Source organism: Belliella calami (genome assembly GCF_022549695.1).
GTDB classification, from domain to species: domain Bacteria; phylum Bacteroidota; class Bacteroidia; order Cytophagales; family Cyclobacteriaceae; genus Belliella; species Belliella calami.
In genome coordinates this window covers 1-57671 of record NZ_JAKZGS010000019.1, presented here as the reverse complement: position 1 = coordinate 57671, position 57671 = coordinate 1, and the positions used below count along the sequence as shown (strand labels likewise).

At 37.0% G+C, this 57671-nt stretch carries 54 protein-coding genes and 2 tRNA genes (1 of these 56 running past the window's edge); 8 read left to right on the top strand and 48 right to left on the bottom strand.

Features of this window, described 5'->3' with window-relative positions; translation table 11 throughout:
- The 20 genes from MM236_RS17230 to MM236_RS17135 form a co-directional block, all read right to left on the bottom strand.
- Positions 1–226, bottom strand: the start of a protein-coding gene (locus MM236_RS17230) for a DUF8818 domain-containing protein (RefSeq protein WP_241276237.1). The gene continues 3254 nt to the left of window position 1, outside the view; only the first 226 of its 3480 coding nucleotides appear in the window; the start codon lies at positions 224–226; its stop codon lies beyond the left edge, outside the window.
- 247 nt (positions 227–473) lie between these two features.
- The gene (locus tag MM236_RS17225; RefSeq protein WP_241276236.1) at positions 474–743 is read right to left on the bottom strand and encodes a type II toxin-antitoxin system RelE/ParE family toxin; all 270 of its coding nucleotides are present in this window, start codon (positions 741–743) and stop codon (positions 474–476) included.
- Positions 733–984, bottom strand: coding sequence for a ribbon-helix-helix domain-containing protein (locus MM236_RS17220; protein ID WP_241276235.1), 252 nt, complete (start codon positions 982–984; stop codon positions 733–735). Before MM236_RS17220 ends, MM236_RS17225 begins: the two co-directional genes overlap by 11 nt.
- 68 nt (positions 985–1052) lie before the next feature.
- Entirely contained in the window at positions 1053–4766 is a 3714-nt protein-coding gene (locus MM236_RS17215; protein WP_241276234.1) for a sensor histidine kinase, read from the bottom strand.
- Between the two features lie 75 nt (positions 4767–4841).
- On the bottom strand, positions 4842–5105 hold the full coding sequence (locus tag MM236_RS17210; protein ID WP_241276233.1) for a hypothetical protein: 264 nt from the start codon (positions 5103–5105) through the stop codon (positions 4842–4844).
- A 32-nt stretch (positions 5106–5137) separates the two neighbouring features.
- The gene (locus MM236_RS17205) at positions 5138–5692 is read right to left on the bottom strand and encodes a DUF420 domain-containing protein (protein WP_241276232.1); all 555 of its coding nucleotides are present in this window, start codon (positions 5690–5692) and stop codon (positions 5138–5140) included.
- Entirely contained in the window at positions 5679–6347 is a 669-nt protein-coding gene (locus MM236_RS17200) for an SCO family protein (RefSeq protein ID WP_241276231.1), read from the bottom strand. The genes MM236_RS17205 and MM236_RS17200 overlap by 14 nt, the downstream gene beginning before the upstream one ends.
- A gap of 84 nt (positions 6348–6431) precedes the next feature.
- Positions 6432–6761 (bottom strand): cytochrome C oxidase subunit IV family protein, encoded by a 330-nt coding sequence (locus tag MM236_RS17195; RefSeq protein WP_241276230.1) that lies wholly within the window; start codon positions 6759–6761, stop codon positions 6432–6434.
- A gap of 20 nt (positions 6762–6781) precedes the next feature.
- Entirely contained in the window at positions 6782–7558 is a 777-nt protein-coding gene (locus MM236_RS17190) for a cytochrome c oxidase subunit 3 (RefSeq protein WP_241276229.1), read from the bottom strand.
- Between the two features lie 23 nt (positions 7559–7581).
- Complete coding sequence (locus MM236_RS17185) at positions 7582–8163, bottom strand: cytochrome c oxidase subunit 3 (protein WP_241276228.1); 582 nt, start codon at positions 8161–8163, stop codon at positions 7582–7584.
- Between the two features lie 2 nt (positions 8164–8165).
- Positions 8166–9068, bottom strand: a complete 903-nt coding sequence (gene cyoE / locus MM236_RS17180; RefSeq protein WP_241276227.1) for a heme o synthase — start codon at positions 9066–9068, stop codon at positions 8166–8168.
- 4 nt (positions 9069–9072) lie between these two features.
- On the bottom strand, positions 9073–10146 hold the full coding sequence (locus MM236_RS17175) for a COX15/CtaA family protein (RefSeq protein WP_241276226.1): 1074 nt from the start codon (positions 10144–10146) through the stop codon (positions 9073–9075).
- Positions 10127–12016, bottom strand: coding sequence for a cytochrome c oxidase subunit I (locus tag MM236_RS17170; protein ID WP_241276225.1), 1890 nt, complete (start codon positions 12014–12016; stop codon positions 10127–10129). Before MM236_RS17170 ends, MM236_RS17175 begins: the two co-directional genes overlap by 20 nt.
- 16 nt (positions 12017–12032) lie before the next feature.
- Entirely contained in the window at positions 12033–13070 is a 1038-nt protein-coding gene (locus MM236_RS17165; protein ID WP_241276224.1) for a cytochrome c oxidase subunit II, read from the bottom strand.
- 25 nt (positions 13071–13095) lie between these two features.
- On the bottom strand, positions 13096–14391 hold the full coding sequence (locus tag MM236_RS17160) for a quinol:cytochrome C oxidoreductase (protein WP_241276223.1): 1296 nt from the start codon (positions 14389–14391) through the stop codon (positions 13096–13098).
- 2 nt (positions 14392–14393) lie between these two features.
- A complete protein-coding gene (locus tag MM236_RS17155; protein ID WP_241276222.1) occupies positions 14394–15020 on the bottom strand; it encodes a c-type cytochrome in 627 nt (208 codons plus the stop codon).
- Between the two features lie 13 nt (positions 15021–15033).
- The gene (locus MM236_RS17150; protein WP_241276221.1) at positions 15034–15564 is read right to left on the bottom strand and encodes a DUF3341 domain-containing protein; all 531 of its coding nucleotides are present in this window, start codon (positions 15562–15564) and stop codon (positions 15034–15036) included.
- A 2-nt stretch (positions 15565–15566) separates the two neighbouring features.
- The gene (nrfD, locus tag MM236_RS17145; RefSeq protein ID WP_241276220.1) at positions 15567–16931 is read right to left on the bottom strand and encodes an NrfD/PsrC family molybdoenzyme membrane anchor subunit; all 1365 of its coding nucleotides are present in this window, start codon (positions 16929–16931) and stop codon (positions 15567–15569) included.
- An 18-nt stretch (positions 16932–16949) separates the two neighbouring features.
- Complete coding sequence (locus tag MM236_RS17140) at positions 16950–20036, bottom strand: TAT-variant-translocated molybdopterin oxidoreductase (RefSeq protein WP_241276219.1); 3087 nt, start codon at positions 20034–20036, stop codon at positions 16950–16952.
- A 38-nt stretch (positions 20037–20074) separates the two neighbouring features.
- On the bottom strand, positions 20075–21334 hold the full coding sequence (locus MM236_RS17135; protein WP_241276218.1) for a c-type cytochrome: 1260 nt from the start codon (positions 21332–21334) through the stop codon (positions 20075–20077).
- A gap of 329 nt (positions 21335–21663) precedes the next feature.
- Between MM236_RS17135 and MM236_RS17130 the strand changes: the two genes are divergently transcribed.
- The 3 genes from MM236_RS17130 (at position 21664) to MM236_RS17120 (ending at position 24578) form a co-directional block, all read left to right on the top strand.
- Positions 21664–21734: transfer RNA gene (locus tag MM236_RS17130), tRNA-Cys, on the top strand.
- A gap of 150 nt (positions 21735–21884) precedes the next feature.
- Positions 21885–22346 carry a (2Fe-2S)-binding protein gene (locus MM236_RS17125; protein WP_241276217.1) on the top strand — a complete coding sequence of 154 codons (462 nt, stop codon included), beginning with the start codon at positions 21885–21887 and terminating at the stop codon, positions 22344–22346.
- 6 nt (positions 22347–22352) lie between these two features.
- On the top strand, positions 22353–24578 hold the full coding sequence (locus MM236_RS17120) for a xanthine dehydrogenase family protein molybdopterin-binding subunit (protein ID WP_241276216.1): 2226 nt from the start codon (positions 22353–22355) through the stop codon (positions 24576–24578).
- A gap of 189 nt (positions 24579–24767) precedes the next feature.
- Here MM236_RS17120 and MM236_RS17115 read toward each other — a convergent pair whose 3' ends face one another.
- The 26 genes from MM236_RS17115 to MM236_RS16990 all read right to left on the bottom strand — a co-directional run bounded on the left by MM236_RS17115 (position 24768) and on the right by MM236_RS16990 (position 50805).
- Positions 24768–25346 (bottom strand): outer membrane beta-barrel protein, encoded by a 579-nt coding sequence (locus MM236_RS17115; RefSeq protein ID WP_241276215.1) that lies wholly within the window; start codon positions 25344–25346, stop codon positions 24768–24770.
- Between the two features lie 160 nt (positions 25347–25506).
- Entirely contained in the window at positions 25507–26640 is a 1134-nt protein-coding gene (locus MM236_RS17110; RefSeq protein ID WP_241276214.1) for a hypothetical protein, read from the bottom strand.
- Entirely contained in the window at positions 26637–27821 is a 1185-nt protein-coding gene (locus MM236_RS17105) for a hypothetical protein (protein WP_241276213.1), read from the bottom strand. The genes MM236_RS17110 and MM236_RS17105 overlap by 4 nt, the downstream gene beginning before the upstream one ends.
- 197 nt (positions 27822–28018) lie before the next feature.
- Positions 28019–29788 carry a 30S ribosomal protein S1 gene (gene rpsA / locus MM236_RS17100; RefSeq protein WP_241276212.1) on the bottom strand — a complete coding sequence of 590 codons (1770 nt, stop codon included), beginning with the start codon at positions 29786–29788 and terminating at the stop codon, positions 28019–28021.
- 626 nt (positions 29789–30414) lie between these two features.
- On the bottom strand, positions 30415–31758 hold the full coding sequence (locus MM236_RS17095) for an ankyrin repeat domain-containing protein (RefSeq protein WP_241276211.1): 1344 nt from the start codon (positions 31756–31758) through the stop codon (positions 30415–30417).
- 159 nt (positions 31759–31917) lie between these two features.
- The gene (locus MM236_RS17090; protein ID WP_241276210.1) at positions 31918–33126 is read right to left on the bottom strand and encodes an ankyrin repeat domain-containing protein; all 1209 of its coding nucleotides are present in this window, start codon (positions 33124–33126) and stop codon (positions 31918–31920) included.
- The gene (locus tag MM236_RS17085; RefSeq protein ID WP_241276209.1) at positions 33114–33611 is read right to left on the bottom strand and encodes a hypothetical protein; all 498 of its coding nucleotides are present in this window, start codon (positions 33609–33611) and stop codon (positions 33114–33116) included. Before MM236_RS17085 ends, MM236_RS17090 begins: the two co-directional genes overlap by 13 nt.
- A gap of 86 nt (positions 33612–33697) precedes the next feature.
- Positions 33698–34321: a hypothetical protein gene (locus tag MM236_RS17080; RefSeq protein ID WP_241276208.1), complete on the bottom strand. Its 624-nt coding sequence runs from the start codon at positions 34319–34321 to the stop codon at positions 33698–33700.
- A 38-nt stretch (positions 34322–34359) separates the two neighbouring features.
- Positions 34360–34725, bottom strand: coding sequence for a hypothetical protein (locus MM236_RS17075; RefSeq protein ID WP_241276207.1), 366 nt, complete (start codon positions 34723–34725; stop codon positions 34360–34362).
- 99 nt (positions 34726–34824) lie between these two features.
- Complete coding sequence (locus tag MM236_RS17070) at positions 34825–35433, bottom strand: DUF6714 family protein (RefSeq protein WP_241276206.1); 609 nt, start codon at positions 35431–35433, stop codon at positions 34825–34827.
- 26 nt (positions 35434–35459) lie between these two features.
- Positions 35460–35999 carry a hypothetical protein gene (locus MM236_RS17065; protein ID WP_241276205.1) on the bottom strand — a complete coding sequence of 180 codons (540 nt, stop codon included), beginning with the start codon at positions 35997–35999 and terminating at the stop codon, positions 35460–35462.
- Between the two features lie 56 nt (positions 36000–36055).
- Entirely contained in the window at positions 36056–36703 is a 648-nt protein-coding gene (locus MM236_RS17060; protein ID WP_241276204.1) for a hypothetical protein, read from the bottom strand.
- Between the two features lie 55 nt (positions 36704–36758).
- On the bottom strand, positions 36759–37841 hold the full coding sequence (locus tag MM236_RS17055; RefSeq protein ID WP_241276203.1) for an SPFH domain-containing protein: 1083 nt from the start codon (positions 37839–37841) through the stop codon (positions 36759–36761).
- 58 nt (positions 37842–37899) lie between these two features.
- Positions 37900–38469, bottom strand: coding sequence for a DUF6620 family protein (locus tag MM236_RS17050; protein WP_241276202.1), 570 nt, complete (start codon positions 38467–38469; stop codon positions 37900–37902).
- Positions 38470–38490: 21 nt separating this feature from the next.
- Positions 38491–39276 (bottom strand): hypothetical protein, encoded by a 786-nt coding sequence (locus tag MM236_RS17045; RefSeq protein ID WP_241276201.1) that lies wholly within the window; start codon positions 39274–39276, stop codon positions 38491–38493.
- A 624-nt stretch (positions 39277–39900) separates the two neighbouring features.
- On the bottom strand, positions 39901–40599 hold the full coding sequence (locus MM236_RS17040) for a LytR/AlgR family response regulator transcription factor (protein ID WP_241276200.1): 699 nt from the start codon (positions 40597–40599) through the stop codon (positions 39901–39903).
- A 1-nt stretch (position 40600) separates the two neighbouring features.
- A complete protein-coding gene (locus MM236_RS17035; RefSeq protein WP_241276199.1) occupies positions 40601–42388 on the bottom strand; it encodes a histidine kinase in 1788 nt (595 codons plus the stop codon).
- Between the two features lie 127 nt (positions 42389–42515).
- Positions 42516–43061, bottom strand: coding sequence for a hypothetical protein (locus MM236_RS17030; protein ID WP_241276198.1), 546 nt, complete (start codon positions 43059–43061; stop codon positions 42516–42518).
- A 298-nt stretch (positions 43062–43359) separates the two neighbouring features.
- The gene (locus MM236_RS17025; RefSeq protein WP_241276197.1) at positions 43360–43770 is read right to left on the bottom strand and encodes a GxxExxY protein; all 411 of its coding nucleotides are present in this window, start codon (positions 43768–43770) and stop codon (positions 43360–43362) included.
- A gap of 285 nt (positions 43771–44055) precedes the next feature.
- On the bottom strand, positions 44056–44940 hold the full coding sequence (locus MM236_RS17020) for a DUF6892 domain-containing protein (protein ID WP_241276196.1): 885 nt from the start codon (positions 44938–44940) through the stop codon (positions 44056–44058).
- Positions 44941–45307: 367 nt separating this feature from the next.
- Complete coding sequence (locus MM236_RS17015; protein WP_241276195.1) at positions 45308–45892, bottom strand: hypothetical protein; 585 nt, start codon at positions 45890–45892, stop codon at positions 45308–45310.
- 10 nt (positions 45893–45902) lie between these two features.
- Positions 45903–46979: an SMI1/KNR4 family protein gene (locus MM236_RS17010; protein ID WP_241276194.1), complete on the bottom strand. Its 1077-nt coding sequence runs from the start codon at positions 46977–46979 to the stop codon at positions 45903–45905.
- A gap of 324 nt (positions 46980–47303) precedes the next feature.
- Complete coding sequence (locus MM236_RS17005) at positions 47304–48041, bottom strand: 3-keto-disaccharide hydrolase (RefSeq protein WP_241276193.1); 738 nt, start codon at positions 48039–48041, stop codon at positions 47304–47306.
- Between the two features lies 1 nt (position 48042).
- On the bottom strand, positions 48043–48468 hold the full coding sequence (locus tag MM236_RS17000; RefSeq protein WP_241276192.1) for a c-type cytochrome: 426 nt from the start codon (positions 48466–48468) through the stop codon (positions 48043–48045).
- Positions 48469–48493: 25 nt separating this feature from the next.
- Positions 48494–49546 carry a sugar phosphate isomerase/epimerase family protein gene (locus MM236_RS16995; protein ID WP_241276191.1) on the bottom strand — a complete coding sequence of 351 codons (1053 nt, stop codon included), beginning with the start codon at positions 49544–49546 and terminating at the stop codon, positions 48494–48496.
- Between the two features lie 89 nt (positions 49547–49635).
- The gene (locus MM236_RS16990; RefSeq protein ID WP_241276190.1) at positions 49636–50805 is read right to left on the bottom strand and encodes a Gfo/Idh/MocA family protein; all 1170 of its coding nucleotides are present in this window, start codon (positions 50803–50805) and stop codon (positions 49636–49638) included.
- A gap of 284 nt (positions 50806–51089) precedes the next feature.
- Here MM236_RS16990 and MM236_RS16985 point away from each other — a divergent pair, with 284 nt between their 5' ends.
- From MM236_RS16985 to MM236_RS16965, 5 genes are read left to right on the top strand one after another with little or no spacing between them, the layout of a single operon-like run.
- A complete protein-coding gene (locus MM236_RS16985) occupies positions 51090–52325 on the top strand; it encodes a nucleoside permease (protein WP_241276189.1) in 1236 nt (411 codons plus the stop codon).
- A gap of 5 nt (positions 52326–52330) precedes the next feature.
- Positions 52331–53206, top strand: a complete 876-nt coding sequence (locus MM236_RS16980; protein WP_241276188.1) for a hydroxypyruvate isomerase family protein — start codon at positions 52331–52333, stop codon at positions 53204–53206.
- Between the two features lie 30 nt (positions 53207–53236).
- The gene (locus tag MM236_RS16975; protein ID WP_241276187.1) at positions 53237–54913 is read left to right on the top strand and encodes a GMC oxidoreductase; all 1677 of its coding nucleotides are present in this window, start codon (positions 53237–53239) and stop codon (positions 54911–54913) included.
- A gap of 22 nt (positions 54914–54935) precedes the next feature.
- The gene (locus MM236_RS16970) at positions 54936–55493 is read left to right on the top strand and encodes a gluconate 2-dehydrogenase subunit 3 family protein (RefSeq protein ID WP_241276186.1); all 558 of its coding nucleotides are present in this window, start codon (positions 54936–54938) and stop codon (positions 55491–55493) included.
- Between the two features lie 56 nt (positions 55494–55549).
- Positions 55550–56458, top strand: a complete 909-nt coding sequence (locus tag MM236_RS16965) for a sugar phosphate isomerase/epimerase family protein (RefSeq protein WP_241276185.1) — start codon at positions 55550–55552, stop codon at positions 56456–56458.
- An 85-nt stretch (positions 56459–56543) separates the two neighbouring features.
- Here MM236_RS16965 and MM236_RS16960 read toward each other — a convergent pair whose 3' ends face one another.
- Positions 56544–57197, bottom strand: coding sequence for an MCP four helix bundle domain-containing protein (locus tag MM236_RS16960; RefSeq protein ID WP_241276184.1), 654 nt, complete (start codon positions 57195–57197; stop codon positions 56544–56546).
- Positions 57198–57539: 342 nt separating this feature from the next.
- A tRNA-Lys gene (locus MM236_RS16955) sits at positions 57540–57613 on the bottom strand.
- Between the last annotated feature and the right edge of the window lie 58 nt (positions 57614–57671).

Genomic DNA, 57671 nt, shown 5'->3' with positions numbered 1-57671 from the left:
CGCTTATCATTCCAGAACTCAAATGATATGAAAAATCATAAGACTTAGCAGACCTATCTGATATAGTGATACTTTCTTCTATTACTGAAAGAGAATCCAACAAAAAATCCGATTTCAAAACCTCAACATCAATCCATTTGCACTTTTCCTCAGATTGTGCGAACAACAATACCGAGACCTTTGTCAAAAAAAACCCTAATAAAACTAAACGTCTCAAAGCAAGCATTGGCATCTCAATATTGCTACTAAAGTAATATTTTAATGTTTAATCTACCTTGAGTAGTCAAAAAGTTTTCAGCTCAAGTTTCCTTAAATCATCAAAAGCTAATACGAGTGCTCTTCGACACTGCAGAAAAGGTTGACAAAGCCAAAAGAATTAATTGAGAATAAATGGAGGTGTTTTTTAGACCAAAAAACAAAAAACCATAAAATTATCTAACCATAAAAATTAGGAATTAAAATCTCATACTCACTTAAAATTTTTGACTCCCAATAATCCTGACAATTTTAACTTGATCCTCAACTATAAAAAAAACAGTGTGTGAAATATGCACACAATAACGATACCCTTCTCTTACATGATATGCCAATGGAAACATTAAAGGATTTTCAGCAATCTTTTTAAAAGTATTTTCTAAAGAAATAAAGTATTTTTCAGCTTGAGTTGCTCCAAAATTTCGAACTCCATACATGTAGATCTGAATAAGATCTTCTTCAGCCTGAAGGGTAAGTTTATAATTCATTTTCCCTTCTTACCCTGTTTTTGGCCTCTTCCAATATCTCAGACATTGATTTATCTGAAACTCCACTTGCTTCCCCCTTGATTAGTTCCATTCTTAGCCAAAACCGATTTTCTTCTTGTTCTCTTTGCCTACGGATCAATTCATTGATTAACTCACTTTTGCTTGAATACTCATCAGATTGAATCTTTTCTTTCATCCAACGATCGTTTGGTTCGTTTACAGTTATTGTTTGTCTAGCCATAGTTTGTGTTGATTTGGTGTAAAATTACACCAAATCAAACTATAAATCAAATCTTCAAACGCAATCCATCAACTCAGGGACTGATCTATAATTTCAAATGACAAAAAGAATGAAGATCCTTTTCCTACCTGAGTTTCAAACCATATCTTGCCACCTGCTGTTTCTACACCTCTTTTGGCAATGGCCAAACCCAAACCAGATCCTTCTGATTTTGTACTGAAATTTGGGATGAAAATTTTGTCTTTCAATTCATCGGTAATCCCTTTACCGTTGTCTTGAATTTCTAGGATTGCTTGCTGATTTTCTTCCTTTAAAAAAACCATTATTTGTGGTTTCTTTTTCGATTCTACAGCCTGAATACCATTGATAATCAAATTTGAGATTACCCTCCCAAACAACTGATCATCCCCCATCACCAAAACCTCCGAACTAAAGGAATTATCCACAAAAGTTACCGTTCCTTTTTCCCTATTCTTAAACAGCTCAATAGTCTCCAAAACCACCTTTCTTAGATCCATCTCTTCGTTCTTTGGCAAAGGCATTTTTGCAAAAGTTGAAAAAGAGGTGGCTATATCACTCAGTGTATCCACCTGATTGATCAAGGTTTCGATTGGTTTTTTGAGCTTGGCAGGATCATCTAAATTCCCCATGGCCTGCAATCGCAGCATGTGCTGAAGAGTCAATTTCATTGGGGTCAATGGATTTTTGATCTCATGGGCGACTTGTTTGGCCATTTCCCTCCATGCAGATTCTTTTTCTGTATTTGACAAGATTTTCTTACTTGCCTCAAGTTTGAAGAGCATGTTATTATATTCATTTACCAAAAGTCCAATTTCATCGTTTGAAGGCCAATACATTGGTTCGTTGCTATCCAGATCTGTAGTTTTCAACTTTTGGGTTAAAAGGTTGAATGGGAAAGTAAGATTTTTCGAAACGAAGTAGGATACAAAAAGAAATAGGATAAAAATCAGCACAAAAATATTTGCGATATTACTGAGCACATCCGCTATCAACAAATCCAATTCAGACTCGGACTCAAAGAATGGGATCGCCACAATTGCCCTGATCTGCTGACTATCCGATGATCGGATCGCAAGATAGACTGATTTATAATGTAAAGCTCCAATTTCCTCTTCCAGCAAAGTTCTATTGTTTTGACCTTCCACTATTTCTACAATTGCACGAGGGTTGATATATTTTGTCAAGATGCCTTTATCAAAAGTGTTGGGTTGTGATGTAGCCATCATTTCACCATTAGGGTCGAATACATTAACTTCTACATTGGTTGTTCCAGCCAAGTTATTGACCATTTCGACAAAATCATCTCTATCTGCTTCACCAATAGCTTGTCTTTCTAGTACAGCAGAAAGGTTGTCTCCTACCAATGATGCTTTTTGGAAATATTGCCTATTAAGTTCTTCCCTGTATGAATTTGACAAAAGCCCAATAATAATTAAACTTATAGTCAATATTGGGAAGAAAAATGCAAAATTCAAATACATTTGAAGTTTTGTGGCATAGTTGAAATTAAACCTTCTCAAGCCTTGGTTCAGAGTATATAGGAAAACGCAGATTAGTGTAAGTATTATAAAAGAAACAAAGAACAATGAAACATCAGCAAGTATATAGTAAATCGGATAGACAGGAGAAGAAACTACCACTACCCTATCATTATTAGAAAGTCCTAAATGATGATACTTTTTAACATAAATTCCTTGGGAAAAGAGCTTAGGTTGTTTTTGAAAAGTCTCAAAGTTCACCGATCTATAATTGAAAATCCCAACAGAATATTGCAACTCTCCATCAGAAAACAAAGCGAAATCATAATTCCTATCATTGACATTCAGGTTGTATTTCCTGTCCATCATCAACTTTGGAAAAACCGACCCTGGCTGGATTTTCAATTGCCTCAGTTCAAAAAATATAGTACCAATATATTGATCTTCGCGGTAAAGAGGTATAAAAGAAATATATCTATTCCCAACCCTTTCTTTCCCTCCTTTGACAAAATACAAATCACGTACAGTTGTCGCAAAATCACTTTTGATATAACTCAATCTCAAGTCCTGTAAGTTTTCTTCATCAGACCTGTCTAGAATATTATCCCCAAATGAATTGAACACCTTTATCCTCAAATCATATTGGTCAAAATAATTGACCATGTGAAATTTTCTGATTTTTCTGATCACAGCATCATTAGATTGGAATGGATCTGAAATGGTATTCTTAATAAACAAATCTGACTTTACCCTATCCATAATTCCAGCTAGGTAAAACTCTGCCATTACATCATTTTCTACAAGTTGTTGTGTACCGAACCGAGTTTTCGCTTGGACCTGTCTTTCTAAATAAACTTGATGAGAGGCTATCCCTGTAATGATAGCACCAATAAAACAACCGAAGAAAAAAGTCAAAAAGGTACTGAATCCAAGTTTGAACAGATTGTTGTAAAGTTCAAAACTAACTATGGATACAAGCAAAATAAGATGTGCTACAAAGGCGATTAAATACACCCAGTTAAAATACCCCAGCAAAGCTCCAACAGGTATTGAGAAATAAATCAACAATCTGAGTGCATCGGCTTTTGGGACTTTGTTCCCACTTAAGACTAAGTTTATTCCCAAAATGGAAAACAACAGATACATTGCTCCACCAAAAAACACGATCAACAAGCTGATTAATTTCAGATAGTCAAATGCAGGAATGGACAAAATATTCAAATCCCATTGGGAATTACTGAGTATATTGATGTAAAGATTATAAAAGAGTGTCAATAAAACCGTAGATCCAAAATAAGCCAAAAGGACAAAAACACCGACTTTAAACTTTGCCCTAAAAACATCAAATTTTTCTTGGAACCTTTTGCTGGCAAGAACCCCAAGTAATAATGAAAAAATCAAAATGCTACAAATGGTATTTAAGAGCAAATCGCCCAGACTAGGATTAAACCAAGAGGAAGCATAGTTCTTTGAGTCAAACAATGGGAAGTCAAAGAAGCTTTGCGGGAAATTGAAAAAAATCATGAATGCCCTTATGGTAAACAAAATACCAAAAGCATACAAAATGGCCAAATATCTTTTTCCCTTGTTCCAAATCGTGGAAACAAAATCATAGCCTATGATCAACACCAACAGCAACAAGGAAAAGAAAAAAACCAATAAGGTCAGATTGCTGTCTTTCGAAACAGGCTGATAACCTGGCTCAAAAAGTACTGAAAAAATGAAGTCCCCTTTAACACTGTGGATTCTTACAGCATCTGCTTGACTTTTGCCAAGTAATTGTACTCTATTATTTCCAAAGACTACTGGATTGAATCCTGAGATCAAAAAATCATTTTGTACTTCTCTTTTGTAACTTAAAGGGAAAAGCTGAACCAAAGAATAATTTGAGTCAAATCTTTTGATACTTCTTAATCGAATGTAGTATGCTCCTTTTGAATCTTCTATAAATTGATGAGCTTTAGATTTGTCCAAAGATTCAAAATCTATATTATGGATAAAATCTGACCAGAATACCAATTTCCCACTTTCATCAAAAATATAATAAGGGTGATGACTTTTGACCAGTAAGTTCCCAAACGTTAATGCTTCATCAGGTCTATTCTTCATCAATATTTCTATGAAATCCTGATCGAATTCAGTCTCTACTTCTTGAATCTTGTTTTCAATTGGTTTAGAGAAATCATCTTGATTGACTACTTGACCAAGAAAAAAATTAAATGCCAAAAGAACACCAATGGCAAGGACTGCTGATAAAAGTATTACACGTCTCTTCTTAAGCATATTCATGATAAAAGTAAAAAAGCAAAGTTTATAATCAAACTTTGCCCTTCGCTTTACTAATCTTTCTTTATAAGATTAAAATTTTTCGCCTTGAAATATAAACTTTGACTTTCTTTTTTTAGCATTTCTAAACCACAAGTAGCCGATAATCCCAGCTATCAAATACGGCATTGCAAATAAATATAAAATACCCATATTCAACCCAGCTCCGATCGTAGTGTCGCCATTGCTGACATTGTTTTCTACAGATGCCCTACACATCGCACATTGTGCAAAGCTACTTCCATGAACAAACACGAAAGCTAACATTAAATATAAAATTTTGCTTATTGATTTCATTGTTTATACAACGCTCGGTTTTTCAAAATAGTTTAGAAACTATAATACGGACTGATCATCAAATATACCAATACTCCTGAAACTGTAACATAAAGCCAAATTGGATAAGCAAACCTAACTACTTTCTTATGCTTGGCTCTTTGATCCGTATAGCCGAAATAATAGGCCAAGAGTATCGGAAACAAAGCTACTGCAGCAAGAATAATATGTGTAATTAAAATGAAATAATACACTGTCTTGATCAATCCTTCACCACCAAAAGAAGTGCTTTCAGCAGCGGCATGATAGATAACATAAGCTACTAGGAAGATTGCCCCCAAACCAAATGCAGTAGTCATTGCTGCTCTATGCAATTGAATATTCCCCTTTTTGATAAAAACCAAACCCATAACTAGTGCGACAGTTGCAGCGGAATTAATCACTGCATTCAAATGAGGAAGAAAATAAACCCATTCACTTGCTAGATCAAGTTTGGATGGCATGAACAAAAGTATTGCTACTACTACAGGTACAGCAATTGCTATTACGGTCACCCACCTGATGATTCCTTTATCCTCAGCATTACTAAGCAAACTATTTTTTTCCATATAACAGAATCTTTATTTCGACCATTAAATCATCTACATTTTTACTATTCGTCCCGCTGTAATATCCTCTAATCCTCCCTTCACCATCGATCAATACAAACTTGTCCGAATGGACAAAGTCATCAGGAACATCTCCTCCATCCATGGCAGGCAAAATAAATCCACATCTAGCTAAGTCATAGGTAATATCTTTATCACCAGTCAAAAAATGCCATTTCCCTTTTGTCGCTTGATGTAGGTCAGCATATTTCATCAATACCTCAGGAGTGTCATGTTCAGGATCTATTGAGATAGAATAAATCTGAACATCATCTTCATCTCTAAACATGTCATTTACCCTCTCCATTTCCGTTGACATGACTGGGCAAATACTTGGGCAGGAAGTGAAGAAAAAATCAACAACTGTAATCTTTCCTTTCATTTCTTTACTACCCATTTGTTCATTGTATTGGTTGGTAAATTCAAATGATGGTATTCTATGCTGCTCATTTTCCACAAAATCACATTCCATCAATGGATTGTCTACACCAGTCTCATAGTAAATTGGTATATCATAGCTATTTGTAGTCATCGTCTTCAGGAAGACAATAATCAAAACTGGTATCAACAAAATACACAGAAGCACAAACCCTTGTAGTATTCTAATTCCTCTCATCCTTAAACATTTGTACTGATAACAAAAAAGTAGGTTGAAGAGTCACTCTCCAACCTACTTTTTTTTCAAAAATAAATTATTTTTTTACCATCTATACATGAAGATGTCTGTTCCTTCTTTTACCAAAGCAATTACAAGCCACACCAAGAAAATAAGCGGGACGATAATCGAATAGAATAATGGTTTAGCTTCATCACCAAGGTGCATGAATTCCATCATGATATATTTTGCTTTCCAAATGGTCAATGCAATGAAGAGAAAATACAAAAGCAATCCTCTATCCATTGTAAAAGCCATGATAAATTCTACAATAGTAAGTGCAAGGAGAATTCCAGCTGTTTTCCATATTTTTTTGATTTTTTCATTATCTCTTGGAATTACTTCCAAAGAAGATTTATTGTTATGTGCTGCCATATCTATACGGTTTTATTCTTTTAGATTAAATAGAAGAAGGTAAATACAAATACCCAAACAAGATCCACAAAGTGCCAATATAGACCTATTTTTTCAATCATCTCATAATGACCTCTTCTTTCATAAACTCCCACTGCTGCTTGATAAAAAGCCAAGAACAACAATACAACTCCGATAGTTACGTGAAATCCGTGGAATCCAGTGATAAAGAAGAATAGCTGGGCAAAGGATGCGGGACCATATTCATTCACTATCAGATTGGCTCCAAATACAGTTTCTTTGACTACTTCATTCATAGAATTCACATAAGTCAATAATGAACCACCATCAGATCCATGGATAAAGTGAGACCACTCCCAAGCTTGACAGCTCAAGAAACAGATTCCTCCGAGCAAAGTCCAAAGCATCCATTTCACTACATCTTTTTTGTCATTTCTATGTCCAGCTTCCACTGCCAACACCATCGTAACTGAACTCATGATCAAAATAAACGTCATCAAACCAACGAAGACAAGTGGTAGATGCAACCCATGCGCAAATGGAAAAGCATTAAACACAAGTTCTGGAACCGGCCAATATTCATTTGAACCTTGGAAAGTGTCCATGGCTCCTGCATACTCAGGGTAACTTACCCGTATAGCTGCATAGGTAATTAAAAAGGCGGCAAAAGTAAAGATATCTGAAAGTAAGAAAAACCACATCATGAGTTTTCCATAACTGGCGTTGAGTGGTTCGTTACCACCTCCCCAGATTCCTCTTTTGGAGCTTACTCCAATCGCTGTCGCAGTCGTTGACATATGAATATATTTAACTTAATTTATTAATGATTTAAAAGCATAAATGTGAATAAGTACAACCATAACCCACCAAGGAAGTGCCAATAAGTCACACACATTTCCATTGGTACCATGGATTGGGAATGCACTTTGTATCTAAAGGACGAAATTAACACAATAATTAGAAATATCACACCGCTGACCAAGTGTAATGCGTGCAAACCTGTGAAAATATACAGAAATGATCCAGATGGATTACCAACCAAATACACATCCATGTCCACAAGAGCCACGAAACTATACCATTGACCTACTAGAAACACAAGCCCTAAGAACGTAGCTATTGACATCCCTATTCGCAATTGCACAAGTTCATTTTTCTTTGCAGAAAGATAAGCCCAATGCAAGAAAATACTACTTAAAATGATTATTCCCGAAGTATAATAAAACACAGCAGGCAGCTCAAACTCAAGCCAATTACCTTCAGACTGCCGTACGATATATGCACTCGTCAATCCAGCAAATACCATTACAACTGTCACCATGAACAGCCACAATGAAAACTTTTTAGGATGCATTGCGATAGGTTGCTCTGCCCCTTCTACATAAGAATATCTTTCCTCCATAACTACACCTTATCTAATAAATACGCTATCTGCACAATTGGAAGATATAAGAATGACCCAAACATAATCTTTAGAGCTGATTTTCTAGAACAATCTCTCATCAATGAAAATGTCTGTGCCAAAAACAACACACCACAAATAGTGGCTACTATTCCTGAATTGATTCCTGTAAGTCCAAAGTAAGTTGGTAACAATCCCAATGGCAATAGGAATAGTGTATAAATCATAATTTGAATCGCTGTATTCAAATCCTTCTTACCACCACTTGGCAGTAATTTGAATCCAGCTTTTTTGTAATCATCATCACCCACCCAAGCTATCGCCCAGAAGTGTGGAAACTGCCATATAAACTGAATCCCGAAAATGATTAATGCTTCATGGGAGATCGCACCTGTAGCAGCAGTCCAACCTAATAAAGGAGGCATTGCTCCAGGAATAGCTCCAACAAAAACCGCTATTGGCCCCACCCTTTTCAATGGCGTATACACGAATACATATAGAATCATACTTAGAACACCCAAAGCAGTGGTAAGTGGATTTGTGAAAATCCACAAAACGCTAACACCAACCAAAGCCATTAAAGATGTAAACCAGTAGGCTTCTTTAAGCGAAATTTGATTTAAGGGAAGAGGCCTATTTTGGGTCCTTGTCATCAACTTGTCATAATCCTTTTCCCAAATTTCATTTGCAGCACCAGAAGCTCCTGATATCAGAAAACCACCTATCATCAATGCAAAGAATTTTCCCCAGGAAAATACGACTCCAGAATCACCCAATATAAATCCAAACACTGCAGAAAAAGTTACCAATGCAGACAACCTGAATTTAATCAATTCATAATATACCTTAGCTCTAAAAGCAATAGCTTCAAGCAAAGTATCTTCAGAAATATCGATAGTTCTCATGAACTTAATTTTCAATTTTTAATTTCCTTTGGTCATTCAAATTGAGTAAAAGCAAAAACTGCAACCCAATAATCAAAGACCCAAATAACAAATGAATTGGTTGTAAGAAAGCCGGAATTCCGAAATAAGCCATCCCAACACCAGTGAGAATCTCAACAAATATCACAAGCAACAAAAGTTGTGAAAGTTTGAAAATCCCTGATCGCCTTACCGAATACTTATAAATTTTATAAATAAACACCAAATGAATCACTAGCAGCAAAAGCGAATATGATCTATGTATCAAGAAAGGCAAACCCAATGATTCAATCCAAGATCCTCTCATCAAATTCCCAAATGCAAACGCTACTTGATCTATCTCTTCACGAACTTGAGTACCCAAGACAATCTGAATTGTCATTAAAACAAACCCTATCAAAAGGATCAAATAAAGTTTATTTGCTTCTTCAGTCCTAAACAGAATGCTCTTGCCCAAATGATGTGCCCTAAAATGAATATATATCAATAAACATACTAGCAGCAATGCCAACATCATATGAAGTGTAATCATCCACTCAAGAAGATTGGTTGAGACAACTATTGATCCTATCCAACCTTGAAACAAAACCAGTATTAAACTGACAATAGACAAAGATGGAATGACTTTATCCTCTTTCCAAAGCGGGAATGATTTATAAACAGTCAATATAATAAAGAAACCTATCAATACACCTATCAGCCTATTCACATACTCAATCCAAGTTTTTACTGGATTAAATTCCTCTTCTATTAATATTGACTTGTCATTTCTTATTTCTTCTGCCTTATTTGAAAATCCGATCTTTTCCAGATTCTCTACAAAGCGATCATTTTTAGTGATTCGCTTTTCTAAATATATCTCCTGATAATTATTTGGGAGCTGATTCACGCTTGTAGGCGGAATCCAGCTCCCAAAGCATTTTGGCCAATCCGGACATCCCATACCTGATCCGGTACTACGAACAATTCCACCAACCAATATCAGAAAATAAACAGCAATCACAGTGATCAAAGAGATCCTGCGAAAGCCATTTATGTGTTTAAGATTCTTTTGATTCATTTGCTACCAATACAACATCCTCTTCAGCAATAATCTCTTTCTCCAATTTAACCATTTCTTGCTCGTGAGGAAGATTGGATTCTGGAGTAGCAGAAAGTGGTACAGTCTGAGGAATGAAGTCTTCACTAGCACCTGGCTTCGAGTAATCGTATGGCCATCTGTACACAGAAGGAATTTCTCCAGGCCAGTTACCATGTCCAGGATTGATTGGTGTAGTCCACTCCAATGTAGTTGATCTCCATGGATTAGCACTTGCTTTTCTTCCTCTATACATACTGTAGAAGAAATTGAACAAGAAAATAAATTGTGCAGCAAATGTAATGATAGCGGCTACTGATACGAACATATTAAGATCAGTGTACATGCTACTGAAATCATATGTCGTGAAGGAATAATACCTTCTAGGGAAACCTGCTATACCAATGTAGTGCATTGGGAAGAACACTAGGTAAACACCAACGAAAGTCAACCAAAAATGGATATATCCAAGTCTAGCGTCCATCATTCTTCCAAACATTTTTGGGAACCAGTGGTATACACCTGCCATCAAACCAAAGAATGAAGCAGACCCCATTACCAAGTGGAAGTGGGCTACTACAAAGTAAGTATCGTGCAATTGAATATCAATAGCTGAATTTCCTAAGAAAATACCTGTCAATCCTCCAGAAATAAAGAAGGAAACCAAGCCTATAGAGAAAAGCATTCCAGGTGTAAAAATCAAGTTACCTCTCCATAGTGTTGTAAGGTAGTTGAATACTTTTACAGCTGAAGGAATTGCAATAATCAATGTAAGGAACATGAAGATTGATCCCAAGAAAGGGTTCATTCCTGAAACAAACATATGGTGAGCCCAAACTACGAAAGATAGAATGGTAATACCCAACATAGAAATAATCATGGCCTTATATCCAAAGATTGGCTTTCTGGAATTGGTAGCAATTACTTCAGAGGTAATTCCCAATGCAGGAAGCAATACAATGTAAACCTCAGGGTGTCCCAAGAACCAGAACAAATGCTGATAAAGAACTGGACTACCACCTGTATTTGGCAAGGCGCCTTCTCCACTGATATATATATCTGACAAATAGAATGATGTTCCAAAACTTCTATCAAATACCAAAAGCAAGGCAGCTGCAAACAAAACAGGGAAAGACAAAATACCTATTACTGCAGTAAGGAAGAATGCCCAAATTGTTAAAGGAAGTCTCGAGAAAGTCATTCCTTTAGTCCTCAAGTTAATTACTGTAGATACATAATTGATACCTCCCAATAAGGAAGAAGCAATAAAGAAAGTCATTGCAATCAACCAAAGTGTCATTCCCATTCCAGAACCTGGAATAGCTTGCTCTAAAGCAGATAAAGGAGGATATACCACCCAACCTCCACCAGCTGGACCATTCTCAAGGAATAGTGAAATGAACATAATCACTCCTGATATAAAGAAGAACCAGTATGAAAGCATATTCATAAAACCAGATGCCATATCTCTCGCCCCAATCTGAAGTGGAATCAAGAAATTGGAGAATGTCCCACTCAAACCTGCTGTCAATACAAAGAACACCATGATGGTACCATGCATTGTAACCAAAGCCAAATAGAAATTAGGATCAAGCTTGCCACCATCATCAATCCATCCACCCAATAAAGGCTTCAAGAAAGTCATATCCATATCAGGGAATCCTAATTGCAACCTAAATAGAATCGATAGGAATCCACCAATCAATGCCCAAAAAATACCGGTAACAAGAAATTGCTTTCCGATCATTTTATGGTCAAGTGTAAAGATGTACTTCGTTATGAAGTTTTCGTGATGTTCATGATCGTGATCATGATCATGCGCACTATGTGAAGCTACGTTAGCTGTTGCCATAATCAATATAATTTAATTACTTATATTCGCTGATAGTGATATCAGCTAATTCTTTTAACTCTACAGATAAATTCTCCACTAGTGCCGGATTATTAACAATGTAGGGTTTTTGCTCTGACTTCCATTTATTGAATTCTTCAGGTGTTACTACCTTTATGATCTTCTTCATTGAAAAATGTCCTCTCCCACAAATCTCAGTACATGCTAATTCATATTCGAATTCGTCATTTCCCAATTCAGCTCTCATTTCTTCTGTAGTCTTCGTAGGTGTAAACCAAAATCTTGTTGGCATACCAGGAACAGCATCCATTTTCAATCTCATATGCGGAGCAAATACAGAATGAAGTACATCTCTTGCTCTTATTTTAAACAAAACTGGCTCTCCTTTTGGAACATAAATAACAGGTGATGAGAAATCGTCAAAAGAGTTTTTGTCAGTAAAATCTACACCAGACTGATTATTAACTTCATTAATAAGTCTGTAGTCGTAATTTCCTAAAACATTGTCCATTCCAGGATATCTCACTTCCCAAGCAAACTGATAACCCAAAATTTCAACAACATGGGAATTTTCAGGTGCAGGTGCAGTAATGTCAGACCAAGCCTTCCATCCTCCAATAACCAACAATGCTAAAACTACAGCTGGAACAATGGTCCAAATAACTTCTAACTTGTTGTTATCTGGGTAGAAAGTAGCTTTTCTCTTTTCGTTGTATTGGTACTTGTATGGAAACCAAAACAGCAAAATATGTGTGATAATAAATACAACACCCGTTACGGCCATTGTTATCCAAAACAAATTGTCTGTCACAGCTCCATGCTCTGAGGCCAATGGCAAGGTATAGTTATCAAACTCTTTGATAGAATACCAAAACATCAACGCTCCACCTGCCAACAAAAACACAACGAACAACATCGCATTTACTTTGTTGCTGCTTGAAGCGATTTTTTTATCAGATCCTTTTACTACTGACACTAAAGTCTGTATTCTGTACACCATCCATATGATGGACAACAAAAACAAAATACCAACTGCTATAAGAAATCCGTACATAATTTTTTACTTTTTCGGATAAATACTAAATGTGATGATGATAACTCTCCTCCAACATTGGATGGTTTTTTGCTACCAATTTATTTTTTGCCAATGACTTCAAGGCTACAAAACCAAAAGCAGAAGCAAATACTAGCAACATCCCAACTTCCATCAAACCAAAACCACCATTGTGTCCAAGAGTTCCTGGCTGAACCATCAAGAAGAAATCAAACCAATGACCGAGTATGATTAAAGAACAAACAACTTTCAAGAATATCGCATGTCTTTTTGCATCACGTGTCATTAAAACAAGGAAAGGCAACACAAAGTTTAAAGCTAGATTTACAAATATAAACGGGCTGTACACATCACTCGACAACCTCTCTACAAAGTAAACTGACTCCTCCGGAATGTTCGCATAATAGATCAACAAGAACTGTGAAAACCAGATGTAAGTCCAGAATATAGAAAATGCAAAAACAAATTTTCCTAAATCATGAATATGGTTTTCATTGACCATTTCAAGATATCCCTTTTCTTTCAAGAATACGGTAATTAGAGTGATAACAGAAAGCCCTGCTACAAACCAGGATGCAAATACATACCATCCAAACATAGTAGAAAACCAGTGGGTATCTATAGACATTACCCAATCCCAGGCAGATATAGATGAAGTGATTCCAAACAATATTAAGAATATTGCGGACCACTTTCTGATTACAGACCAATTGTGAGATCCAGTCAAATCATCTTCTGCAAATGAAAGGTTCTTCAACTTATTGAAGAAGAAAATCCAAATACCGAAGAAAGCAAACATTCTAACGATATAGAAAATAGGGAAAGTCCCTTTTTCCATAGGCCAATAGAAAAATGAACCTTTTCCGTCTATGATTTTATCATAATGTTCTAAATCGTCTTTATCAAATAGGTAACTGTGAGTCCAGTGAAACAAATCATGATTTGCTATAAAGAAAGTCACAATCATCAACACTGCCGCAATCGGTAACCAGTTGCCTAATGATAACATTACTCTCAAGATTCCTGCAGACCAACCTGCTTGCGCAGCATATTGGATAGCAAAGAAAAACACACCAATTACAGCTATTCCTGTGAAGTAAACATTGTTGATCCAAAGATTGGCATATAATCTCTGATACCAGTGAAACGCATGACCACCAGCTTCTTCAGCATGACCATGATCTCCACCACCAAAAATTGCCATCAAAATTCCTAAAATTAAGAGTACGGCTCCTATGCCAAGCCCTATAAATAAGGCTTTCTTTGTAGAAGCTGTGAAATCAAATTTCTGATCTAAGTTATAGTTTGAAACGTGCGCCATGATTATTGCTTCTGAATTTCTTGTTTAACATAGTGAACAATTTTCCAAATCCTCTCTTGAGGGATTTGAGAACCGTGAGCGCCCATTCTTCCCTTACCTTTCATGATAACATGGAATATATGACCTTCCGGCAAATTAATGTATGCACCACCCTTGAGGTTAGCTACACCACCAATAACTTCTCCTGCTTTGCCATCTCCCTCACCATTGATTCCGTGGCAAGCTGTACAATATTGTAAGAACAATTGCTGTCCTTCTGCCAATACCTCATCAGTAAGCTCTACAGGATTTTGTACCTCAGCAGCTTTTTCCAATTCAAAAGCCAATAACCTATAAGGAAGCATGCCATCTTTTGTTCTAGGAACAGTATTGGCTACAGGCTCTCTCATGTTCATTGTGTGTGGATTATTGATGTTAGAATTGAAAAATTCACCCTTTCCATCCTCTCTTGTCGATAACCACTGGCCTTCATCTTCATTCACAATCTGAGTCAATCCTTCGTAAGGAACTGAATTATACATCTGAGGTGCATATTCATATCCAGGATGATCTCCAGAAGCACTGCAAGATGCTAGCCCGAAAGCTACACCTGCAGTTGCGATAACATATATGGATCTAATCAATTTCATAATGTCTGAGTTACTATTCAAAACTTTTTTTATTCACTTCTGAAGCCCCGCAAGATTTCAAAATATCTCCAATTTGTGCTTCACCTACAGCAGCGTTTGTTGCCAAATCGATTGCCATGACATGCTTGTCATCAGTAATTCTCAAATCAAAGATTCTAGGCTGTGCCCAAGGCTTCAAATTAGAGGTGATCATAAACACACCAACCATCCCGAAAGCTGCCAATAGTACAGTCAATTCGAATGTTACAGGAATAAAGTTCGGAAGACCAGCGTGATCCTTACCGCCTATAATCATAGGCCAGTCTATCTTCATCATGTAAAATTGCATGGTCAAAGCAAGGCAAGTACCCAACATACCAAACAAAAAGGCAGCTATAGGCAATTTGCTTCTTTTGTATCCTAATTCTTCATCCAAACCATGCACTGGAAAAGGTGAATAAACTTCATGAATCTTCACACCACTACCTCTTACTTTGGCTACGGCTTCTAACAATACATCCTCATCTTCAAATACACCGAGGACAAAATTCTTATCTCTTTCCATGATTATTTATTTACTTTTTCTGAAGAAGACTTAACGATAGATTTCACCTCGGCCATGTTGATTACAGGGAAAAACTTAGCAAACAACAAGAAGAGGGTAAAGAACAATCCAAATGTGAATAAATATACACCTACATCTGAAAGGGTCGGATAGAACATCGCCCATGAAGATGGTAAGTAATCTCTGTGAAGAGAAGTTACAATGATCACGAAACGTTCAAACCACATACCGATATTCACTACAATTGACAATGCAAAAGTAGCTACAATGGAAGTTCTAATTTTCTTAAACCAGAATAGTTGTGGAGATATCACATTACATGTCATCATAGACCAGTAAGCCCAAGCATAAGGACCGAATGCACGATTCATAAATGCATACTGCTCTGCTGCAACTCCTGAATACCAAGCGATGAAAAACTCAGTGATGTATGCGATACCCACAATAGATCCAGTGATGATGATTACTATATTCATCAATTCAATGTGACCTATGGTAATGTAATCTTCAAGTTTGAAAACTTTTCTTGTGATGATCATCAAGGTCAATACCATTGCAAAACCTGAGAAAATCGCACCCGCCACGAAATATGGAGGGAAGATAGTCGTATGCCATCCCGGGATCACCGAGGTTGCAAAGTCAAAAGATACAATTGTGTGAACTGACAATACTAGAGGAGTCGCTAAACCAGCCAAGATCAATGCTACTGATTCATATCTGCTCCAAGTTTTGGCCGCGCCATCCCATCCAAAAGAAAGTGCTCCATATATTGTCTTTCTCAAACCTGTAGCTCTATCTCTAATAGTAGCAAAATCAGGAATCAAACCAATATACCAGAACACCAAGGATACTGAGAAATAAGTAGAGATTGCAAATACGTCCCAAAGAAGTGGGGAGTTAAAGTTCACCCAAAGTGAACCAAAAGTGTTTGGTAATGGTAGTGCCCAATAAGCTCCCAACCATGGTCGTCCCATGTGAATTACCGGGAACATAGCAGCACAGATAACAGCAAAAATTGTCATTGCCTCTGCAGCTCTGTTGATCGCCATTCTCCATTTCTGTCTGAAAAGCAATAATACAGCGGAGATCAAAGTACCAGCGTGACCGATACCAACCCACCATACAAAGTTGGTGATATCCCATGCCCAGCCAATAGTTTTGTTGAGACCCCACATACCAATACCTTCCCAAAGGGTTGCTACCAGCGCAAGACTGCCCAACAATAAGGTACCCACAGCTACCAAGAGACCTAGAATCCAACCCAAAGTTGGCTTTCCTTCTACCTGTCTTGATACGTCGTGCGTGACGTCTTTTAAGGTTTTACCGCCTGTAATTAGCGGCTCGCGTACGGATGAAGTAACCTGCATATCTTATAAAATTATTTATTACGCTTCTGATTTATCCTTGTTTCTGATTTTGGTAAAGTACCATACGTTAGGGTTTACATTCACTTCCTCTAACACGTGGTATGCTCTTTCTTCATTCACCTCTTTAGTTGCAGAAAGCGTTTCTTCCTGAATCTTAAGAGTAGCATAAATTTTACTTCCTGTGTCATTCATATCTCCAAATACAATCGCATCTGTAGGACATGCTGTAGCACAAGCTGTAGTGATCTCCCCATCCTGAACTTTTCTAGCCTCTCTCTTGGCAGTAAGTTTTCCAGCTTGGATTCTTTGAACACACATAGAGCATTTCTCGATAACACCTCTGGACCTTACGGTCACATCCGGATTCAAGACCATTTTACCCAAATCATCGTTTTGTGCAACGTTAACAGTTGAGAAGTCTTTGTTATCGTGATATTTGAACCAGTTGAACCTTCTTACTTTATACGGACAGTTGTTTGCACAATATCTTGTACCGATACATCTGTTGTACGTCATTTGGTTAAGACCTTCTGAAGAGTGTGTGGTAGCAGCTACTGGACATACAGTCTCACAAGGAGCGTTGTTACAGTGCTGACACATCATCGGCTGGAATACAACTTCTGGATTTTCAGATGCGATTTCCAATCCATCATTATCACCTACTTCAGCATCAGAACTATAATATCTATCAATTCTGATCCAAGCCATTTCCCTTCTATTGAGAACCTCTTGCTTTCCAACTACTGCCACGTTGTTTTCAACTTGACAAGCAACTGTACAAGCACCGCAACCAATACAAGAATTCATATCGATTGCAAGACCCCAATGATGTTGGCTATATTGATGTCCTTTCCAAAGAGAAATCTTGGAAGGTTTTACAAATTCTCCTTCTTTGTAGATTTTTGGCTGATATCTTCCAGCAAAAGCGTCCTCTTTGTACTCAGGAAGAATTGATTCCTGCACAACAAAGTCTCTACCCATGTACGTCTGATGCGTCTGTGTTTGGGCAATTTTATATTTATCAGAAGTCAGTTCAATGCTTACACCTTCTGTAATATCGAAATTCACAAATCCTTTGGAACTGTCAAGAAGCTCGTAAGCATTCACTCCAACTCCATTGGCAACTCTACCTGCTTTGGTTCTACCATATCCCAAAGCCAGACCTACTGTTCCTATCGCTTGACCTGGCTGAACCAATACAGGAACTATGATAGATTTATCTCCAATAGTCAACTTCGCTTTTTGAGTTGCACCTTCGAACATCTTCAAACCGTTTTCATTAGCCCATTTTTGAGAAACTGTCAAGTAGTTATCCCAAGTAGCTTTGGAAATAGGATCTGACATCTCTTGCAACCAAGGGTTGTTAGCAAAAGTACCATTACCAATACCTATTTTGGTATAGATTACCAACTCAGTAGCTGCATTATCAGCTTTGTAAGTTCTAGAAATTGCGGCAGCCGCAGCCGAAGCATCAGCTACTCCTGAAATAGAAGTAGGCTCAGAATTGTCAGAATAAACACCGTTGAACAATGACTGATCCCAGAATTGTTGGAAATCTGAAAGTTCTGATTGAGAAGCAAAAATTGTTGAATTCCAGTTTTCTTGCAAGAAATCGTAATAGTTTGATTCAGAACCTGCCCATACCAATAATGATTCTTGTGCTTGTCTTGTATCAAACAAAGGAGAAATAGTAGGCTGTGCCAATGAATATTCACCTTTTCTTGGATTGAAATCATTCCATGATTCGAGGAAATGATTGTCAGGAGCTACTAGTTGAACAGCTGAAGCTGTTTCGTCCATTGTGCTATTGGTAGCTATAGAAACTTTAGCTTTAGCTATTCCAGCTGCCAATTCTGCACCTTTTGCAAAATCATAAACTGGGTTACAGTTGAAAAATAGAACACCACCTACTCTACCTGCATTCAGATCAGCTACAAACTGATTCATTTTTGCATCGTCTCCTTTTCTAAAGAAAGATGGAGTGGAGAAATCAACAGTAACACCATTGTTTCCTAGTAGATCATTGATTGCATTGATTACTATTTGTACATTAGGATCATTAGATCCTGAAACTACAATAGAAGCACCTCTATTTGCCCAAAGCTCATTTGCTGCTTTATCCAAATGAGCAACTTCTACAGCTGCAGCATTGAAACTAGCTGCTCCTGCTTTCTTAGCAAGTGCATTGTAAAGAGACAAAACTGCCAAACCGCTAACAGAAGCTTTTATTGGTGTTCTGTAATCTGCGTTAGAACCTGTCAAAGAAAGGTTAGACTCAAACTGGAAGTGTCTTGACATTTCTGGCTTTTCCTTGGAGATCTTTCTACCTTTTGCATATTGTCTTGCAAATTCGATAGGAGAAATCCACGTTCCCAAGAAATCAGCACCAAAACTTACGATTACTTTAGCTTGATCAAACTTGTATGTAGGCAACACTGCTGCACCATAAGACGTCTCAGCTGCTTTTGTAATACCATAGCTGGATACAGGATCATAAGTAATTACCTCTGCTCCACCAATAGTTTCCGCAAATTGAGATAAAGCTTTTTCAGTAGATGGAGAAAGAATTGTGTTTGTTATGATTTTAACAGAACCTGCTGCAGCTAGTTTTGATTTAACTTGCGCATCTAGAGTTGCCCAGTCAGATTTCTCTCCATTTACATAAGGAGCTGCCAATCTTTCTTTGTCATATAAAGAAAGCACAGAAGCTTCTACAATGGCACTAACTCCTTTTCCGTTGATTGGAGAAAGTTCATTACCATCTATTTTGATAGGACGACCTTCTCTGGTCTTTACTACTATAGATGCATAATCACCGCCAAAAGCAAATGTAGATGCATAATAATTTGGTATAGAAGGATTGATATCAACAGGTTTGTTGACATAGGGGATAGCTTTCCTGACAGGTGCCTCACAAGCTGCCAAAGAAGCAGCTGCTAAGCTGAAGCCCATCAATTTCAAGAAATCTCTCCTTGAAGGGCCTCCATTTTCACCATTGGATGATGGTAAGTGCTCAGGGAATTCTCTGTCAGCATTTTTGACAAACTCTGGATCGTTTGTCAATTGCTCTAATCCTTTCCAATATGTCTTGTTATTTTCTTTCATTGTATATTCAAGAAAAGTATGTTCTGATTTGATTTAAATTAATAGTGACATTTTGCACATTCTAGACCGCCGATATCTTTCACTTTAAGTGAATTCTTGCTGTCTGAATGTAACTGCACTAATTTGTCATAGTATTCATTGCCTACTGCGTTGATATCTGTCTGTCTGTGACAGTCAATACACCAACCCATTGTCAACGAACTATGCTGATAAACAACCTCCATTTCCTCGATAGGACCATGACAAGTCTGACATTCGATTCCACCTACAGCTACGTGCTGAGAATGGTTGAAGTAAGCCAAGTCTGGAAGGTTATGGATTCTCACCCATTCGATTGGCTGATTATTATCTACTGCATTGTAAATTTTCTGGATTTCAGAAGAAACTCCTTCTTTTCCACCTACATTCTGAATGTGAGTATGACAGTTCATACAGATATTCGCAGAGGGAATGTTTGCTGATTTACCAATTTCAACACCTGTATGACAGTATTGACACTGTATTTCGTATTGTCCTGCATGAAGCTGATGTGAGAATGCAATAGGTTGCTTAGGCTGGTACCCTTGCTGAACCCCTACAGAATAAAGACCATCAATGGCTGTTTTAGCTACAAGTGCAATCACAAGCGCAGTAATGATGATGACAAAGGCGTCACTTCTCAATATTTTTTTGACATCAAATTTTTGGTTGATGAATTCTTTATCATCTTCCTCCAAATTTTGATTGTTCAAGTATTTGGTCAATACTGAAATGATCAATCCCAACACAATCAGGATCAATAACAATACAACCACCAAAACCGCAAGAATTATGGTAAGGTATTCATTTGGAACTCCAGAACCTCCTGCTGTTTGTTCAGTAGAACCTTCTCCTCCACCTTCTGCTACAGCTGCTTCCTTGTCACCATATTCTATATATGACAAAAGGCTTTCAAGTTCTGTATCACTCAAGAATTCATGTGCTGGCATAGCCAAATTTCCAAATTCTTTGTAAATGGCATTGGCTTGAGGATCACCTGAAGCAATAACTGCTTGGGAATTTTTGATGAAGCTTTTGGCCCACTCGATAGACCTACGGTCTGTCACACCTCGCAGTGCTGGACCAGTATACTTTTGATCTAGTTTGTGACAAGATTTACAGTTGGCGTTAAACACAGATTTACCGGCTGCAATAGCCTCTTCACTGTCAGAAACATCGGGATTAGCTCCAAAGGCTTGTGCTCCTAACATCAGGAAGAACACCATAGCCAAAGTGCTTAATCTTAAGGGAACACTTAATAATGAGCGTTTGATCGACATATTTATTACTTATTAAACAGTTTAATTCACGGTTTTTAAATAAACAGTGCAAATGTACTACCCCAATTCTACATTTCAAACTTGACTTCAATACATGGTAAATTCTTGTAAATAGCCTTGCTTTAATTGTAAGTATCTGTTTTTCAATTTTTTATAATAGAAAAATCGAGCCATAAAATAATTTAGAATGTTTATAAATAAAACTTAATATTGGTAAAAATAACATTAGGAATATCGAACCAAAAAACAAGTGCATTTTCTCAATAAAATTCAAATCAAGTTTTGGAAAAACTGATAATATATCTACATTTGCATTCCCTTAACAATATGGTCGGGTGGCCGAGTGGCTAGGCAGAGGTCTGCAAAACCTTGTACAGCGGTTCGAATCCGCTCTCGACCTCTTATTTTCAAAGCATCTTCTTTATTAGGAGGTGCTTTTTTTTTAATATATCAGACAACTTACCCCCACTTATGTAAGCACATCTCTATTTTTTGGGATTTTCTAGATTCTTTCCTTATATTTTAGGATTCACCAAACAACCACCCCACCATGAAATCATTTGATTTTCATATTAATGGAAAAAAGGAATCATTCGAAGTTGATCCTGAGGAGCCTTTACTTTACATATTAAGAGATGAATTTCAACTTTCAGGAGCGAAGTTTGGATGTGGACTTCAGCAATGTGGTGCTTGCATGGTATTGGTGGATGGAGAGAGCTTGCCAACCTGCCTAAGCCCTTGTGAGAATTTTGAAGGCAAAACAATAGAGACAATAGAAGGTCTCCAAAAAGACAATAACCTCCACGCTGTCCAAAAAGCCTTTGTAGAACTGCAAGCTGCACAATGTGGCTATTGCCTCAATGGCATGGTCATATCAGCAGTCGCCTTATTGAGAAATAATCAAAATCCATCTGAAGAGGAAATCAAAGATGCTTTGAATCAAGTAATCTGTCGCTGTGGTACGCATTCGAGATTTATAAAAGCAGTCAAAAGGGCATCCAATCCAAAGTAGTTAATTATGGAAAACTTCAAACTTCCCAAAACTGGCAGAAGATCATTTCTGAAATCCACTGGTCAATTACTCATTGGATTCAATCTATTCCCTTTAGCATTTTGCAACCAAAAAGAGAATGAAGCGAGTGCCTCAATGTATTCAGGCATTCCAGAAAGACCACACTTAGGAAAAGATATCATTGATTCTTGGATCAGATTGGATGCTGATGGACACGTGACTGTATTAACCGGAAAACAAGAACTTGGTCAAGGGATCAGAACAGCATTGATGCAGATCGCTGCTGAAGAACTGGATGTCTCTTTCGATATCTGTCATATTATCAATGGTGACACAGGACAAACTCCCAACGAGGGCTACACTGCAGGAAGCAATTCCGTGGAAGGAAGCGGAAGTGCCATTCGGCAAGCAGCAGCAGAGGCTAAATATTTTCTGATTCAAGAAGCTTCACGAAAATTAGAAGTGTCTATCGAACAGTTAAATGTAAAAGATGGTATCATAACTGGCCCAAAAGGTGAAAAAATTTCCTATTGGCAACTACTGGAAGGTAAATTTTTGGAAGGAGAAATCACGGGAGAAGCGCCAATCAAATCTCCTGAAACCCATAATATCGTAGGGAAATCTTTCCAAAGAGCCGAAATAATGGATATGGTCTTGGGAAAACCACATTTTGTCCATGATCTAAGATTTCCTGGGATGCTGCACGCTAGGGTCATCCATCCTCCTACTTATGGCGCTAAGCTTCGGGCTTTTGACACTGACACCATCTCTCAAATGACAGGTGTCGAAAAAGTTATCATAGATGGTAGCTTTATAGCAGTAGTGGCAAAAAGGGAATACCAAGCTATAAAGGCTTGGAAAAAAGCCCAAGAAATCGCTGAATGGGATATCCAAAAAATAAAAATCAATCAAACGGAGATTTTTGCCGACATGGAGCGGAATTCAAATTCGCCTCAAGAGATAGAAAAACATCCAAACATCAAATCAGCTATATCCAAATCACCAAAAACCCTGAAATCAACCTACCAAAAGCCTTACACAATGCATGGCTCTACCGGACCTGGATGTGCATTAGCGAAGTGGGATGCGCAAAATCTAACTGTCTGGTCTCCGACTCAGGGAGTTTATCCTCTGCAAAACACCTTGTCGAATCTGTTTGACCTTGAAAAAGAAAAAATCAGATGTATTGGAATGCCTGGTTCTGGATGCTATGGCCATAATAGTGCTGATGATGTATCTGCTGAAGCTGCTTTGATTGCAAAACACCTTCCTGAAACTCACATCAGACTTCAATGGATGAGGGAAAATGAACACAAATGGGAACCATATGGTAGTGCAATGCAAATCTCTTTAGAAGCTGGGCTGAATGATAGTGGGAAAATCACTTCTTGGCAAACAAAAATCTGGTCAGACACCCATAGTACAAGGCCGAATGGAAAAGCTGGACATTATATTTCAGCAAGACACTTGGAAAACCCTTTTGAATTTCAAAAAGGAGGATTTTCTGGTGGCTCGTATAGAAATGCTTCTCCTCTATATAAAATACCTGAAAGAGAACTTTTACTTTACAATTATGACGGTCCACTTCGAACTTCTGCCTTGAGAGGATTGGGGGCTTATGGAAATATCTTTGCTTTGGAGTCATTTATGGATGAATTGGCAGCTCTTGCTGACGTTGATCCCTTTGAGTTTAGAATCAATAACCTAGATAATGGACGTGCTATTGCCGTCATCAAGACACTAAGAGAAAAATGTAATTGGGAAAAAAGAGATAAAAGTGGACAAGTAGGATATGGATTGGCTTTTGCCCAATACAAAAATTCAGCTGCCTATTTTGCAGTGCTTGCAGAGATCGAAATGATTGAAGGAAATGAAAAATTCAAACTCAAAAATCTAACTAGTGTCATAGATGCTGGTCAATGCATCAATCCGGATGGTTTGAAAAATCAGACAGAAGGTGGCATGATTCAGTCTGCCAGTTGGACAATCTTGGAGGCTGTACAGTATGATGAAAATGGCATAACAAGTAAAGACTGGAACTCCTACCCTATCATGCGGACAAAAGATGTACCCGACATTGAAGTGCATATTATTAATCGTCCAGAAGAAAAGCCACTTGGTGCAGGTGAGGCAGCCCAAGGGCCAGTTGCAGCAGCGATTGTCAATTCACTATCTTCGCTTTTGGGTAAAAGGGTCTATGAATTGCCCTTGAGGAAGTATTTTGATACATAAACTAACTGTTAGAGATCATAATTTGAGAATCCACAATGTTGCACATATAGGTAAAAAGAGGCATTATAATTTAAGGATACTAGCAAAGGTTAAATCCTCATTTAAGTCCAAATCTATCTTTGCATTATTTTCAATTGAACTATTTAAAAAAACAAATATTACAAAGACAAATATTGATTTTTCAATCCATTAAAATTTATAAGAAACTCCAAGTTGAATACCTAGCTCAGTTAAGTTATTATTAGAAGAATCAAAAGAAATTGCCGCATGCCGTTTTAGGTGGGGATTAACAAATACCCCTATTTTATTGAAATAGTGCTGTGCTCCGATACCAATCAAATAACCAATCCCTGATTGATTGATAGAGGTTCTTTCTGAACTTTGTATATCTAACATTGGACCTCCATTTACATATAGAAAAGAGGATATTGAATATTTCATCAGCAAAGGGAAACTTAACATTTGAAATTTATAATTAGTAAAATTGAGATCAGGCCCAGCGTTAGAACTGACAATAACATTTGCCGTCGCTATATTCACACCTGTTTCAAGAGCCCATTTTGGATTTAACTCTTTCCCGATTAGAAAACCAAACTCTCTAAATCGCTCAACATCATACCCAGGGCCTCCAACAAAATCCCTTTTGGTAATTAAAGCCGCACTTGATGTTCCAAGATAGGCTTTGCCATAGAATGAATCTTGAGCTTGTGAATTTTGGAATGCGAAAAAGAAAACAAACAAACTTATGGATGTAACTAATTTACTCATAAAAACATTGATTATTTGGTGATAAGTCTGATTGATAGTAACTTAATTCAATTTCAATCATTTATACTATTAGTACGAAGAAAGGAGTCAAAATGCGACAAAATAGCCATTCTTAGTCTCAATAATTGAACAAAACCTTAAATAAAGATCATCAAACTGATCATTTATTTACTAATTGAAGTTTATAGAAAGTGACATAATCATGTTCTTCTCCGAGATATTCATCATCTCTCACTGCGTAAAATGGTTTATCTACTGATTCTATATTCATTATTCTGCCTATTCTGTACGGGACATTAATTTCATTGGAAAGCAAACCTTCCGGCGATATTATTTTCAAAATTTGATTTTGAAAATCTTTGTATTTGGGAAAGTTTTTTGGATTATTCAGTTCATTCTGTATGAATGTATCTTCATCTATTCCTTCAGTATATGTAATAACTATACCTTTATCTATCACAAATAACTGTCTAACTCTCCCATCAAGCATTCTAGTACCAGAGATATATTGATACTTTTCTGAATGTTCACCATTATCCATAAATTTAGATGGCTGAAAATCAATAGTATTTAAATACTCCCCTCCATTGCTCAGATCGTAAGTATGAATCATTGTTTCATTGCTTAGCACCAAATGTAGAATATTGTCAAAAATACCAAATTGAACCCATGGCCTTTCGTAATACTTATCTGTAGAATACCTTGAAGTACTTGGGGTTTTAATAATTGGCAATGAAGCACCTGTCTTGGGATCAATTTTTTCCAGTAGAAAATGATCTCTGAAAAAATGAGGGTCATAAGGATTTGCCCCATCTCTACCTGGGTAGAAACTAATTAATGAATCATTCCAATATTCCAAATTACGAAGTAATCCACCACCATCTTTTGCCTCACTCGGAAATGGAAGCTTTATTTCTTGCTTCAAAGTCAAATCCATATTCAACTCATATAACCAACCCATAAAGCTTGCGGCGAAGAGCCTACCATCCTTTGTATACCTCAGTTGAGTTGGATACTGAACTTTGTCTGGACCATCTTTTGGATAAGATGTTTCATGACTTATCTCCCCACTCGACTCAAACTCAATCAATTTATTCTCCTGAAAATTAAAAAACACTCCCTTGCCATTTCTAAAATCCCCGCCATCTACTGTTCCCAAATAATCAACCTGTATGGAGTCCAAAATCACAAGTTCCCAGTCATTGGAAAAACTCTCTAAATCGGTCTCCTTCTCTGATGAACAAGCCAAAAGTAAAACGCAGACAAACAACACTGCTAATATCCTATATTTCATTTTTTCACTAATTTAACTTTATAAATCCTTAAAAAATCTTCTTCTGCTTCCTCATTCGGAGCTTTCTCCATCCAAAGAAAACCACCACCAGAAGCAAAACCACTTTTATTGAAATTTTTTGGAAATTCAAGATTACCAACTACTTCAAACGTGTTTTGATCTAAAATCAAAATTCCTTGAATTACTTCACTTTCGACTTGATCGTAGAGCCTTTCAGACTCTTCTTCATTACCGGAATTCCAAAGTGCTTCTAATTCCTTCATCTTATCTTCCGGAATCCCTCCATAGTATTGAATCAGTATTTTCCCATCTACTATATGAATATTTCTAATTGCTGGAGTGTCACCTTTCACAGTAATCGAACCTTTAGAAAATTCTGCTCTTGAAGTAATGGGTAATTTCCCAAAATCAGGGATATTTAGCATGACAATTGTATCCAACTTTGCACCTTCTGAACTTAAGTCGTAAACATTCAATCTCTGCTCAGCACCCAAAGCTATATAAAGTTTTTCGTCAGTAGCTTCTAATGCAGGAGTATAATCACTTTCAAAATAACCATTCCCATCTAAAAATTGACTCCCCTGCTCGAATGGTACGATTTCAATAAATTTTTCTTCATCAATATCGATAAGTTCTATAGCTCTAAAGTTGTCATAAAATCTTTGTTCTCCAGGATATGTATCTCGTGTTCGAATGGATTTACTTAGTAAATACCGCTTTCCTTGGAGCGAAACGGTTTCGATTCCCTTTCCAGAAAAAGTCATAAAAGCCGCTCCTCCCATAGATTCAGGATGTGACAATTTCTTGATCATATTCCCTTCCAAATCATAGATAAATACACCCTTCATTCCGACAAGTGCGAGTTGATTTTCATTGACGAAACTAGGAAATTCAATTGGGAAACCGTAGGAATCAGGAGTATCCCCTTTTTTTGAAAATCGGCTAATTATTTCTCCTGTATTGTCAGTAATGATAAATTCCTCGTTGGCATAATCATAAAAAGCAAATCGATCTGCTTTTGGGCTTACATCAATGATCAGCGGATTTCCCAAAACCTTTAAATCCAAAGAATCTATCACCTCAAAAGAATAAGAGGTTGAAATTTCTTGTTCCGTTTCTTTATGCTCAGAGCAGGAATAAAAAAATATAATGACAATTAAGTACAGTGAAAGTTGTTTCATGCTCGAATATAAAAAACTTATAGAAAAAATAGCTTCCTTAGTTCACTTTTAAAAATTTAAGTTATTTGTCGCATTTTTTTGGATCACAATCAAATAAAGGATTGATCAGAACATAAAAAAGTGGCCACCTTTCGGCAGCCACTTTTTTAAATATAGGATAAACAAAGTCTAAAGTCTTGCGTCTTTAGTCTTGTGTCTTATTTTTTCCCGCCTTCCATTTTCTCTTTCAATTCTGCCAAAGCGTCCAAATCACCTAGGGTAGATTTTTCAGCTGGAGCAGCTGATGAAGGAGCATCTTCTTTCTTCTTAGCCTTCTTAGGAGCAGCAGCAGGTTTTGCTTCTTCTCTGAATGTAGCAGTGTGAGAAAGAACGATTCTCTTATCATCTTTAGAGAATTCAGTTACTTTGAAGTCTAGTGCCTCTCCTACTTCTACAGAAGAACCATCTGCTTTTTCCAAGTTTTTGGAAGTAGCGAATCCTTCTAGTCCGTAAGGAAGTTCTAGAACTGCACCTTTATCGTTTTTAGAAACTACAGTACACTTGTGATCAGAACCTACAGGGAATACGCTTTCGAAAGTATCCCAAGGATTTTCTTCCAATTGCTTATGACCTAGTGCCAATCTTCTGTTGTCCACATCAAGTTCCAAAACAGCAACATCCAATTCATCACCTACTTTTACAAACTCAGATGGATGCTTGATTTTCTTAGTCCAAGAAAGGTCAGATACGTGAACCAAACCATCGATTCCTTCTTCCAATTCAAGGAACAAGCCGAAGTTAGTCAAGTTTCTTACCACACCTTTGTGCTTAGTTCCTACTGCATATTTTGCAGCCATGTCACCTTTAGTCCAAGGATCTTCAGTCAATTGCTTGATACCAAGAGACATTTTTCTCTCGTCCTTATCCAATGTCAATACAACAGCTTGGATTTCGTCACCAACTTTTACGAAGTCAGCTGGATTTCTCAAGTGCTGTGACCAACTCATTTCAGAAACGTGGATCAAACCTTCTACTCCAGGAGCAAGTTCCAAGAATGCACCATAGTCAGCTACGTTTACAATCTTACCTTGTACCTTAGAACCGATCTCAAGTTCAGCAGAAAGTGCATCCCAAGGATGAGCAGTAAGCTGCTTCATACCCAAAGAAATTCTCTTCTTGTCATCATCAAAATCAAGAACCACAATCTGAACTTTATCGTCCAAATTAAGTACTTCTTCTGGATGATTGATTCTTCCCCAAGAGATGTCAGTAATGTGAAGTAAACCATCAACACCACCCAAATCGATGAATACACCGAAGTTTGTCATGTTTTTGATTACACCTTCAAGTACTTGACCTTTCTCAAGGTTGTTCAAGATCTCAGCTTTTTGCTTCTCAAGATCTTTCTCGATCAACACTTTGTGAGATACTACTACGTTATCGTTAGTGTGGTTGATTTTCACCACTTTCACTTCCATTTTCTTACCTACATAGATATCGAAATCTCTGATAGGCTTCACGTCAATTTGAGAACCTGGCAAGAATGCTTCTACACCGTAGATATCTACGATCAAACCACCCTTAGTTCTTCTCTTCACAAGACCTTCAATCACATTGTCATGCTCTAGCGCAGCTTCGATGTCGCTCCATGCACGGACCATTCTTGCTTTCTTTCTGGAAAGAACCAATTGACCAAGTGAGTTTTCTTGCTCCTCGATGAACAATTCAACTTCATCACCGATCTTAAGATCAGGAAGGTCTCTGAATTCTGTTCTTGGAACCAAACCGTCAGATTTGAAACCAATGTTGATGATCACATCTTTGTCATTGATACCTACTACAGTACCTTTGATGACTTCTTTTTCGGTGATCTCGTTCAAAGTTCCAGCATAAAGAGCTTCCATTTCGGCTCTTTTGTCTTTAGAGTAACCTTCACCAAAACCTTTGGTTCCGAAATCGTCCCAGTTAAAATCTTTTTGATTAGACATATTGTAAAATAATCCTGATTTTCAACAACCCTAGGATCATCGGGTTGAGGTTTTTAGTTTTTGGAAAAGTCCCTGATAATCAATACCCGAAACCCCGTCCGACCGAACGGACTGCAAAGGTAGGGAATTTTGATAAAAAGTGAATATTGTCATCAATATTTTTAAAATAAGTTCTTCTTTGGGTTAACATTTTAAAAATCATGAACCTTACTTCGCTTAAACAAAAAAAAAAACGAATTGCCCTCTTAAATATTTATTTTCTTAGCTCCTATGTTTTCTATGTGACTATGTGGTTTATTTTTTTTTTACCACATAGACACATAGTTGCACATAGTTTTTTTACCGCTTAGCCCTTATGTTCTCTATGTTACTATGTGGTTTACATTTTTCTACCACACGTGTCCGCCTTTGGCTGGATAGACACATAGTTGCACATAGTTTTTTTTCACCGCCTAACTTCTATGTTCTCTATGTTACTATGTGGTTTACATTTTTCTACCACACGTGTCCGCCTTTGGCTGGATAGACACATAGCTGCACATAGTTTTTTCACCGCTTAACTTCTATGTTCTCTATGTTACTTTGTGGTTTATAATTCTGCTACTACATATAAAGAATGTATTCCATTAAGCCAATAACTTCGCTTTCGCTTCTTTGAATTCCTGTTCGTCAATCAAGCCTTCTTCAAAAAACTCCTTCAATTCTTTTAATTTCGCTTTGATATCTTCTTTTGAAACAGATGCATTTGGCGTTAAATCTATTGGATTATTTGCCAACGGATTTTGTTTTGGCAAGGCAGTATCGGTTGGATTTTGTTGCAAAATCATTGCGGCAATTTCGTTGAAACCTCTTTGGTTGGCATAATCTAATGGCTTTTGTTCACGTACGTTGGTAAGGTTTACATCGGCTCCGCTTTTGATTAACAGGGCAACAATATCTTTTTTTCCGTTGGAAGAAGCATAATGCAAGGCTGTATTTTCCGACTCGTCCTGAATGTTTACATCTGCACCGTTATTCAATAGCAATTCTACCATATACAGATGACTGTTTTTTACCGCCAAATGCAATAAACTTTCGCCTCCGGAAGTGTAGCTACTGCTCAAATGATACAAACTATCTGACGATAAATCTTGAGCACTTTCCACAAAATCGAGGTAACTGCCCAAGGTAACGGCTCCTTGTGTTGGGGTTTGAAAATTGACATCCAAACCTTGCGTTAAAAACAATTGCACCATTTGCTTTTGGTTGTAAGCACAGGCATAATAAATGGGCGAAATACCGTTTTTATTGGTCTGAAAAACATCGGCTCCAAACTCTAAAAACAATTTGGTAAGCATTATATTATTGTTGGAACACGCAAAAAGCAAAGGCGTTGTTCCTGCAGAATTGGGTTCATCTACCGGAATTCCTTTTTCAAGCAGGAGTTTGATAATAGGTAAATTTCCGCTTTGCAAAGCCAAATGCAATAGATTGTTCCCGTCTTTGTTGTTGACAAAAACATTGGCTTCTTTTTGGATGAATAGATCAATCAACGTTTTTTTGGAACTAATTACGGCAATCATCAAAGGTGTTTCGGCGTTGTTGTTCACACTTTCTAGGTCGAAACCATTGGCTAAAAACAATTCGCAAAGCACTTTTTGTCCGTTTCGGGTGGCAATGTGCAACAAATTATTGCCTTGATAATCTTTGATATCGCCTTTGGCATTTTTAGCTAAAAGCAGTTTAACCACTTCGGTTTGGTTTTGCAAAGTGGCAAAAAACAGTGGCGTTTCTCCATTTCGGTCTTCGTAATTGATGTCTGCACCTTTGGTAAGCAAGGCTTCGCAAATTTCCAGATAACCACGGTGTGATGCATAATGCAAGGCGGTTCTGCCTTTTTCATCGGTATAATTTACATCGGTTACTTCTTGTTGTAACAGTAATTCGGCTATTTTTCGGTTGCCTTGTTCACAGGCTACTATAAATGACATTGACATACTTTTTGATTTTAGAAGTTATTTTTTTAACCACATAGTCACATAGTTGCACATAGTTTTCTTTTTATACATCACAATTTCTATGTTTTCTATACTTCGACAGGCTCAGCACAGGTGTGGCTATGTGGTATATTTTTTCTACCACATAGTTTGTTAGGATTTGAGTAGCAATGCCACGGTTTTTTCCTTTAAATTATCATTGCTTGCTAAATCCAACGGTAATTTGTCTTGAGCATTTCTGATGGAAACATCTGCTCCTTTTTCCAATAACATTTTCACTTTTTTGTAAATGTCTTTGGCTTTTTCGGCTTCAAAATTTAGGTTCACATTGCAAACTTTGTGCAGTAAGGTGTCTCCGTTATCGTCTTGCTCGTTGATATCGGCATATAAATTATTGAGGACCATTTCAAAAACGGCAAAAGGCTTGGTAATGGCCATATCCAAAGGCGTTGTGGGACTTCCGTAGTACAAACATTTGTGGGTTAAATCGGCACCTTGTTCTAGCAGTTTCGCTAGATATTGCAAGGAATTTTGACCGGAATAATTGTCTAATCTTCTAATGTATTCAAACAACATCGAAGCACCGTCGGTATTGGTTTCGTCAAAATTCGGACTGTCAAATTCGCACAGTAAATCGTAAATTTCATAGTCGAGTTTATCCACCAAAGCCACGTAAAACATCGAATTTCCGCGACTGTCTTTGTGCTGTGCATCGGCTCCGTTTTCGAGTAAAATTCGCACCGCATTTTTGTTGCCTGCATCAATGGCTTTTTGCACAGGTGTTACGTTTCCTTTGTTTTTGCGGTTAACGTTTAAGCCAAAATTAACCAGCATTCCGAAATATTCTTCGGGCAAATCCAGATGCAGGAGCGAATTTTCAGACGCATCAATTTCATTGACTTTACAACCTTTATTGATTAAAATTTCGATGGCTTTTGCCGGTAGTTTTCGGATCAATGCCCATTTTAAAATGGTGGTGTTTGAAACAATTTCGTCAATGTTTTCAATGGCTGATGCAAATTTCTCCAAGAAATCTAAAGCTTCTTCATTGGGTTCTTCTTTAGCAGTGCTGTCGTGACTAAAAGCCGAAATGGGTTTTGAATAAAATGGAATATTCGCCAAAACGGTTTCTATAAAACTGCCCGAAAAATGGTCTAATTCAAAGACATCAGTTTCTACCAGTTTTTCATCTATCAGTGTAAAAATGGTGCTGAATGATTTTTGTTTCAAGGCTTCGGTTACCAAATAACTTTGGTCCCAATTGTTGAGTCCTTTGTACGAAGCCGGATTTTCTTTCAGCATTTCTTCTACCAAAATAAATTTATGGTTGGTAAATGCTTCTCTTAATGTTAAGTTTGACATAGTGATTTATGATTACGATTATCCAATAATTTTTTCTTATTTCTTATTAAAATATGGTGACACAGCAAATGGGAAATTACTCCAATTAATCCGATCACATACAAATACCATTGCGTTGCCACCAATTCATAAAACACTTCATTCCAACGCCAAGTAGAACCAAAATTGATGCAATAATCCTTAGCGACTTGGGTACACATCATCGCAAAAAAGAGGACGTATATGAGAATAATTCCTGTTTTATAGGCACTACTTTGAAACCATCGTGGTGTTAACCAAAGGTAGATTATAGCTAATAAAACACTTATTGAAAGGTAAACCATTGATGCATCTCGATACACACCTATAAGTTGGTGAGTTTCAAACTGCCGTGTAAAAATTTTTTCAAACAGAAACACAGGCAACCAAAGCGAAGCCCAAAGCAATCCAATTTTCAGGACGGTTTTTAGTGGTCTTAATTTGATAAGTAATGAAATAATTGACATAAATTCCTATATTTTTTATCGATTCTGATTGTTAGGTTTGAAATCTTTTATTCTCCTTATATAATTTAGAAACAGAGTTATAAGTTTTAAGGAGTTAAATAAATATGTGCATATACTTTATTTTCATTGATGGCCTTACTGAATAAAAACAGTTGAACTTTTAACCAAAATAACACCGAAATAATAGGATGATAATTGGATTGATACTCATCCTTTAATGAAAATTCACAAATATCAGGATTAAGCTCTGCTTGTTTATAAACTGTAGTTAAATCTATATTTTGCAAGCGTGTTTGAGTTTCTGTAATTTGTTTTTTTGATGCTTCATAAGTTGTAAAAGCCACTTCATTCTTACTTAATTCTAATCTATTTTGTTGTATGTTGATATATGCCTCTATTATTTTTTTGGGATGCAACAAAAGGATATTTTCTATTGCTTGTAATTTCTCTAAAAACATATTGAGCTTATCGCCTTCTACAAAAAAAACTTCTTCATTTACATAGTCATCAAAATGGAAAATGTTTAATTGCTTTGCTAAACTTGAAACTATTTCTATATGTTCATAACCTCTAGTTGTGCACTGATAACGCGTTTTTTCGTCATTATATTTAATAAGAATACCCAAAACATCATTATAGCTTTCGGCCTTTTGTTTTGGAATTTCATTTGATTGAACAAGCACCGAAATAGCTGGCATATAAGTTCCCATATTTTCTTGTTTTAATCACTTCATCCTTTCGGGATTTTCTATGAATTAGTTTTAAAAGCCGATAGACACAATTCAATAGGCAATTCTTTGTCTTCTTGAAAAAGCAAAATGCCAAATCTGCTATTTTGATAAGCAAATAAGGTGAGCATATCTGCCATTTTCTCGTTTTTGGTGAGTTCAAAATCTTTGAATTCATAGCCAGAAACATCTGTTATGATTGGGTTACCGCAAATTTCTATTAGCATCTTTTTGTACTGTTCATACTGTTTTATAAACTGTGCTCTTGTTGCTTCCATTTCATCCGGATCTACATCAAAAAACAAATCGGAAACCGCTATTTTTTTGATGCCGTGTTGTTTATCCGACTGGATGAATTTGTCTAAAAGTGTTTTTAATTGTTCCATTATATTATTCAAAAATTTAAAAGTAATACCAATTTGTGTTGTTTAAGATTTTCTCCTTTGTCATCTATTTTTTTTTATTATCAAAGCCTTTCGGGATTTTCATAATATACGATTTCCCCAAAAATCTCTTGCTTTTTGCAAAGCGATGTATGCTTTATCGTTTAAAAATTCGCTTTCATCTGACCCAAATTGGATAGAATATTCTTGGTATTTTTGCTTAACGATGTTCATTTTATACTGAAAATAAGTAGCGATACATTTTTTTTGGTCGTGGTTAAGTGCACTCAATTTATTGTCTCCAAATTTATTTTCATACTTACCATTTGCCCAAACTTCAAGCGGTCGGCTTAAATGAAAAGCAATATCAACCATCATTTTATGCGGAAATTGCTTTTGGATAACTTCATCATCATACCCAATATCCATAAGCAACCAAAGCGGTAAATAGTAGCGAAAACCCTTGGCATCGATGTAGTTAATGATATCTCCACAATCGATTAAATTTTCTAAACTTACTTTTTGCCAATCGTTACGTTCGTCGTTTTTTGCTTTGTCAAGACATTGCTTTTCCCATTCCTTATCTTCTAACGGATTATCTTCTGCTTGAGCTTCCCAAAGTCCAATGCCTTCTTCGAGTTGTACACCATCAAAAGCTGAATAAATAAAGGCAACCAGCTTTTGTTTTTTAATGGTACGTTTGCTGTTCATAGCGATACATTTTTTAAGTTGGTGCCTTATTTCCTTTGTTGTATTTCGATAATGGTGTCTTTGTTTTCGCAAATAATTTTAATCCTGTTTAAACCAAATTTCCCCGAGGTAATTATGTGTTGGTTTGTAAATTCAAAATCTTCAATTCCGTCATTTGCATTTGTATCCTTTTTCACTTCAACTATTGGTGTAATTTCAATTATACGGTTAACGTTTTGTGTGCTGTCTTTATTAATTCTTTCGGATATATGCACTTCTTTTATGTTGGGTCTCCAATGACCATCATAATTTATTTTCCCTTTTACCGTATAAGAAATCAATGCTTGATTGTTGAATAGGTGCAAATTGTTTTCTACAACAGTTACCTTAAAATCCTCAATCACTAAATCTTTTTGATGTGCCCACCAAGCAACATTGTAAGTTATTGGTATTTCCATTTTGGGTAAATCAGGTGCATTTGACAAAATTCCTTTTCTGCCACAATCAGTGAGGTAGAGATAAGCCATACCCAAAAAGAGTGCTATTGCTAATAGTATTACCACCATTATTTTTAGTGTTTTTTTCATATTATTTTACGCTCAACCTTTTACCAAAATGCCTTTTAGCTGTTTGTATTTCTTCACTAACAATATCCATTAGTCATAAGAATATTTAGCTCCAAAATATTCATTTCCATATCATTAGACAGAACACCCAACACCAAATCTCTTCCATTACTTTCGAAATAGCCAAGTCGTGTGTTATCATTGTCCGAGTTAAAGCAATCTTCAGTTGTCCAAAGAAAATTTGGTGCAATATTATAAAATGTAAGTTCCCTACTTTTATGTGTCTTTATATACTTTACGAAATTGTCAACCAATTTTTCTGCTTCGGCTTTATCCAGTTGCGTTCCTAATGGGCTTTTGCTAAAATGTATTCTTTCTCCTGTTAGCAGGTCAACAAGCAACTCTTTTGCATTGTCGGTTGAAATGCTGTTAATCTCTAGTTCTGTCCTGCCATTCCAAGTAGTTCCAGGACGTTGGAGCATTATCATATTGTCTTTACAATTTTTTGAAAGGAACGAACTAACATAATGTTCCCAGCCTCTATTAATGTCGCTTTCAACCAAAGTGAAATGAAAAAAACCTGTTTGTAATTGTTTTAACAAGAACGCATTAATATCAAATGTGGAAGGCGAATTAATGTTAAAATGAAGCCACGCCGTATTTGAATTTGCACTTTTGTCCAAACTGTCGAGTAAAATTTCTATTTCGCTTTTGTAGTCATTCATAATATGACGGCTAATTAATTTATCCAAATAAGATGCACACCTCGAATTTTAAATCCTATGACAACAACTTCGCTTTCGCCTCTTTAAATTCCTGCTCGTCAATCAAGCCTTCGTCAAATAGCTCTTTCAGTTCTTTGAGTTTGGTTTTTAAATCTTGAGTTGGAGGAGTTGGATTGATGTTTTGTGCCATATTCATTCCGGCAAACATTCCCATTGATGCTCCGGCAGTGCCTTCGTTTTTTGCCAAATCTCGCATTGCTTTGAGTTGTTGCATTTGGGCATAATCGACCCCGGCAATTTTTGAGGCGTGAACATCTGCCTGAACATTGGAAATTTCGTTGATCCGCTGATTGGTTTCTTCGTCGAAAGAAGTGCCTTCAATACGAAAATCGATTAAAGAAAAGCCTAAATTTTCAAAAACGGAAAGCGATTTTTGCTGGGCTTCTTTTGCAATTTCCTCGATATGGCTGTCGATTTCGGCATAGGAAAATTTGGCGTTGGCGAGATAGTTGGAAATAGGTTGCGTAATTCGCGACAAGAACAATTCCTGCAATTCGTAGCTGAAATAATCTTCCTGACCGGCCAAAATGTTTACAAAAAACGACTTGACATCTGAAATACGGATTGAATAATTGCCATAACCCCGCAAATGTACCGGAAAAGCATACACAGGATCGTTGTATTTAATCGGAAGTCGGGTTCCCCAACGGATGTTGTTGATATCGGCTTTGCGGTAAAACCAAATGCCCACTTTATGCTCACTTTCAAAGGCGTTCAGCACTTTTTTCATCGTGGTGAAAAAGGGCGTGTTTTCAGTTTTCAGGTCATACAAACCTTCTTCTTCATAAATGCCTTCAATTTTTCCTTCGTGGGTAAAAATACAGCCTTGTCCGGGTTGCAGAATAAGCCTGGAGGCATTTTTAATCTCGTCGCCTTTGTCGGTAAATTTATAAAAAAGCTGAAATTCCTGCGGTTTTTCCCATTGGATGACCGACCGTAATTGCTCTTTAATGGTTTCTTTGATGTTCATTTTTTTATCGTTTGATGAATTTTGCGTTAGGGGTTGTAGTGGAAAGCCCACAGGCAAGCGAACTATTTTTTGCAGGCGTGGCAAAGCGACCAAAGAAGCTCTTGCCACAACTCGCAAAAAAAGTTTGATTGACGAGGACTTGCAACGGAAAACCCGCCCGAACGCCCTAAAAATCTATATCGCCAGCTAAATCTGCCTTGCTGTCTTTATAATGATTATCCCAATGGTTTTGCCATTTTTCACTGATTTGGGTAATGGTGTCGTAATTGCGTTTCAGCTCTTCTGGCGAAAGATTTTCGTCCATCATCTGGTGTTGCATCTGGCTGTAATGTTGCCCAACCGATGACCAACTTTGCAGGGTAAGTCCGTGGTTTTGCAACACCTGAATACCATCGATACCCACATCGGCACCTTTGGACATTTGCCAGAAAATCTGTTGATAAGCATCAAAATCTGGAACGATTGCCAAGGCATCTGCCAACGACATTGTTGTAGCACCGGCATTGGCAAACTTGCCTTGTTTTGGGTTGGTGAAATATTCGCCGTATTTGGTGGCGATGTTCATATCTTCGGCCATCATATCGCCCAATTTTGCACTCCATTCGTCAGTGGTTTTTTGCCAAACCGGCAATTCAATTCCCAGTACATTCAGCACTTCGTTTTCGGGCATTCCGCCGGCTAAATTGGCACAGGCACAAGCCCAATCTTCAAAAGTTACTCCGTTAATAGTTTCCATAATTTGTTTATTTTTAAAGGATTAGTATGATTTTTTATGTAGATTTTCGTACTGTTCGTATTCTGTTTTTTTGCGTTGCATATCGGCACCAAAACGGTCTTTGGCATCGTTGTTCAGCTTCATTCTTTCGGTAAAAAAGGTTTCGTAGTAAGTGAAATAATCGGTTTTGTATTTTTCCCACAACTGCTCCACAACCGGCGGACGCTGGCTTTGTATCACATTGAGCGAGTTTTGCATTTGCAGATACAAAGGCTCGCATTTTTTTGCCACGATATTGTCTATGATATTGCCACCAATTTGGGCATATTTGGTGTCGGGCGTGAAGGTATTGGTTGCCTGACAATAGTTGCAGGTGACATAATGTGCCCGAAAAACATTGCTTTGTATGGCCAAAGGCGAATGACATTGGGTGCAAAAAAACTGCTGGTTTGCCGACTGAATAGCTTGATTGTAAAAGGTTTGCGATAAATCGGCTTCTAAATTACGTTCAAAATGGTCTAGTTTGGTAATCAGGAAATAGGTAAAATTGCTTTCGTGCAGTTCTTTTGGCACATCGAAATTGGTATGCAAACGCAGTTGCGGATACACTTTTTCTTCCCAAGTTTGGGTTACACTTTTGGAGATGTCATAAATCTGCGATTTGATTGCCATCCAGGTTTTCATCACTTCATAATAGTCGTATTTGCTTTCTACAAGCAAATCTTTGCAGACTTCCTCGGCTTGTTGCAACGATTGGTCAAAACGCTGTTCTATCTTTTGCAGATAGGCTTTCCAGCGGTTAATGGTTTCCTGTAATTCGTGGTTCATTTTTCGGCTTTTATGATGGCATCGATGTTCATAAACGGTGTTCGGCAATAGTTGCAATGCACCAAATTGGTGTTAATGGGCCTTGGAGCTCCACAGCTCTTGCAGGTTTTGGTTTCCATATTTGCTTGGTGTTTAATGTCATCATCAAACATCTTGGTTTTGGAAACCTGCACGTTTTGGACTATTTTTTTGAACGGATTGGACACGATTTTATAATTAAAAAAACTACAATTGATTTATGTTTAGACTTCTTAAACCACATAGTCACATAGTGAACATAGTATTTAAACTTTAAAAACCACATAGACACATAGAGAACATAGTATTTAAACTTCTTAAACCACACGTATCCGCCTTTGGCTGGATAGACACATAGTTTTTACCGATTAGCTTCTATGTTTTCTATGTTACTATGTGGTTTATATTTTTTTTTACCACACTTGTCCGCCTTTGGCTGGATAGTCACATAGAGAACATAGTGTTTGTTTGTCTTAGGTGCTTATTTCGGTTTTATTAAATAATTACCACTCAAAACATAGTGTAGCTAAAATAGCTTTATTATGAATGAAATTCACAAAGGAATTGACAACCGTAAAGAATGGATTGAAAAGCGTGTTGTTTTCTTTACAGTAGGGATTTCAACAGTTGCTTTTTGCGGAAAGAAACAGGAACTTCATCATTGTTGAGCATTTTCACGCTATTGCTTTTGACCTCTGAAATTTTGGAAAAAGCAATAAGATGCGATTGATGACAACGCACAAAATGGTATTCGGCTAACAATTCTTCGTAATGCTTGATGTTTTTTGAAACCAGTATTTTCTGATTTTCTGTTACAAATAAAGTGTAAGCACCGTCTGCCTCAAGCCGGATTATGGATGAAACAGGAATGATATGATTGCTATCGGTGGTTTTTAAAACAATTTTTTGCTCGGAAAGTGATTTTTCTAAAGGAATAATCGGGTTGGTTTTTCTTGTGTTTTTTGCCCTTTCAATGGCTTCTTTCAGTTCGAGCGGATCGATAGGTTTTAGCAAATAATCTATCGCATTAAATTTAAAAGCCTTTATGGCAAAATCGTTGAAAGCGGTTGTGAAAATCAATGAAAAATCTTGCTGGTCAATTGTTTGCAAAAGTTCAAAACCGTTGCCGTCTTTGAGCTGGATGTCTAAAAACAGCAAATCGACCGTGTTTTTATTCAGAAATAAAGAAGCTTCTTTTATGGTATCAAAAATAGCCCATACTTGAATTTCGGGTGCAACGAGCTGAAGCATCTTCAAAAGTGCTTTTTGTGCATTGATTTCGTCTTCTACAAGAATGGCTTTCATTTTATTGGTATTGGGCCAAAGTTAATAAAAAAGTCACTTCGGTACCGGAACCATCCGCTCTGTTTTGAATGGAAAAAGTAGCTTCGTCATTGGCATTGTTGAGCTTCAAACGGGTTTTGATAATTTCCAAAGCGTGCAGTTTTGCATCGTGTTTTGGGAAAAAACCTTTTCCGTTGTCAATGATTTTGAAGCGAATTTGCTCTTTATTTTGTTGCACAACAAGGATTTCAATTTTTCCTTTATGGGAAATGTCTTTGAAACCGTGCTCAATGGCATTTTCTACAAAGGGTTGCAACAGCATCGGCGGAATTTTGATGAAATCAGGACTTATCCTTTCATCAATTTTAAATTCATATTCAAACTTATTTTCAAAACGCATTTGTTGTGTTGCCATATAGTTTTTCAACGCATCCAAATCTTCTTCCAGGGTGATGAATTCCTTTTGTGTAAAATCGAAATTTTGGCGAACGAGCTTGGCAAATCTTGAAATGTAAGTTGCCGTGTGTAGCGGATTATTTTCCATCACTTTATTCTGAATGGCGGTCAGGGCATTAAAGATAAAATGCGGATTCATTTGCGAACGAAGGATTTTTTGTTCCAGCAATGCTCGCTCTTTTTGGCGAACTATTTCTTTTTTGGTATGACGCTGATAAAAATAAATCCCAAAGGCAAATGCCAGTAAGAAAACAGAAACCGCAATCCATTTATAGGTAATGGTTTGTTGCTGTTGTTCTCGCCATTTTAGTTCGTTTTCAAGTAATTGTTTGTGCGTATCAATAAGCTGTAGATTTTCTTGCCTTTGGCGTTGCATAATCTGCGTGTCAATGTGTTCAATAGAAACCTGATAACGTTGTGCGATGTTAGGAATGTTTAGTTCTAAACTGTTTTTCAGCAACGACTGATAAATTGATTTTTGAATATCAAGACGACCTGTTTGTTGCTCAATTTCGAGTGCTTTTAGCAGGGTTTCTTGTTCGTTTTTATATTCCTTTTTTTGATGTTGTAAAAGTGCCAAAGAAATCAGCGGATTGCTATTTTTTATCCCTAAAGAATCGTTTAGTGCAATGGCTTTGGTGAAATAGGTTGTCGCTTCCTCGGTATTGTTCAATTGGTTATAAACAATCCCCAAATTATTATAAGATTTGGCTACAGAAGCTAAATCTTTCAGCTCAAAATTGAGGGCTAAAGATTTTTCGTTGTAGCGAATGCAAGCTTGCAAATCGCCTTTGTTTCTGTACAAAATAGCGATATTGTTGTAGGTAATGGAAAGCTCTGCAAGGTTCTTGTTTTTTTTGTGATACTGTTCTGAAATCTGTAAATAAGCAATCGCTTTATCCAGTTGCCCTAGCTTGAAATATACATACGAAATGTTATCGTTCGCTTTTACAATAAGCTCTTTGTTGTTTAACACTTCGGCTCTTTGCAAGGCACTATTGGCATATTTTATGGCGTCAGTTTGTTTGTTCAGATTTGAAAAATTGTTAGACAGTTGAATTTCAACATTCAGCAATTCCTCTGCTTGTGTTTTGGCATCAAAGCCTTTTTGTGCTTTTTCTAAAAAATCAATAGATTTTTCAATATCGTTAAGGTTTTGGTAGGCATAACCCCGCTCTCTGTGCAAATATGGAAGAAGTGAATCTTGCATTTCTTTGGCAAACAAAAGCTTGTCGATCTCAATTATGGCTTTGGAAGGGTGGTTATTTCTTAATTCAATAATAGAATCCAAAGAAACCTGTGCCTGCACTTGCAGTCCGAAAAATAGAAAAAGTAGGTAGGATATTATTTTCATTGAGAACAAGTGTTGATTTCTATTGGGTCAAAACAATTATTGAGTTGAAGGTTGAAACAAAGTACTTAAAAAATGCTACCGACATCATCTTTTTTTAAGAAAACTGAATAGCAAATGCCCATTCTTCTTAATTCAAACTTCCAAATTTTTTAGATGTGATTTCGCTTTGCTTGGTTACGGCTATTGAAGATAATTTTCCGAAACCGAAATAAACTGTGGCTATGTCGATCAATTTTTCCTCTTTCACATCAAATTTACCATTTTCCAAAAGTTTCAAATAACAAATTTCGTGGGCAATAGCGGCAATGACCCAATCGGCATACTCAAAAACGGATGCGTCTATGTTGAAAGCAAATCGTTTGATGTTGCTTTGATAGTCTTTCAGCGTTGCTTTTTTATTGTTTTTAAACCTCAAATAAATCGCGTTTGGGTTTTCAACATCTTCCTCCGGATAATCGCTGTAAAACATCAGTTCGATGCGATTGGGATTTAAGCCAATGTGTCGGGCAAGCACTTTCAGTACATTATCAGAGGCTTTGAAAGGGTCTTTCCAAGAAAAAGGAAAATCAGTTTCTGTAGGTTCAAAAATCTTTTTTTCCTGCGTGTCAAATTCAGGAAAAGCTGATTGGAGTTGGAGGAAGTAGTTGTTTATTTGTTGTTCTGTTTTATTCATACTTTCTTTTTTTTACCACACGTGTCCGCCTTGGGCTGGATAGACACATAGTTGCACATAGTTTTTTACCGATTAGCTGCTATGTTTTCTATGTTACTATGTGGTTTATATTTTCTACCACATAGACACATAGTTGCACATAGTTTTTTTGAGCACCTAGCTTTTATGTTTTCTATGTGACTATGTGGTTTTAATTTTCTACCACACGTGTCCGCCTTTGGCAGGATAGACACATAGCTACACATAGTTTTTACCGATTAGCTTCTATGTTCTCTATGTTACTATGTGGTTTATATATTTATTTTTCATCCAAACCTCTATATTTCTCCGTTACATAAGTTTTTTGACCATTGTGAAAGATGTTGGTGCAATTGAAATTGACTAAAATTCCTTTGGGTGCGTCTAATAACTTCAAGTACGTCATTAACTGTGCTTCGTGTATTGGCAGAACCGCTTCAACGGCTTTTAATTCTATAACCAAGCAATTCTCAACATAAAAATCTGCTCTCAATAACGCATCCAATTTTACATTTCGGTACTCTACAGGCACAATTAGTTCAGAATTAAAGCGTATTCCCTGAAACTTAAATTCCTCCATCAAGCATCTATGGTAAACGCTTTCTAATAAGCCTGGCCCTAAAGCATTATGGACACTTATGCAGCATCCAATTACTTTATAAGTTAAATCATCTAAATACTTCTTTGTCATAGTTTTCTGTTTTTTCTACCACATAGTTACATAGTTGCACATAGTTTTTTTACTTATCTTCTATGTTCTCTATGTTTCTATGTGGTTTGTTTTTTTCTACCACACGTGTCCACCTTTGGCAGGATAGACACATAGCTACACATAGTTTTTACCGTTTAACTTCTATGTTCTCTATGTTCCTATGTGGTTGTTTGTGTTTTGATATTCCGTGTATTGCAAGGTTATTTCTTTGTTTTTTGGGCTGTTTTGTTCCATCAAACTGTTCGTTGCTTTCATTTAAAATAGTTAAAAAAACTGAACATCAATTCCATTTTCTCTTAATAGATTGATGCTTTCTTGTTGTTTTTCTTCCTGCTCTATTGCTTTAAAAATGGTTAATTTTTTAAGATTGGGAAATTGTAAAGCATCCGCCAAGTTAATGATGTCATATTGATCATCTTCACCTGTCCAAAAGCGCTGAATTTCGCCATAAATCAAATTCCCTGCATCTTGGTACAAGTTTTCTACTTTTGCAGCTTGATCTGTAGTGATAGGCAATCTTTCAAAAAAATCTGTCACTTCTGCAATCTCTTCATACCCTTCTTCTTCTATGTCGATACTCCGTTTTTTATACCATTCGGCAAATTCATACAAATCAAATTTTGGTTTGAGGATCTGCTGCTTATACATCAATTCATCAATAACCAATAGTTTAAATTTAAAGTCTTGAAACGCTACGATAGGTTGCTCTGTAGTTTTTATCAAATACTTATCAGCCGGGATTTCTTTGCGGTATTGGTAATTAAACTCGAAACAAAAACCAAACGGCTCAAAAGTTTCAGCATATTTAAATTGGCGGAAAACCATTTTTTTCCAGGTTATTTGCTCAACTTTTTCAGTAGTAATTTGCTTGTCATCAATAGAAAGAGTGCCTTCAAAGAAACTTCTTGATGCATTTTCCTTTTCAATGGGATAAGGTTTTTGCAAAAAATGAATGCGGTATATTTTATCCCAAACCCCATAATCTGTATAAATACCGAGATGATCCCAAACGCATTTCCAATTGATATTATAATACAATCTGCTGGGCTTGCCAAAAATTGCTTCTAATTTTTGACGGTGTACCGGAAATTCTATTTCAGTATCATTGATGAAAAGTTTGCCGCTTTGGACTTTGACATTTATTTTCATATAGTATATAATTATATCACTTAACTTCTATGTTCTCTATGCTACTATGTGGTTTTCATTTTTCTACAACACGTGTCCGCATTTGGCAGAATAGACACATAGTTGCACATAGTTTTTACCGTTTAGCTTCTATGTTCTCTATGTTACTATGTGGTTTATATTTTCCACTACACGTGTCCACCTTTGGCAGAATAGACACATAGCTACACATAGTTTTTTTGAGCACATAGCTTCTATGTTTTCTATGTGACTATGTGGTTTATATTTTCCACTACTCGTGTCCACCTTTGGCAGAATTGACACATAGCTACACATAGTTTTTACCGTTTAGCTTCTATGTTTTCTATGTTACTATGTGGTTTTATGATTATTTTCCATAGTATTTAATATAAAATTCGTCAGGTATTTCACTACTAAAATGGGTAGCGTTTTCTTGTAAAAATTTGTTGAGTTTTTCTGTGTGTTTGTTCCAACTTAATTGTACCAAATAAGGATCAATGCGAAGCACGGTACCAGCTTCATCATCTACAAAAAACAGCGTTGGGAGTTCTTGATTGCTGTTGCCTACTTCTTTTTTATCTTGGTTTTGGCTGTGGATTTCCTTAAGTTTTTCGGTATTGTTGTTTAACAAATGTGTGAGGTAATCTTGCAGGGTAACGCTGTTATTTACCTTTATATTTTGAAGATAAAGGTTGAATAAGGATTGAAATTCCTTGTTTTTTTCTGAAGTTTCGCCATTGAAATAGCTGTAATTGTACACCGAAGGAAATTGTTCGTGTTGTGTAGAACCGCCGTAGTTCCCGGATTTGACATAGCCTGTTGCCATAGATTTGATAAAACGTGTCATATTATTTTGTTTATTTAAAGATTGATTATTTTGTTTTTGAGCAGAACAACTTGAACAACTCACAGCCAAAATGCTTAATAGAAAAAGTGGAATAATTTTATTCATTTTTTTGCTTTTAAAGGTTGATATTTCCAGAGATTAATTGTTGTAAAAAATCTTCCATACTTCCTGCAATCAAGCTGATTTGACTTGTATCTGCTCCAAAAGCAATAATTTGTCCCGATTTCCCCTGAATACCCGGAGCATAATCTATCGCATAAAAATTGCCACCTCCCGTACTGTAAAACGGCACCCAATAGGGATTGGTGTAAACACAAATGGTTTTGAGCCCATCGGCTTGATTGTTACCAGTAAGGTCTTCCAGCTTCCAATTTGGATCATCATAAATTCCTTTCCAGATTTTCCATTCTGCTAGGATTTTTTGGGCGGAAAAAAAGCCTGTGTTTTCGATACCGTTATGAAAGTTGAGCAAGATTTTTAGCACTTCAGGAAATTGATACTTTGCGAGCGTTTCAAATTCGCTATACACCTTTTCATTGTTTTCAGGTGGATTTGGAATTAGGTTTTTGGACTGAATAAACTCGTGAAATAATTGTTGTAAAGCTTCATCATTCACCACTTCATCATTTGTTCTGACATAGTTTTGAATGAATTGGTCTTTCTCGTTGGTCAATGCGGCTTTATTATAATCGGCAGGTGCTTTTTTGTGAAGGTAAGCTCCAGTTTCATTTGGTTTGTCGTCATAAAGAACACCTATGCCACTTTTTACAGAAAAACTTCCTTTCCCAAATTCAACCAAATACCTTTCATTTGGATCTGGTTCGCTCTTGAAAAAACTATCCGAAAAAGCATCTTCTTGTTTTTCAAGAATATTATCCATCCACGCTTTAAAATTGCCGGAATTAGGAAGCTGCATCGCCACAATTTCTTGTTTTGCCAAATAGGCAAATGCCGTATAAGTTTGATTTTCTTTGGGTGTAAAAACCAAAAGTTTCAGCACATTACTATGCAGATGTAAAGTCAGTTTTTCCAGCAAAATATCCCTGAAAGCTTTGTGGTCAAACCATTGAGCTCCTTCATATTTAAAAAAAGGCTCTGGAATAGCAGCAATTTCTATGGTGTTAAATGGAATATCAGCAAGCTGTAATTGCTGAAGTTGGTGGTTGCAGGGGATGGATTTTAGATTCATCATAATTTTAAAATAGTTTTTTTATGATTAAAAAATCTTTAAACACTTATTTCTAAGACATCAAAGCTCTTTGAAAAGTAGAACTTTAAAACAATAGAACAAAGAAGAAACAGATCTGAGGAATAAAAATGCTCAAAAAACAAAATTTAAGCAAAAACTTTTTCAAAAAAACGCAATTAGGTAAAAAAAACAAACCCCTGAAAACGCTTTCAGGGATCCATTGCAAGTAAAGAGTTATTAATTAATTAAACTTATTCAAAAATAAAGAATTTGGATGACCTGTGAAAGTCTTCCAAGCGCTTTATGGATATAAATTTCTAATTAAATCTAAAGCTTCTTGATTTCAATATTCCTGAACCAAACTTCGTCTCCATGATCTTGAAGTGCGATCTTTCCAGTTTTGAATGTACCAAAACCCGGCATGTCTTTAAATTTGCTTTTCGAAATCAACTCTTCCCACTCAGGAGTCCAAAGGGTTGTCTCTACTACTTTTGTACCGTTTAGATGAAGTTCAAGATTACCATCTTTGGAAACTATCTCTGCAAGATTCCACTCCCCTACTGGTTTTACAGTTTCTTCAGAAGACTGAATTAAATCGTATAAATCCCCTGCTCTGTGAGTGGTGATTTTGGCATCCGGGTGTCCATCATTATCCAAAACCTGCATTTCCATTCCTGTAGACCATGGGTACGGATATTCTTCTGATTCATGGACATAGAAGATGATCCCGCTATTTCCATCTTTGGCAATTTTCCATTCCACCTTCAGGTGAAAATTATCAAACGCTTCTTCTGTCAAAATATCCCCTCCGTCACCAGTTTGCCATCCATCTTTATTTTTTGCATCTAAATAAATAGCTCCATCTTGAATTTTCCAAGCAGCCCCCACCTCACCTCCACCATACTTTTTCCAGCCATCAAAAGAATCCCCATCAAAAAGGCTAATCCATTCTGACTCTACTTCAATAACTTCATTTTCAATGGTCACTTCCCTTACCTCTTGGCTTCCACCACAAGCAAAGGTCAAAGCCGAAAGTGCAAAAATCGAATATTTAAGAGTTTTCATTCTATCTTTTTAATAGTAATACATACTTAATCATATCTTCCACGTCAGATCTCTCCAAATGTGGATGCGAAGGCATCTGAATCTCTCCCCAATTTCCTACATTCCCGTTGATTACATGATCAGCGAGCATTGATACATTTTCTGGCGTATTTTCATATTTCTCTGCAACATCTGCGTAAGATGGTCCAACTACCTTTCGCTCTAACATGTGACAAGCCGTACATCCTGCTTCTTTGGCTTTCAATGATCCTGTAATAAAAATCGGGTCATCTTTGTACTTGTCTTCCAAGCTCACTTTTACTTCTTGAGCGGGAGCGGGAGTAGAATTGCTGGCAGTTTCCGTCGATTCTTGGCTACCGCCTCCACAAGCATAAGCCAAAGAAGACAATGCAATAACGCCAATAGAAAAGGGTTTAAATAGTTTCATTTTTTTAATTATTTATTTATGGTTATTAAATTCCTAATATTTTTTTATTAAAATCTTCATCAGCTCCTGATCCTGCAAAGTCATCAAAGGCCTTATCTGTAACTGTAATAATATGGTCAGCTATGAACTGAGCGCCTTCGATCGCACCTTGCTCTGGATGCTTGATCGCACACTCCCATTCTAACACTGCCCAACCATCGAAGTCATACTGCGAAAGTTTGCTAAATATACCACTAAAATCCACCTGACCATCTCCTAGTGAGCGGAATCTTCCTGCGCGATCTACCCAGCCTTGGTAACCACCATACACTCCTTGCCTTCCTGTGGGGTTAAATTCGGCATCTTTGACATGAAACATCTTGATCCTATCATGATAAATATCAATGAATTGCAAATAATCCAAACATTGCAAAACAAAATGGCTCGGATCATAAAGTATATTTGCTCGCTTGTGGTTATTTACTTTTTCCAAAAACATTTCAAATGTAATCCCGTCGTGCAAATCTTCCCCTGGATGTAACTCGTAGCAAAGATCTACACCATTTTCTTCGAAAGTATCTAAAATAGGTAACCATCTTTTGGCTAGCTCTGCAAATCCGGTATCAACCAGTCCTGCAGGTCTTTGTGGCCATGGATAAACTGTATGCCACATCAATGCCCCGGAAAATGTTGCATGCGCCGTCAAACCAAGATTTTTTGAAGCTTTCGCTGCATATTTTAACTGCTGCGTGGCCCATTCTGTCTTACCCTTTAAGTTTCCTGCCAAATTTGCGGGGGCAAATCCATCAAAAAGCTCATTGTAAGCAGGGTGAACAGCTACCAACTGGCCTTGAAGGTGAGTGGAAAGTTCTGTAATTTCCAATCCCGCTTCATTGACAATACCTTTGATCTCGTCAGCATAAGTTTGACTTTCCGCTGCTTTTTGTAAGTCTATCAATCTGCCGTCCCAAGATGGGATTTGTACTCCATAGTATCCTACTGATGCCATCCATTCGCAGATACTTTTCAAATCATTAAACGGCGCTTTATCATCAGCAAATTGTGCCAAAAATATAGCTGGCCCTTTTATAGTTTTCATAAGTTAGTGTTTTTAGGTTTTAGGTTTAATTTTAGATTATTTTACTGAGCGATAGAGAAGGATTTAGACCCTATGAATCGCTAAATCAACTACTTTTCAACAATAAACGGAGTCCATTTTTGGTCTGAGGCTGAACTTTTCAAAACATGGTCAACAAATGCCATTCCCCGAATACCATCTTCAGCTCCTGGAAAATCAAGCCATTCTTTTTTTGGTTCAACACCATTCTGCTTGGCATAAATACAGCGAGCAAAATTCCTGTATATGTTAGCAAAGGCCTCCATATATCCCTCAGGATGTCCAGCTGGCGTCCGTGTATTCTCTTGAGCTAAAGAAGAAAGATATGGCGAACCAGCTCTATAAACTTCGTCAGGCTTATCCGGCCATCTTAAAATCAAAGAATTGCAATCTTCCTGCATCCACTCCAAGCCACCTTTGTCACCATAGATCTTGAATTTCAGATTATTCTCTGCACCGGTGTCTATTTGTGAAGCTGTAAGGATTCCAGAAGCATTATTTTCAAATCGCATCAATACAGCGCCATCATCATCCAATAGTCTTCCATCGACTTTGACATCCAAATCTGCACAAATTTTCGCCACTTTTTGGCCTGAAACATATTCTACCAAATTGAATGCATGCGTTCCTATGTCACCAAAACATCCAGAAGCTCCACTTTTGCTCGGGTCTGTCCTCCATTGTGCCTGCTTATTATCCTCAGATTCCAACAACTTCCATAGCCAACCTTGAGGATATTCTACGTAAGCTTTTCTTACCTCCCCAATTACTCCATCTGCTATCATTTGTTTGGCTTGCTTGACCATGGGGTAACCCGTGTAAGTATGGGTAAGGCAAAATATCCCCTCAGCCTTCTCTATAATGTGGAACAATTCTTTCGCTTCATCATAATTTAAAGTCATAGGCTTGTCCAAAATTACATGAAAGCCCATTTCCAAAGCTTTTTTTGTTGGATCAAAATGTGCGTGGTTTGGAGTTACAATACTCACAATATCAATTCTTTCAGAAATTGGCAATTGAAGCTCTTTTTCAAACATTTCATCATAAGAACTATAAACCCTATTTTCATCAAGCATCATTTCTTTTCCTGTCTGGGCTGACTTCTCTGGTTTGCTGCTGAAAACACCAGCCACGATCTCTATAAGTCCATCCATCAGCGCCGCATTTCTATGAATAGCACCTATAAAAGAACCCGGCCCCCCACCTATCATTCCCATTTTTAACTTTCTATTTTTCATCATGTTGATTGTTTTGCTTTTATTCGAATATTAAAAATTTTGAATTTTGATACATTAGGGATAAATTATCAATTATTTGATCTTGAAAACCAAATACAATAAATGATATAACGGAAAACAACATTATAAACGGTAAATGAATGGTTTTTACTTTTTACTTTGTTGCAATTTTGTTCATGAAATTTAAAATTAATAGAAAAAGCCTAAATATTAAACTTAAAATTAATAGTTTGCCATTTCATTCTAGTTCAATTAACATTATCCAAACCTATTAACCATCAAAATTAATGAGTACAGGAATTCGCTTTCGTCTCTCTTTCATGATGTTCCTTGAGTTTTTCATATGGGGATCATGGTTCGTCACCCTCGGTACATTTCTAGGAGCCAATCTAAATGCAACAGGAACCCAAATAGCAACTGCATTCTCAACTCAATCATTGGGGGCTATCATTGCTCCATTTATTATTGGCTTGATTGCCGATAGGTATTTCAATGCAGAAAAAATATTGGGATTACTACACTTGGCAGGAGCAGGACTTATGCTTGCCATGTACCAATCCGCGGATTTTGTAAGCTTCTACCCTTACCTATTATTATACATGATCTTGTATATGCCAACTTTGGCCTTGGTCAATTCCGTATCTTTCAACCAGATGAAAGATCCTGAAAAAGATTTCTCTACCATTAGAGTTTGGGGAACTATCGGCTGGATCGTAGCAGGTCTCTCGATCAGTTATTTGTTTACTTGGGATTCAGTGGAAAACATGGCATCTGGATTTTTGAAAAACACATTTATGCTTGCGGGAATAGCCTCTTTGATTTTGGGTATCTTCTCATTCACCTTACCTAAAACTCCTCCAAAAGCTGATAGAACCCAGAAATTGAGGATTTCAGAAATTTTAGGTTTTGATGCACTTAGTTTATTAAAAGAAAGAAACTTTGCCGTTTTCTTCGTTTCGTCAATTTTGATCTGTATTCCTTTGGCTTTTTATTACCAAAATGCCAACCCATTCTTGGCAGAGATTGGTGTAGCAGACCCAACTGGTAAAATGACAATTGGTCAAATTTCAGAAGCACTTTTCCTTTTGCTGTTGCCAGTATTCTTTAAAAGATTTGGTTTTAAAAAGACTTTGTTGCTTGGGATGATTGCTTGGGTACTCAGGTATATTTTATTTGCAATAGGAGATGCTGACAGTGGACTGTTTTTATTGATTATCGGTATAGCACTCCATGGAATCTGCTATGATTTTTTCTTCGTATCAGGTCAAATTTATACTGATTCAAAAGCAGGAGAAATATTCAAATCGTCAGCACAAGGGCTGATAACCTTAGCTACATATGGTGTAGGGATGTTGATTGGATTCTTTGTGGCAGGGAAGGTTTCAGACATGTATCTAGCAGCAGATGGTACACACGATTGGCAGTCTATCTGGATGATCCCATCCGGAATAGCCGTTTTTGTGGTGTTCTTTTTCCTTATTTTCTTCAAAGACGAGTCCAAAAAACAATCAAACCTTTCTTAACCAAAATGAATCATATCAATAGAAGAACTAGCGTAAAAAAAATGATAGTGGGTTCGCTAGCTGCTAGTGTCCTTCCTTTGATCAAGCTTAATGCTAGCCCTATGAAAAACTCAAACCTGAAAGGAAATGTCAACCATGCTGTATGTGCATGGACTTTTGGACATTTATCTTTGGAGGAACTTTGCAAATCAATCAAGAAAATCGGATTTAACGCCATAGATCTAGTTGGTCCAAAAGATTGGCATATCCTTCAAGCCAACGGCGTGGATTGTTCTATGTGCAATGGTGCTGAAGTTAGTCTCGAAAAAGGTTTTAACAATAAAACCTACCATGAGCAACTTGTCAAAAACTATACTGAAATAATTCCACTTGTAGCAAAAGCGGGGTACAAAAACCTAATTTGCTTTAGTGGTAACAGAGATGGAATGGATGATGAAACAGGACTTCAAAACAGTGTCGAAGGCTTGAAAAAAGTGATTGGACTCGCTGAAAAACACAAGGTAACCCTAGTCATGGAGTTGCTAAATAGCCGAATAGATCATCCTGATTATATGTGTGATAAAACATCTTGGGGAGTTGAGCTATGCAAACGACTTGGTAGTGACAATTTCAAATTACTCTATGATATCTACCACATGCAGATAGATGAAGGCGATTTGATACGCACAATCAAAAACAGCCACCAATACATCGCCCATTACCATACGGCTGGCAATCCTGGAAGAAATGAGATCGATGACTCCCAAGAAATCAATTATCCGGCAGTAGTAAAGGCAATCTTAGAAACTGGCTTTAAGGGATATATTTGTCAGGAGTTCATGCCAAAAAAAGAAAACAAACTTGCCTCTTTGGAAGAAGCAATAAAAATATGTGATATTTAAATAAGAAGAGATAGCTTAAAATCAATAATTATGGCAAATCAATATGATGCAATAGTTGTCGGATCAGGAATAAGTGGTGGTTGGGCAGCGAAAGAATTAACCGAAAAAGGGTTAAAAGTCCTCTTACTGGAAAGAGGTAAAAATGTCGAACACATTAAGGATTACAAAACCGCAACAACTCCTCCTTGGGAAATTGCCCACAGGGGAAGAAGAACTGTCGAAATGACGGAGAACCATCCCAACCTTCGAAGAGACTATGTTCTCAATGAGCTAAACTTAGATTGGTGGGCACATGAATCAGACTCTCCTTATGTTGAGAAAAAACCTTTTGCATGGTTTAGAGGAAACCAAGTAGGTGGCCGATCGCTTCTTTGGGGTAGGCAAAGCTACAGACTGGCAGATCTTGATTTTGAAGCAAACTTAAAAGAAGGAATTGCAGTGGATTGGCCAATCAGGTACAAGGACATTGCGCCTTGGTACAGTTACGTAGAGAAATTCGCTGGGATTTCTGGTTCCAAAGATGGAATACCACATTTACCAGATGGTGAATTCCAAAAACCAATGGACCTTAACTGTGTAGAAAAGGATGTAGCTGCCCGTATCAAGGAAAAATATGGGACTTCCAGGTATATGACCATCGGCAGAGTTGCCAATATTACAGAACCAATTCAAGCAAGGACAAATTGCCAGTACAGAAACAAATGCTGGTTAGGATGTCCATTTGGTGGATACTTCAGTACTCAGTCTTCCACTTTGCCTGCAGCAATGAAAACAGGTAACTTAACACTAAGACCTTTTTCTGTTGTCAGTAGGCTACTTTATGACAAAGACACAAAGAAGGCTACGGGCGTTGAGGTGATTGATTCAGAGACAAAAGAAGTAATCGAGTACAACTCAAAAATTGTTTTCCTTTGTGCCTCAGCATTTGGATCAACCTCAATTTTGATGAATTCAGCAACAGACATTTGGCCTGACGGTTTGGGTAGCAGTTCGGGAGAACTCGGCCACAATGTAATGGATCATCATTTCAGATTGGGTGCAAACGGCACCATGGAAGGATACGATGACAAGTACTACTTTGGCAGAAGACCTAATGGAATTTATATTCCTAGATTTAGAAACATCGGGGAAGACAAACGAGATTATGTAAGAGGATTTGGATACCAAGGAGCTGCCAGTAGATCAGGTTGGAGCAGAAATGTTGCTGAAATGAACTTCGGAGCACCACTTAAAGAAGCCTTGAGCGAGCCAGGACCATGGAGTATGGGAATCACTGCTTTTGGTGAAATCTTGCCATACCATGAAAACACTATCAAACTCAGCAAGACTGTAGTGGACAAATGGGGTCTTCCAGCATTGGAAATGGATGCTGAGATCAAAGAAAATGAGATGAAAATGCGAGTAGACATGAAGAATGATGCTGCAGAAATGCTGGAAGCTGCAGGTCTGAAAAACATCAACACCTTTGATTCTGGCTACACATTTGGACAAGGTATTCACGAAATGGGTACAGCAAGAATGGGTAGAGATCCAAAAACCTCAGTACTGAATGGAAACAACCAAGTTTGGGACGCTAAAAATGTGTTTGTTACAGATGGAGCTTGTATGACCTCAGGTGCTGCACAAAACCCATCATTGACTTATATGGCTTTGACTGCTAGAGCAGCTGCTTTTGCAGTTGAGGAACTAAAAAAAGGTAATCTATAATAATCAACAAAAGGAAACTATTATGGCAATGAATAGAAGAGATGCAATAAAGAGTTTTGCCTTGATGATGGGTGGAGCTATGGTTGGAGCCAATGTAATCCTGACCGGATGTGCTCCTGAAGATCAAATTGTAGGCCTGGATTTCACTCCAGAGCAAATCGCTTTTCTTGATGAAATTGGAGAAGCAATAATACCTACCACTGATACTCCTGGAGCAAAAGCTGCAGGAATTGGTGAGTTTATGGTAATGATGGTCAAAGATACCTACAGTGGTGAACAGCAAAATGATTTTGTTTCTGGTCTGAATAATTTGAAAAAAGATTTCAAATCAGCAAATAACAACGAATTCATGGATGCTACTTTAGAACAAAGGACTGCATTTTTGAATGAAATGAACCAAAAAGCTTCGACAAGCGAGGACAAAGAACCAAAAGTCATCGGTATGCTAAAAGACCTGACAATACTTGGATACTTTACGTCCGAGATTGGTGCCACCCAACAATTGCGATTTGTGGAAGTTCCAGGGAGATTTGATGCATGTGTAGATTACAAAAAAGGTGATAAAGTATTTGCGATCTAATTCTTTTAAATCTTGGAGAGGCTTTGAATAGCCTCTCTTTTTAATTCAGACCAACCATGAAAAATAGAAGAAAATTTATTCAACTAAGTGCGGCTATGGGAATGGGCGCATTTTTACCCCTCCAGTTTTGCAGTCCAAAAAAGGAAGAAGGTGCTGAAATCGCAGAAAGCGAGACTCTCATATCAGCTTCAAAAGAAACACTTGCTGCATTTGGTATCCAACTCTATTCTGTAAAAGAAAATATGGCTGAGAATGCCTCTGAAACCATTAAATCACTTGCAGGATATGGCTATAATCAGATCGAAGGGTTTGATGGAGGCAAAGGGATATTCTGGGGTATGAAAAACACAGAGTTCAAAAACCTAACGGATGATTTGGGATTGGATTTTGTTTCTTCGCATGTGAATACATATAAGGACCTTGATAGAATCGCCGGAGAGGCTGGTGAGATTGGCATGAAATACCTTATCAATCCTTATGTAGGTGCCCAAAAGTCAATGGATGATTTCAAGAGGATTGCAGATGATTTCAACAAACAAGGGGAGATTTGCAAAAAAAATGGGGTAAAGTTCGCTTACCATAATCATGGATACACCTTTGTAGATTTTGATGGCCAAATTCCACAAGACTACCTTTTGGAAAACACAGATCCAGATTTAGTTGATTTCGAGCTTGATCTTTACTGGGTATATACAGCTGGTTATGATCCTTTAGAGTATTTGGCAAAGCATCCTAACAGATTCAAGTTAGGCCATGTAAAAGACAAACAAAGTGGCCTCGACAAATCCGAACCAGATGGATCTACCTTAGTAGGAACAGGAGTATTGGATTTCCCTTCAATTATCAGAAAAGCCAAAGACAATGGAATGGAATATTTTATTGTAGAGCAAGAAAGATATGTTGATATCAGTCCAATGGAAGCTGCTGAAAAAAATGCTACTTATATGAAAGGTTTGGAGTTCTAATTAAACGAAAATAAGCCCCAACCTTAGAATAAAAAAATCCCTGGCTTAAGCTCAGGGATTTTTTTATTGGTTCAAACTAGCAAAATCAATCTATTAATTCAGACTTAATATTTCTGGAAGTATATATCAAGAGATAAATTATAAGTAAAAGAATCACTAAGGCTGCAATTTCGAATTGAGCCCAAATTCTAGATCTAGTAACTACTTTTTCAGAATTTACTGCAAGCTTATGGCCTTCCTCAAGTTGGATAAGTGAAAGTCTTTCTAAGTCTTTAATGGCTCTTTCTATAAAACCATTATAAATATGTACTTGCTTTTCATTGATACCAGTCTCATCTGAGTACAAAAGTTCATAATCTGCAATCCTTAGATTTGATTCAATGATTTCTCTGAAATCTTCCAGAAAAATCTCTTCCGAATCAGTTAGGTTTGTCTTTTCAAAAGTCGCAACAGTTTTCAAGATGTTTTCTTCATATTTCTCTATGTCTTCTATAACATGAGAATAATCAGTCTCTTCCCAACAATGATTTACGAGCAATTTGATCCTAAAAAGATTTTCAGAGATAGTAAATATATAACTTTCAACAACTAACCTGTCTTCATAAACAGAGACAAAAGAGTCCTCAAGTTCAGTATAATTTTTCCGATCCATAATATTTTTTCCAAATATTATCAAAAGCAAAAAAGTTAGAATAATAGCTGCCTTAAGCTTATTTGTTAAAGATTTAGGGGTTTTCATAACTTTTTGAATCTGGGTTTATATGCCACGCCACTAAGATAGGTATGAATATCATACAAAGCTTTAATTAAACAAAAGAAAGCTTTAAAACCTAAATTATCAATGAAAATGAGTATTAAAAATGCATTCAAGAGGTTTCAATAGAAAAGGCATTAGACTAGCTGGAAACAGTGAGCTCAATTGGTGTTTTTGTGCTCAAGCCAGTCCATCTTCCGGAGATTGGTCGGCTCTTTCTTAAATTCTTTCATTTTATAAATTTTCTTGCATCCATTAACTCTTTCAGTAAATTAAAAAGAACAAAACCACAAAACAAAAAAAGCCTCCCAAATTAGGAGGCTTTTGTGATTCCGCTGGGATTCGAACCCAGGACCCTCCCGATAAAAATCGGGATGCTCTACCAGCTGAGCTACGGAATCATTATTAAATTAAATGGAGCATTTCTTTTTTTCGAAATGCTCCATTGTTCATGGTCTG

Bases quoted from the DNA above. Each gene is read 5' to 3' on its own strand.
- MM236_RS17225 (WP_241276236.1), bottom strand. From the start codon at position 743: ATGAATTATAAACTTACCCTTCAGGCTGAAGAAGATCTTATTCAGATC.
- MM236_RS17220 (WP_241276235.1), bottom strand. From the start codon at position 984: ATGGCTAGACAAACAATAACTGTAAACGAACCAAACGATCGTTGGATG.
- MM236_RS17215 (WP_241276234.1), bottom strand. From the start codon at position 4,766: ATGCTTAAGAAGAGACGTGTAATACTTTTATCAGCAGTCCTTGCCATT.
- MM236_RS17210 (WP_241276233.1), bottom strand. From the start codon at position 5,105: ATGAAATCAATAAGCAAAATTTTATATTTAATGTTAGCTTTCGTGTTT.
- MM236_RS17205 (WP_241276232.1), bottom strand. From the start codon at position 5,692: ATGGAAAAAAATAGTTTGCTTAGTAATGCTGAGGATAAAGGAATCATC.
- MM236_RS17200 (WP_241276231.1), bottom strand. From the start codon at position 6,347: ATGAGAGGAATTAGAATACTACAAGGGTTTGTGCTTCTGTGTATTTTG.
- MM236_RS17195 (WP_241276230.1), bottom strand. From the start codon at position 6,761: ATGGCAGCACATAACAATAAATCTTCTTTGGAAGTAATTCCAAGAGAT.
- MM236_RS17190 (WP_241276229.1), bottom strand. From the start codon at position 7,558: ATGTCAACGACTGCGACAGCGATTGGAGTAAGCTCCAAAAGAGGAATC.
- MM236_RS17185 (WP_241276228.1), bottom strand. From the start codon at position 8,163: ATGGAGGAAAGATATTCTTATGTAGAAGGGGCAGAGCAACCTATCGCA.
- cyoE (WP_241276227.1), bottom strand. From the start codon at position 9,068: ATGAGAACTATCGATATTTCTGAAGATACTTTGCTTGAAGCTATTGCT.
- MM236_RS17175 (WP_241276226.1), bottom strand. From the start codon at position 10,146: ATGAATCAAAAGAATCTTAAACACATAAATGGCTTTCGCAGGATCTCT.
- MM236_RS17170 (WP_241276225.1), bottom strand. From the start codon at position 12,016: ATGGCAACAGCTAACGTAGCTTCACATAGTGCGCATGATCATGATCAC.
- MM236_RS17165 (WP_241276224.1), bottom strand. From the start codon at position 13,070: ATGTACGGATTTCTTATAGCAGTTGGTATTTTGTTTTTGTTGTCCATC.
- MM236_RS17160 (WP_241276223.1), bottom strand. From the start codon at position 14,391: ATGGCGCACGTTTCAAACTATAACTTAGATCAGAAATTTGATTTCACA.
- MM236_RS17155 (WP_241276222.1), bottom strand. From the start codon at position 15,020: ATGAAATTGATTAGATCCATATATGTTATCGCAACTGCAGGTGTAGCT.
- MM236_RS17150 (WP_241276221.1), bottom strand. From the start codon at position 15,564: ATGGAAAGAGATAAGAATTTTGTCCTCGGTGTATTTGAAGATGAGGAT.
- nrfD (WP_241276220.1), bottom strand. From the start codon at position 16,931: ATGCAGGTTACTTCATCCGTACGCGAGCCGCTAATTACAGGCGGTAAA.
- MM236_RS17140 (WP_241276219.1), bottom strand. From the start codon at position 20,036: ATGAAAGAAAATAACAAGACATATTGGAAAGGATTAGAGCAATTGACA.
- MM236_RS17135 (WP_241276218.1), bottom strand. From the start codon at position 21,334: ATGTCGATCAAACGCTCATTATTAAGTGTTCCCTTAAGATTAAGCACT.
- MM236_RS17125 (WP_241276217.1), top strand. From the start codon at position 21,885: ATGAAATCATTTGATTTTCATATTAATGGAAAAAAGGAATCATTCGAA.
- MM236_RS17120 (WP_241276216.1), top strand. From the start codon at position 22,353: ATGGAAAACTTCAAACTTCCCAAAACTGGCAGAAGATCATTTCTGAAA.
- MM236_RS17115 (WP_241276215.1), bottom strand. From the start codon at position 25,346: ATGAGTAAATTAGTTACATCCATAAGTTTGTTTGTTTTCTTTTTCGCA.
- MM236_RS17110 (WP_241276214.1), bottom strand. From the start codon at position 26,640: ATGAAATATAGGATATTAGCAGTGTTGTTTGTCTGCGTTTTACTTTTG.
- MM236_RS17105 (WP_241276213.1), bottom strand. From the start codon at position 27,821: ATGAAACAACTTTCACTGTACTTAATTGTCATTATATTTTTTTATTCC.
- rpsA (WP_241276212.1), bottom strand. From the start codon at position 29,788: ATGTCTAATCAAAAAGATTTTAACTGGGACGATTTCGGAACCAAAGGT.
- MM236_RS17095 (WP_241276211.1), bottom strand. From the start codon at position 31,758: ATGTCATTTATAGTAGCCTGTGAACAAGGCAACCGAAAAATAGCCGAA.
- MM236_RS17090 (WP_241276210.1), bottom strand. From the start codon at position 33,126: ATGTCAAACTTAACATTAAGAGAAGCATTTACCAACCATAAATTTATT.
- MM236_RS17085 (WP_241276209.1), bottom strand. From the start codon at position 33,611: ATGTCAATTATTTCATTACTTATCAAATTAAGACCACTAAAAACCGTC.
- MM236_RS17080 (WP_241276208.1), bottom strand. From the start codon at position 34,321: ATGGGAACTTATATGCCAGCTATTTCGGTGCTTGTTCAATCAAATGAA.
- MM236_RS17075 (WP_241276207.1), bottom strand. From the start codon at position 34,725: ATGGAACAATTAAAAACACTTTTAGACAAATTCATCCAGTCGGATAAA.
- MM236_RS17070 (WP_241276206.1), bottom strand. From the start codon at position 35,433: ATGAACAGCAAACGTACCATTAAAAAACAAAAGCTGGTTGCCTTTATT.
- MM236_RS17065 (WP_241276205.1), bottom strand. From the start codon at position 35,999: ATGAAAAAAACACTAAAAATAATGGTGGTAATACTATTAGCAATAGCA.
- MM236_RS17060 (WP_241276204.1), bottom strand. From the start codon at position 36,703: ATGAATGACTACAAAAGCGAAATAGAAATTTTACTCGACAGTTTGGAC.
- MM236_RS17050 (WP_241276202.1), bottom strand. From the start codon at position 38,469: ATGGAAACTATTAACGGAGTAACTTTTGAAGATTGGGCTTGTGCCTGT.
- MM236_RS17045 (WP_241276201.1), bottom strand. From the start codon at position 39,276: ATGAACCACGAATTACAGGAAACCATTAACCGCTGGAAAGCCTATCTG.
- MM236_RS17040 (WP_241276200.1), bottom strand. From the start codon at position 40,599: ATGAAAGCCATTCTTGTAGAAGACGAAATCAATGCACAAAAAGCACTT.
- MM236_RS17035 (WP_241276199.1), bottom strand. From the start codon at position 42,388: ATGAAAATAATATCCTACCTACTTTTTCTATTTTTCGGACTGCAAGTG.
- MM236_RS17030 (WP_241276198.1), bottom strand. From the start codon at position 43,061: ATGAATAAAACAGAACAACAAATAAACAACTACTTCCTCCAACTCCAA.
- MM236_RS17025 (WP_241276197.1), bottom strand. From the start codon at position 43,770: ATGACAAAGAAGTATTTAGATGATTTAACTTATAAAGTAATTGGATGC.
- MM236_RS17020 (WP_241276196.1), bottom strand. From the start codon at position 44,940: ATGAAAATAAATGTCAAAGTCCAAAGCGGCAAACTTTTCATCAATGAT.
- MM236_RS17015 (WP_241276195.1), bottom strand. From the start codon at position 45,892: ATGAATAAAATTATTCCACTTTTTCTATTAAGCATTTTGGCTGTGAGT.
- MM236_RS17010 (WP_241276194.1), bottom strand. From the start codon at position 46,979: ATGATGAATCTAAAATCCATCCCCTGCAACCACCAACTTCAGCAATTA.
- MM236_RS17005 (WP_241276193.1), bottom strand. From the start codon at position 48,041: ATGAAAACTCTTAAATATTCGATTTTTGCACTTTCGGCTTTGACCTTT.
- MM236_RS17000 (WP_241276192.1), bottom strand. From the start codon at position 48,468: ATGAAACTATTTAAACCCTTTTCTATTGGCGTTATTGCATTGTCTTCT.
- MM236_RS16995 (WP_241276191.1), bottom strand. From the start codon at position 49,546: ATGAAAACTATAAAAGGGCCAGCTATATTTTTGGCACAATTTGCTGAT.
- MM236_RS16990 (WP_241276190.1), bottom strand. From the start codon at position 50,805: ATGATGAAAAATAGAAAGTTAAAAATGGGAATGATAGGTGGGGGGCCG.
- MM236_RS16985 (WP_241276189.1), top strand. From the start codon at position 51,090: ATGAGTACAGGAATTCGCTTTCGTCTCTCTTTCATGATGTTCCTTGAG.
- MM236_RS16980 (WP_241276188.1), top strand. From the start codon at position 52,331: ATGAATCATATCAATAGAAGAACTAGCGTAAAAAAAATGATAGTGGGT.
- MM236_RS16975 (WP_241276187.1), top strand. From the start codon at position 53,237: ATGGCAAATCAATATGATGCAATAGTTGTCGGATCAGGAATAAGTGGT.
- MM236_RS16970 (WP_241276186.1), top strand. From the start codon at position 54,936: ATGGCAATGAATAGAAGAGATGCAATAAAGAGTTTTGCCTTGATGATG.
- MM236_RS16965 (WP_241276185.1), top strand. From the start codon at position 55,550: ATGAAAAATAGAAGAAAATTTATTCAACTAAGTGCGGCTATGGGAATG.
- MM236_RS16960 (WP_241276184.1), bottom strand. From the start codon at position 57,197: ATGAAAACCCCTAAATCTTTAACAAATAAGCTTAAGGCAGCTATTATT.